This window comes from Bradyrhizobium sp. Pha-3 (assembly GCF_042258325.1).
In the GTDB taxonomy this organism is placed as follows: Bacteria; Pseudomonadota; Alphaproteobacteria; order Rhizobiales; family Xanthobacteraceae; genus Bradyrhizobium; species Bradyrhizobium elkanii.
On the sequence record NZ_CP170151.1, the window covers coordinates 2,669,509 to 2,725,741 of the forward strand.

Annotated in this window: 54 protein-coding genes and 2 pseudogenes (2 of these 56 running past the window's edge); 39 read left to right on the top strand and 17 right to left on the bottom strand. The window is 65.3% G+C overall.

Going from position 1 to position 56,233, the window contains the following annotated elements; all coding sequences use genetic code 11:
• Window positions 1-672, bottom strand: partial view of a phytoene desaturase family protein gene (locus tag ACE10X_RS12465; RefSeq protein ID WP_375764199.1) — the 5' portion only. Its footprint begins 639 nt before the window's first position; only the first 672 of its 1,311 coding nucleotides appear in the window; the start codon lies at window positions 670-672; the stop codon falls past the left edge of the window.
• A 249-nt stretch (window positions 673-921) separates the two neighbouring features.
• On the opposite strand from ACE10X_RS12465, the gene ACE10X_RS12470 reads away from it, so the two are divergent.
• From ACE10X_RS12470 to ACE10X_RS12485, 4 genes are all read left to right on the top strand, one after another.
• Window positions 922-1,557, top strand: a complete 636-nt coding sequence (locus ACE10X_RS12470; RefSeq protein ID WP_038387392.1) for a TetR/AcrR family transcriptional regulator — start codon at window positions 922-924, stop codon at window positions 1,555-1,557.
• Window positions 1,558-1,770: 213 nt separating this feature from the next.
• Window positions 1,771-2,259, top strand: coding sequence for a DUF417 family protein (locus ACE10X_RS12475; RefSeq protein WP_038387391.1), 489 nt, complete (start codon window positions 1,771-1,773; stop codon window positions 2,257-2,259).
• 526 nt (window positions 2,260-2,785) lie between these two features.
• Window positions 2,786-3,916, top strand: coding sequence for a serine hydrolase (locus ACE10X_RS12480; protein WP_080583517.1), 1,131 nt, complete (start codon window positions 2,786-2,788; stop codon window positions 3,914-3,916).
• 131 nt (window positions 3,917-4,047) lie between these two features.
• Window positions 4,048-4,362: a hypothetical protein gene (locus ACE10X_RS12485; protein ID WP_038387390.1), complete on the top strand. Its 315-nt coding sequence runs from the start codon at window positions 4,048-4,050 to the stop codon at window positions 4,360-4,362.
• A 10-nt stretch (window positions 4,363-4,372) separates the two neighbouring features.
• Here the strand turns inward: ACE10X_RS12485 and glgA are convergent, their stop codons facing one another.
• Window positions 4,373-5,827, bottom strand: coding sequence for a glycogen synthase GlgA (glgA, locus tag ACE10X_RS12490; RefSeq protein WP_038387389.1), 1,455 nt, complete (start codon window positions 5,825-5,827; stop codon window positions 4,373-4,375).
• Window positions 5,824-7,086, bottom strand: coding sequence for a glucose-1-phosphate adenylyltransferase (gene glgC / locus ACE10X_RS12495; RefSeq protein ID WP_038387399.1), 1,263 nt, complete (start codon window positions 7,084-7,086; stop codon window positions 5,824-5,826). Before glgC ends, glgA begins: the two co-directional genes overlap by 4 nt.
• A gap of 246 nt (window positions 7,087-7,332) precedes the next feature.
• Between glgC and ACE10X_RS12500 the strand changes: the two genes are divergently transcribed.
• Window positions 7,333-8,565 carry a rhodanese-like domain-containing protein gene (locus ACE10X_RS12500; protein ID WP_038387388.1) on the top strand — a complete coding sequence of 411 codons (1,233 nt, stop codon included), beginning with the start codon at window positions 7,333-7,335 and terminating at the stop codon, window positions 8,563-8,565.
• Window positions 8,566-8,994: 429 nt separating this feature from the next.
• Here ACE10X_RS12500 and ACE10X_RS12505 read toward each other — a convergent pair whose 3' ends face one another.
• On the bottom strand, window positions 8,995-9,999 hold the full coding sequence (locus ACE10X_RS12505; RefSeq protein WP_375764200.1) for a hypothetical protein: 1,005 nt from the start codon (window positions 9,997-9,999) through the stop codon (window positions 8,995-8,997).
• Between the two features lie 192 nt (window positions 10,000-10,191).
• Here ACE10X_RS12505 and ACE10X_RS12510 point away from each other — a divergent pair, with 192 nt between their 5' ends.
• Window positions 10,192-10,401 (top strand): hypothetical protein, encoded by a 210-nt coding sequence (locus ACE10X_RS12510; RefSeq protein ID WP_157788196.1) that lies wholly within the window; start codon window positions 10,192-10,194, stop codon window positions 10,399-10,401.
• Between the two features lie 6 nt (window positions 10,402-10,407).
• On the opposite strand, the gene ACE10X_RS12515 is transcribed toward ACE10X_RS12510, so the two are convergent.
• Together ACE10X_RS12515 and ACE10X_RS12520 are read right to left on the bottom strand one after the other, a co-directional pair.
• A complete protein-coding gene (locus ACE10X_RS12515; RefSeq protein WP_375764201.1) occupies window positions 10,408-11,706 on the bottom strand; it encodes a serine hydrolase domain-containing protein in 1,299 nt (432 codons plus the stop codon).
• A gap of 107 nt (window positions 11,707-11,813) precedes the next feature.
• A complete protein-coding gene (locus ACE10X_RS12520) occupies window positions 11,814-13,190 on the bottom strand; it encodes a PLP-dependent aminotransferase family protein (RefSeq protein ID WP_304556604.1) in 1,377 nt (458 codons plus the stop codon).
• Window positions 13,191-13,285: 95 nt separating this feature from the next.
• Between ACE10X_RS12520 and ACE10X_RS12525 the strand changes: the two genes are divergently transcribed.
• Window positions 13,286-13,711 (top strand): DUF983 domain-containing protein, encoded by a 426-nt coding sequence (locus ACE10X_RS12525; protein ID WP_038388674.1) that lies wholly within the window; start codon window positions 13,286-13,288, stop codon window positions 13,709-13,711.
• Window positions 13,712-13,908: 197 nt separating this feature from the next.
• Here ACE10X_RS12525 and ACE10X_RS12530 read toward each other — a convergent pair whose 3' ends face one another.
• Window positions 13,909-15,156, bottom strand: a complete 1,248-nt coding sequence (locus ACE10X_RS12530; RefSeq protein ID WP_038388675.1) for a multidrug effflux MFS transporter — start codon at window positions 15,154-15,156, stop codon at window positions 13,909-13,911.
• Window positions 15,157-15,437: 281 nt separating this feature from the next.
• Between ACE10X_RS12530 and ACE10X_RS12535 the strand changes: the two genes are divergently transcribed.
• Entirely contained in the window at window positions 15,438-16,772 is a 1,335-nt protein-coding gene (locus ACE10X_RS12535; RefSeq protein ID WP_038388676.1) for an MFS transporter, read from the top strand.
• 162 nt (window positions 16,773-16,934) lie between these two features.
• Here the strand turns inward: ACE10X_RS12535 and ACE10X_RS12540 are convergent, their stop codons facing one another.
• The 5 genes from ACE10X_RS12540 to ACE10X_RS12560 form a co-directional block, all read right to left on the bottom strand.
• Entirely contained in the window at window positions 16,935-17,885 is a 951-nt protein-coding gene (locus ACE10X_RS12540) for a YiiG family protein (protein WP_038388677.1), read from the bottom strand.
• Between the two features lie 180 nt (window positions 17,886-18,065).
• On the bottom strand, window positions 18,066-18,710 hold the full coding sequence (locus ACE10X_RS12545) for an aspartate/glutamate racemase family protein (RefSeq protein WP_375764202.1): 645 nt from the start codon (window positions 18,708-18,710) through the stop codon (window positions 18,066-18,068).
• Window positions 18,711-18,873: 163 nt separating this feature from the next.
• On the bottom strand, window positions 18,874-19,884 hold the full coding sequence (locus ACE10X_RS12550; RefSeq protein ID WP_028339575.1) for an amino acid ABC transporter substrate-binding protein: 1,011 nt from the start codon (window positions 19,882-19,884) through the stop codon (window positions 18,874-18,876).
• An 88-nt stretch (window positions 19,885-19,972) separates the two neighbouring features.
• Window positions 19,973-21,328, bottom strand: a complete 1,356-nt coding sequence (locus ACE10X_RS12555; protein WP_038388679.1) for an aspartate aminotransferase family protein — start codon at window positions 21,326-21,328, stop codon at window positions 19,973-19,975.
• Between the two features lie 5 nt (window positions 21,329-21,333).
• The gene (locus tag ACE10X_RS12560; protein ID WP_038388680.1) at window positions 21,334-22,209 is read right to left on the bottom strand and encodes a MurR/RpiR family transcriptional regulator; all 876 of its coding nucleotides are present in this window, start codon (window positions 22,207-22,209) and stop codon (window positions 21,334-21,336) included.
• A gap of 154 nt (window positions 22,210-22,363) precedes the next feature.
• Between ACE10X_RS12560 and ACE10X_RS12565 the strand changes: the two genes are divergently transcribed.
• From ACE10X_RS12565 to hemC, 18 genes and pseudogenes are all read left to right on the top strand, one after another.
• The gene (locus ACE10X_RS12565) at window positions 22,364-23,551 is read left to right on the top strand and encodes an ABC transporter permease subunit (protein ID WP_038388681.1); all 1,188 of its coding nucleotides are present in this window, start codon (window positions 22,364-22,366) and stop codon (window positions 23,549-23,551) included.
• 1 nt (window position 23,552) lies between these two features.
• On the top strand, window positions 23,553-24,674 hold the full coding sequence (locus ACE10X_RS12570; RefSeq protein ID WP_304556603.1) for an amino acid ABC transporter permease: 1,122 nt from the start codon (window positions 23,553-23,555) through the stop codon (window positions 24,672-24,674).
• Between the two features lie 240 nt (window positions 24,675-24,914).
• Window positions 24,915-25,841 (top strand): hypothetical protein, encoded by a 927-nt coding sequence (locus ACE10X_RS12575; protein ID WP_155258384.1) that lies wholly within the window; start codon window positions 24,915-24,917, stop codon window positions 25,839-25,841.
• Between the two features lie 17 nt (window positions 25,842-25,858).
• Window positions 25,859-26,242, top strand: a pseudogene (locus tag ACE10X_RS12580) (ABC transporter permease subunit); the annotation flags it as partial.
• A gap of 194 nt (window positions 26,243-26,436) precedes the next feature.
• Window positions 26,437-26,973 (top strand): hypothetical protein, encoded by a 537-nt coding sequence (locus ACE10X_RS12585; protein ID WP_304556602.1) that lies wholly within the window; start codon window positions 26,437-26,439, stop codon window positions 26,971-26,973.
• Between the two features lie 267 nt (window positions 26,974-27,240).
• Window positions 27,241-28,071: a FadR/GntR family transcriptional regulator gene (locus tag ACE10X_RS12590; protein ID WP_375764203.1), complete on the top strand. Its 831-nt coding sequence runs from the start codon at window positions 27,241-27,243 to the stop codon at window positions 28,069-28,071.
• A 44-nt stretch (window positions 28,072-28,115) separates the two neighbouring features.
• Entirely contained in the window at window positions 28,116-29,534 is a 1,419-nt protein-coding gene (locus ACE10X_RS12595) for an amidase family protein (protein WP_038386553.1), read from the top strand.
• A gap of 24 nt (window positions 29,535-29,558) precedes the next feature.
• Window positions 29,559-30,997, top strand: a pseudogene (locus ACE10X_RS12600) (amidase family protein).
• A 232-nt stretch (window positions 30,998-31,229) separates the two neighbouring features.
• Window positions 31,230-32,450, top strand: a complete 1,221-nt coding sequence (locus ACE10X_RS12605) for an ABC transporter substrate-binding protein (RefSeq protein WP_051003124.1) — start codon at window positions 31,230-31,232, stop codon at window positions 32,448-32,450.
• A 243-nt stretch (window positions 32,451-32,693) separates the two neighbouring features.
• Window positions 32,694-33,119, top strand: coding sequence for a GFA family protein (locus tag ACE10X_RS12610; RefSeq protein WP_038386545.1), 426 nt, complete (start codon window positions 32,694-32,696; stop codon window positions 33,117-33,119).
• A gap of 183 nt (window positions 33,120-33,302) precedes the next feature.
• Window positions 33,303-34,055 carry a hypothetical protein gene (locus ACE10X_RS12615; RefSeq protein ID WP_038386544.1) on the top strand — a complete coding sequence of 251 codons (753 nt, stop codon included), beginning with the start codon at window positions 33,303-33,305 and terminating at the stop codon, window positions 34,053-34,055.
• A 124-nt stretch (window positions 34,056-34,179) separates the two neighbouring features.
• Complete coding sequence (locus tag ACE10X_RS12620) at window positions 34,180-35,772, top strand: NAD(P)/FAD-dependent oxidoreductase (protein ID WP_038386543.1); 1,593 nt, start codon at window positions 34,180-34,182, stop codon at window positions 35,770-35,772.
• Complete coding sequence (locus ACE10X_RS12625; protein ID WP_375764204.1) at window positions 35,769-36,179, top strand: c-type cytochrome; 411 nt, start codon at window positions 35,769-35,771, stop codon at window positions 36,177-36,179. The genes ACE10X_RS12620 and ACE10X_RS12625 overlap by 4 nt, the downstream gene beginning before the upstream one ends.
• Window positions 36,180-36,201: 22 nt before the next feature.
• Complete coding sequence (locus ACE10X_RS12630) at window positions 36,202-36,702, top strand: RidA family protein (protein WP_038386542.1); 501 nt, start codon at window positions 36,202-36,204, stop codon at window positions 36,700-36,702.
• A 129-nt stretch (window positions 36,703-36,831) separates the two neighbouring features.
• Window positions 36,832-38,250, top strand: a complete 1,419-nt coding sequence (locus ACE10X_RS12635) for a M20/M25/M40 family metallo-hydrolase (RefSeq protein ID WP_304556601.1) — start codon at window positions 36,832-36,834, stop codon at window positions 38,248-38,250.
• Window positions 38,250-39,068, top strand: a complete 819-nt coding sequence (locus ACE10X_RS12640) for an aspartate dehydrogenase (RefSeq protein WP_038386548.1) — start codon at window positions 38,250-38,252, stop codon at window positions 39,066-39,068. Before ACE10X_RS12635 ends, ACE10X_RS12640 begins: the two co-directional genes overlap by 1 nt.
• Window positions 39,068-39,688 (top strand): bifunctional nicotinamidase/pyrazinamidase, encoded by a 621-nt coding sequence (gene pncA, locus ACE10X_RS12645; protein ID WP_085970723.1) that lies wholly within the window; start codon window positions 39,068-39,070, stop codon window positions 39,686-39,688. Before ACE10X_RS12640 ends, pncA begins: the two co-directional genes overlap by 1 nt.
• Window positions 39,689-39,753: 65 nt before the next feature.
• On the top strand, window positions 39,754-40,764 hold the full coding sequence (gene hemC, locus ACE10X_RS12650; protein WP_051003123.1) for a hydroxymethylbilane synthase: 1,011 nt from the start codon (window positions 39,754-39,756) through the stop codon (window positions 40,762-40,764).
• A 152-nt stretch (window positions 40,765-40,916) separates the two neighbouring features.
• Here hemC and ACE10X_RS12655 read toward each other — a convergent pair whose 3' ends face one another.
• From ACE10X_RS12655 to ACE10X_RS12665, 3 genes are read right to left on the bottom strand one after another with little or no spacing between them, the layout of a single operon-like run.
• On the bottom strand, window positions 40,917-41,615 hold the full coding sequence (locus tag ACE10X_RS12655; protein WP_038386540.1) for a DUF1045 domain-containing protein: 699 nt from the start codon (window positions 41,613-41,615) through the stop codon (window positions 40,917-40,919).
• Window positions 41,616-41,624: 9 nt separating this feature from the next.
• Window positions 41,625-42,797, bottom strand: coding sequence for an alpha-D-ribose 1-methylphosphonate 5-triphosphate diphosphatase (locus ACE10X_RS12660; RefSeq protein WP_038386539.1), 1,173 nt, complete (start codon window positions 42,795-42,797; stop codon window positions 41,625-41,627).
• A complete protein-coding gene (locus ACE10X_RS12665) occupies window positions 42,794-43,459 on the bottom strand; it encodes a chloramphenicol acetyltransferase (protein ID WP_038386538.1) in 666 nt (221 codons plus the stop codon). The genes ACE10X_RS12660 and ACE10X_RS12665 overlap by 4 nt, the downstream gene beginning before the upstream one ends.
• Window positions 43,460-43,669: 210 nt before the next feature.
• Here ACE10X_RS12665 and phnC point away from each other — a divergent pair, with 210 nt between their 5' ends.
• The 4 genes from phnC (at window position 43,670) to phnE (ACE10X_RS12685) (ending at window position 47,310) form a co-directional block, all read left to right on the top strand.
• The gene (gene phnC / locus ACE10X_RS12670) at window positions 43,670-44,485 is read left to right on the top strand and encodes a phosphonate ABC transporter ATP-binding protein (RefSeq protein WP_038386537.1); all 816 of its coding nucleotides are present in this window, start codon (window positions 43,670-43,672) and stop codon (window positions 44,483-44,485) included.
• A 79-nt stretch (window positions 44,486-44,564) separates the two neighbouring features.
• Window positions 44,565-45,497 (top strand): phosphonate ABC transporter substrate-binding protein, encoded by a 933-nt coding sequence (phnD, locus tag ACE10X_RS12675; RefSeq protein ID WP_038386536.1) that lies wholly within the window; start codon window positions 44,565-44,567, stop codon window positions 45,495-45,497.
• 83 nt (window positions 45,498-45,580) lie between these two features.
• Window positions 45,581-46,465 carry a phosphonate ABC transporter, permease protein PhnE gene (gene phnE, locus ACE10X_RS12680; protein WP_038386535.1) on the top strand — a complete coding sequence of 295 codons (885 nt, stop codon included), beginning with the start codon at window positions 45,581-45,583 and terminating at the stop codon, window positions 46,463-46,465.
• Entirely contained in the window at window positions 46,462-47,310 is an 849-nt protein-coding gene (gene phnE, locus ACE10X_RS12685; protein WP_038386534.1) for a phosphonate ABC transporter, permease protein PhnE, read from the top strand. The genes phnE (ACE10X_RS12680) and phnE (ACE10X_RS12685) overlap by 4 nt, the downstream gene beginning before the upstream one ends.
• A gap of 166 nt (window positions 47,311-47,476) precedes the next feature.
• Here phnE (ACE10X_RS12685) and phnF read toward each other — a convergent pair whose 3' ends face one another.
• Window positions 47,477-48,202, bottom strand: coding sequence for a phosphonate metabolism transcriptional regulator PhnF (gene phnF, locus ACE10X_RS12690; RefSeq protein WP_016846420.1), 726 nt, complete (start codon window positions 48,200-48,202; stop codon window positions 47,477-47,479).
• A 116-nt stretch (window positions 48,203-48,318) separates the two neighbouring features.
• Between phnF and phnG the strand changes: the two genes are divergently transcribed.
• The 9 genes from phnG to ACE10X_RS12735 all read left to right on the top strand — a co-directional run bounded on the left by phnG (window position 48,319) and on the right by ACE10X_RS12735 (window position 55,324).
• Window positions 48,319-48,780 carry a phosphonate C-P lyase system protein PhnG gene (gene phnG, locus ACE10X_RS12695; RefSeq protein ID WP_038386531.1) on the top strand — a complete coding sequence of 154 codons (462 nt, stop codon included), beginning with the start codon at window positions 48,319-48,321 and terminating at the stop codon, window positions 48,778-48,780.
• Window positions 48,781-48,784: 4 nt separating this feature from the next.
• On the top strand, window positions 48,785-49,393 hold the full coding sequence (phnH, locus tag ACE10X_RS12700) for a phosphonate C-P lyase system protein PhnH (protein WP_038386530.1): 609 nt from the start codon (window positions 48,785-48,787) through the stop codon (window positions 49,391-49,393).
• Between the two features lie 3 nt (window positions 49,394-49,396).
• Window positions 49,397-50,500 (top strand): carbon-phosphorus lyase complex subunit PhnI, encoded by a 1,104-nt coding sequence (locus ACE10X_RS12705; RefSeq protein ID WP_038386529.1) that lies wholly within the window; start codon window positions 49,397-49,399, stop codon window positions 50,498-50,500.
• On the top strand, window positions 50,497-51,381 hold the full coding sequence (locus tag ACE10X_RS12710; RefSeq protein ID WP_016846424.1) for an alpha-D-ribose 1-methylphosphonate 5-phosphate C-P-lyase PhnJ: 885 nt from the start codon (window positions 50,497-50,499) through the stop codon (window positions 51,379-51,381). The genes ACE10X_RS12705 and ACE10X_RS12710 overlap by 4 nt, the downstream gene beginning before the upstream one ends.
• Window positions 51,374-52,171 carry a phosphonate C-P lyase system protein PhnK gene (phnK, locus tag ACE10X_RS12715; RefSeq protein WP_038386528.1) on the top strand — a complete coding sequence of 266 codons (798 nt, stop codon included), beginning with the start codon at window positions 51,374-51,376 and terminating at the stop codon, window positions 52,169-52,171. The genes ACE10X_RS12710 and phnK overlap by 8 nt, the downstream gene beginning before the upstream one ends.
• Window positions 52,172-52,179: 8 nt before the next feature.
• Window positions 52,180-52,878 (top strand): phosphonate C-P lyase system protein PhnL, encoded by a 699-nt coding sequence (gene phnL, locus ACE10X_RS12720; RefSeq protein ID WP_028334536.1) that lies wholly within the window; start codon window positions 52,180-52,182, stop codon window positions 52,876-52,878.
• A 13-nt stretch (window positions 52,879-52,891) separates the two neighbouring features.
• Window positions 52,892-54,046: an alpha-D-ribose 1-methylphosphonate 5-triphosphate diphosphatase gene (locus tag ACE10X_RS12725; RefSeq protein WP_038386527.1), complete on the top strand. Its 1,155-nt coding sequence runs from the start codon at window positions 52,892-52,894 to the stop codon at window positions 54,044-54,046.
• Window positions 54,043-54,636, top strand: coding sequence for a phosphonate metabolism protein/1,5-bisphosphokinase (PRPP-forming) PhnN (gene phnN / locus ACE10X_RS12730; protein WP_038386526.1), 594 nt, complete (start codon window positions 54,043-54,045; stop codon window positions 54,634-54,636). Before ACE10X_RS12725 ends, phnN begins: the two co-directional genes overlap by 4 nt.
• Window positions 54,637-54,712: 76 nt before the next feature.
• Complete coding sequence (locus tag ACE10X_RS12735; protein WP_038386525.1) at window positions 54,713-55,324, top strand: pyridoxamine 5'-phosphate oxidase family protein; 612 nt, start codon at window positions 54,713-54,715, stop codon at window positions 55,322-55,324.
• A 135-nt stretch (window positions 55,325-55,459) separates the two neighbouring features.
• Here ACE10X_RS12735 and ACE10X_RS12740 read toward each other — a convergent pair whose 3' ends face one another.
• Window positions 55,460-56,233 carry the end of a SulP family inorganic anion transporter gene (locus ACE10X_RS12740; protein WP_038386524.1) on the bottom strand. The gene runs 951 nt beyond the window's last position, so the window shows 774 of its 1,725 coding nt (coding positions 952-1,725); its start codon lies off the right edge, out of view; the stop codon is at window positions 55,460-55,462.

The window sequence follows — 56,233 nt, forward strand, 5'->3', positions numbered from 1 at the left end:
GCCGTTGGCGGTGTGAATCGTGGTCGCAGGCGTTTGCAGCCAGATGTCGCCATTGCGCCTGACAGCGTTGCCGAGGCTGTTCCAGACCCCGATCGTGCCTTGCGGGCAGAAGCCGAACTTCTTGAAGGCGCCCTTGCTGGTGAAATAGGTGAGGAAGGCGCGGGCCGGCAGCTCGGCGGCGTTGCAGGCGAAAATCGCCGCGCAGAGATTGCGGAACAGCGCGTGCACCGTGGCGTTGCTGGTGTAGCCCTTCAGCCAGTCTTCGGTCGATTGCCGCCCGTCGGGCAGGTTGCCGGAGCGGGCGTCGGCGAATTTCTCCAGGATGCGCGAGGCTTGCTTGGTCAGTTGGCCGAGCAGCAGCGACCAGCCGCCGCGGCCGACATCGATCACCTTGCCGTCGATGAAGAACGAGCTCGCGGGCTCCGGCGCGCGGATGTCGAGCGGGGCGCCGACGGTGTGGAAGGTTTCCTCGAACACGCCACCGAACTCGATCGCGATCGCCCCGATATTGACCTTGAAGCCGTCGATCTCCTCGGTCGAGGCGCGGCCGCCGAGCCGGTCCTTGTCGTCGACGACGAGCGTATGCAACCCGCCATGGGCAAGGCGCGCCGCGGCGCACAGCCCGCCGGCACCGGCTCCGATCACGACAGCATCGATCTTCTGAGAATCCACGCACAACCTCCCTCGATGCCGCCGGGTTGGTCCCGGCGTGCGCAATCTGCTTGCTTGATGGAAGGCAGTCTAATATAATCCGACCGGTCGTTCAAATTATTTTTTGACGCAGGTCGCGTCATCGTGGGCGATCGAAGAGTTCTGGTGGATGGTGCCCGCAAAGGGGAGGAGAGCGTGCGGCGGCGGTAGTATAGAGAGACGGTAGTCGCCCGATTCCGGCGGCGCCGATGGTGCATGAGAGAGACGGCAATGGCGCGAACGCGCTCAGAGAATTACGACGAGATTCAGCGGGGCATTCTCACCACCGCCTGCGGCCTGTTCGCGCGGCAGGGCTATATGCGTGCCTCGATCGCCGACCTTGCGGATGCCTGCAAGCTGTCGCGCGGCGCGCTGTACCATTATTTCGATTCCAAGGAAGCGATCCTGTTCGCGATCCTCGACGCCCATATCCGCGAGATGATCGCGGATGTCGAGGCCGCGATGGCCGAAAAGGCGACGACGCTGGAGCAGTTCCGCGCCGCGATCCAGGCCATCGTCGCGCTGAATGCGCGTTCGAGCGACGAGCAGCGTGTGATCCTCAACGACCTCTCGTTCCTCGGCGAGACCGAGCAGGATGCGATCAAGGCGCTGGAGCGCCAGCTGGTCGACACGGTCTCGGATCTTCTGGTCAAGCTCGACAAGGAAGGCAAGATCGTCAAGCGGACCAAGAAAATCTACAGCATGATGCTGTTCGGCATCCTGAACTTCAGCCACACCTGGTACGATCCGAAGGGCGGGATCGATCCAGGGGAGTTCGCCGACATGGTGGTGGACCTGTTCCTGTACGGCTTCACCACGCCGGTGCCGGCAAAGGACGCCGCGCGGCCGCTCCGCCAGCGCGCCTGAGGCCGACGCGGCGCGCTTTGCGGCTGCGCGCCGATGATATCTCTCGCAGCGAGATATCTCTCGCAGCGATTATTCCTCATCTCGTCTGCACATCATCGTGAAGGCCGAGACGTTGTCCCGCGCGTAACGCGCGCACGGCGCGTTACGTAGTTCTGCCACGAACGCCGCAACAGCGGCCGATGATGGCATCGCAGCGAGGGAAGAAACATCCGCATGAATCTGTCGTTCAACATCGCCGAACAGGGCGAGGGGTCTTATCGAGCGCTCGCGATCCTGCGCTGGGTCATGGTCGTGATCTTCGTGTCGTTCGGCATGCAGAAATTCACGCTGCAGTCGGCGCAAGGCATCGCGCAGTTCATCAGCAACAGCCCGTTCATCTCGTGGCTGTCGGTGTTCGGTCTCCGAGGCGAGGCCTACGTGCTCGGGGTGGCCGAGTTCGGCATTGCGGTGCTGCTCGCCGCCGGCGCGTTCAGCCCGGTTCTCTCGGCGATCGGCTCGCTGATGGGCGTCATCACCTTCGCGGTGACGTGGTCGTTCTTCTTCACGACTCCCGGGGTGGTCAAATGGAGCCTGTCGACCGATCCGATGGCCTGGAACCTGGCCGGCGAGTTCCTGTTCAAGGACATCGTGCTGCTCTGCGTCTGCCTCGTGCTGCTATTGGCGTCGTTGCCGCGGTCGATCATCCGCTCGCGCGCCACATAGGCCTCGCGCGGCGCGATCGATGGTTAATCGATGTTTAACGAGGCATCGCGCGCATTCGGCATCTGGAACAGGACAAAACGTCGCGGACGACCGTGTCTTGAAAATCGAATCCAATCGGCTTATGCAACCTTCGATTGACGAATTGTTGCTAGGAAGAAACGTCCCCGGTTGGGAGCGGAATGTGACGAAGTCAGAAATATCCTTGGCCCGATCGGCAAGCGCCGATCTTGCCTTTTCGTCGCAGCCCACTCCCGTCATTTTCAAACGTCCCGCATTTTTTAGTTCGATTGCAGTTCCCGCACCGTGGCTGGAGTGGGAGGGCGGTCGCGATCGCGGCTTCCGGAAGTGACCACCGGAACAGCGATCGGGCCGCCCCGTCCCCAGCCGGGATGGTAACGGCGCAAGACGCGCAATCGTGAATTCGGACGCATCGGTTCCACCGCTAGGATCGTGATGTTGCCATCTCTCGATGGTGAACAGACTCGCTCGCGGGTTACATCGCAACATCGTCCTGATTTCGTTCTTCATGAGACAATGGCTCACCGTCCGGATCGCGGCCGTCCTGCTCGTCGTCGCTGTTGGCGTGCTCGGGGTGGCGCGCGCGGATTCCGACATGGATGCGCAGATCAGGGACATCGTCACGACGGAACTCGCGCCGACCGCGACTGCGGCCGACCCGGGCGGCCTCGCCGCGGCGGTCTATGCCGGCGGCCGGGTCGCCTTCTTCAACTACGGTTTCGCGGATGCCACAGCGAAGCGGCCGGTTACCCCGGACACGCTGTTCAATCTCGCCTCGTTGCGCAAGCTGTTCGAGGCGACGCTGGTCGCGCTCGGCACCGAGCGTGGCGAATTGCGGCTGGAAGATCCCGTCAACAAATATCTGCCCGAATTGCACGGCGACTACGTCAGCCGCGTCACCATCGGCGAACTCGTCAATCATACGTCCGGGCTGCTGCTGCCGACCGATCATCCGCCATGGCCGGTCGGGACCTTCAGCCGTGATCAGTTCATCGCGATGCTCAATGCGTGGACGCCGCTGGCAGGCGAGCGGCCGGGCAAGCAGCGCATCTACAGCCATGCCGGCTATGTGCTGCTGCAACTGGTGCTGGAGCGGCGCTACGACATGCCGATCGCGACGTTGATCGGGAGCCGTATCCTCAAGCCGCTCGGCATGACGTCGACCTTCGTTCCGGACCGCAGCGGAGACGACCGCGCGGGGATGGCGCCCGAGATGATGCAGCGTGTGGTTCAGGGCTACTCCCATGACGGCACGGCGATCGGTCCGCCCGGCAATCAGCAGCGTTACTATGATTTTCCGGGCACCGGCCAGATGTTCTCAACGGCGCGCGATCTCGGCACATTGCTGGGCGCCTGCCTCGATGGCGCGGTGATCGATCCCGAATTGCGCGCGGCGTTGCAGATGACCGAGCGTGAGAGCTTTCGCGTCGACGACAAGTTCGGCCAGGCGATGGGATGGGAGCATGTGCGGCTGGACGACGTCACCGTGATCGACAAGCCGGGCGGTCTCAATAATGCCTCAGCCTATGTTGGGCTGGTGCCCGCGCGCAGGCTCGGCATCGTGCTGCTCGCCAATCGCGGCGACTATCCGCACGAGATCGCGCGCTACAGAATTTTGCCGGCGCTCGCGCGACTCTAGTCGCAGGACGTGCCAGTCCAATGACACGGCCTGCGCGGCAGGGCAGGGGATGCATGCAAAAATCGCGATGGCGCGGAACCGTGATCGGCTGTATAAGCCGGTAGCTTCTTCTCTATTTTGAAGAGGCTGATATGACCGATCTGTATCCTGATTTGCACAATTGGCTTTCGCAACAGCCCCATGGGCTGCGAACCTTCAGGACCTTCCAGCAGAAACTCGAGATCCTCGGCAGGGACGACCCGGAGCAGCGCGGCGTTTGCCAGTTGCTGAGTGGTCTCGTCGGCAACTACGTCGAAACTTTCGACGAGGAGCCGCTGGCCGTTGCGGTCGCCGACCGCGCCTATGGCCGGCTGCTCGATCTCGTCGCAAGCCTTGATCTCAAGGGAAATCCCGACCGGCGCCTGGCCGACATCAACCGTATTGCGTCCTGCGATCTCCTGAACTGACCGCGGCGGCTTAGCGCCGCGTCGTCGCGAGCTCGCGATAGAGGGCGGCGTAGCGGCCGGCGCGATTGTGCCAGGAGACATCGGTGGCCATGCCGGCTTGCTGCAGCCGGCGCCACGTCACCTTGTCGTTGAACAGCAGGTTTGCCTTGCGCAAGCCATGGGCGAGCGCATCCGAGGTCACGGGTGCGAACTTGACGCCGGTCGGCGCATCGCCGGTGATCGCGACTTCGTCGAAGTCGAGCACGGTGTCGGCAAGGCCGCCGACATTGGCGACAACAGGTACCGCGCCGTAGCGCAGCGCGCACAGCTGGGTGAGGCCGCACGGCTCGAAGCGCGACGGCACCGCGAGCGCGTCCGCGCCGGCCTGGATCAGATGCGCCAGCGCCTCGTCGTAGCCGATCACGACCGCGATCCGTCCGGGATTGTCGTGCGCCAGCGCGGCGTAGCGATCTTGCAGGTCGCGATCGCCGCTGCCGAGCAGCGCGAGCTGGATGCCTTCGCCGAGCAGCGTCGGGATGTTGTCGAGCAGAAGGTCGAGGCCCTTCTGCCATGACAGCCGGCTGATGACGCCGAGCAGCATCGCATCCGGCGTGGGATCAAGCCCGAAGCGCCGCTGCAGCGCCGCCTTGTTGGCAGCGCGCTCCGCCGGCCGCTCGGCGCTGAAGCGCGCCGCGATGTCGGGATCGGTGGCCGGATTCCACACTGATATGTCGATGCCGTTGAGGATGCCGCTCAGCACATCGGCGCGTTCGCGCAAGAGGCCGCCGAGCCCCATGCCGCCCTCGTCGCTTTGAATCTCCCGCGCATAGGTCGGCGACACCGTGGTGATGCGGTCGGCGAATTGCAGGCCGGCCTTCAACAGGCTGATGGTGCCGTAATATTCGACGCCGTGCAGCGCGTAGGATTCGCCCGGCAGGCCGAACGCGGCAAGCATGTCCGGCGAGAACTGGCCTTGGTAGGCGAGGTTGTGCACGGTCATCACCGTGCCGGGGCGCGGTTGCCCGGCATAATGCAGGAGGGCGGGTGCGAGGCCCGCCTGCCAGTCATGCGCATGCACGATGTCGGGGACGAAGGAGGTGATCGCACCCTGGCCGATTTCCGCCGCCATCCGTGACAGCGCGGCAAAGCGGATGCCGTTGTCCGGCCAGTCGCGTCCGTCCGGGCCGACATAGGGATTGCCGGGCCGCGCATAGAGATGCGGCGCGTCCAGCGCGAACAGATCGAGGCCGTCATGCGTGCCGCCGAGCACGCGGATCGGCCCGCCGTAGAATTCCGGCCAGTGCAGCAGCGTCTCCGCCGAAGCCAGCGCCTTGAGCACGTCGGGATAGCCGGGCACCAGCGTCCGCGTCGTGACGCCGTGCTGCTTCAGCGCCGCCGGCAGCGCGCCGACCACGTCGGCGAGGCCGCCGGTCTTGATGATCGGGTAGACTTCCGAGGCGACTGCGAGGACGCGGATGGGCGTCATGTCCCTAGCCTGTCGATCATCGACTGTGTGATCAGCGTGACGCCTTGCTCGGTGGTGCGGAAGCGCTTGCCATCGAACTCGGGATCTTCGCCGACCACGAGCCCTTCCGGAATCCGCACCCCGCGATCGATCACGACGTTTCTGAGCCGGGCTCCGCGGCCGACATTCACATAGGGCATGATCACGGCATTCTCGATATTGGCGTAGGAATTGACGTGCACGCCGGTGAACAGCAGGGAGCGCCGCAGCGCCGCGCCCGAGATGATGCAGGCGCCCGAGACCAGCGAGGTCACCGCCTGGCCGCGCCGTCCGTCCTCGTCATGCACGAACTTGGCGGGCGGGGTGATCTCGGCATAGGTCCAGATTGGCCATGTGCGGTCATAGAGATCGAGCTCCGGCACGACATCCGTGAGGTCGATGTTGGCGCCCCAATAGGCGTCGACGGTGCCGACGTCGCGCCAGTAGGAGCGCGGATCGTCGCCGGAGCGGACGCAGGAATCGTTGAACTGATGCGCCACGGCCCGGCCGTGCTTGACGATATAGGGGATGATGTCCCTGCCGAAATCGTGGTTGGAATTCGGATCGGCGGCATCGCGGCGCAATTCATCGTACAGGAATTGCGAGTCGAACACGTAGATGCCCATGCTGGCGAGCGACTTGTCGGGCTTGCCGGGCATCGGCGGCGGATCGACCGGCTTCTCGAGGAAGGACTGGATCAGGCCGGTCTCGTCGATATGCATGATGCCGAAGCCGCTGGATTCCGTGCGCGGCATTTCGAGGCAGCCGACCGTGACGTCGGCGCCGCTCTCGACATGCTGCTTCAGCATCACCTCGTAATCCATCTTGTAGATGTGGTCGCCCGCGAGCACCAGAATGTATTTGGTGCCATGCGCCTCGAGGATGTCGATGTTCTGGTACACCGCATCCGCCGTGCCGAGATACCAGTTGGTCTCCGAGACGCGCTGGCTTGCGGGCAGGATATCGAAGCTCTCGTTTCGTTCCGGGCGGAAGAAGTTCCAGCCGCCCTGCAGATGCCTGATCAGGCTGTGCGCCTTGTACTGGGTCGCCACCGCGATACGGCGAATGCCGGAATTCACCGCGTTGGAGAGCGCGAAGTCGATGATGCGCGACTTGCCGCCGAAATAGACGGCCGGCTTGGCGCGCTTGTCGGTGAGCTCCTGGAGTCTGCTGCCGCGTCCGCCGGCCAGCACATAGGCGAGGGCGTGACGCGACAAGGGTTCATTTCCGACGGATCTCATGGTCATCCTCCCAGAACTTCAGGCGTGGCCCCGCTGCCTTCTCTTGTCCGGAAGGCCTGATCGGGCGCCAACGGGGCCGATTGGGAACGTAGCAAGTGCATCCCGGTTGAGCAAAGCGGATGGCGAGCTTTCGTTCCCCGAATCCCGTCTCCCGGAGATCGGGGTTGCGGGCCGGTTAAAGCTATTGACGAGGCGCGATTTCGGCCTAGAGCAAGCCTGCCCGTTTCCTGCCGAGGCCAGCATTCCATGACACTTGCTTCCGTCACGCCCCAGAACATCCGCGCAACGCTGCTGCTGCGCCGGGAGATCGCGCTGCTCGACGTCAGGCATGAAGCGGAATTCGCCACCGGCCATCCGTTGTTCGCCGCCAACATGGCGGCCGGCCGGATCGCGCTCGAAGCCGAGCTGCGACTGCCGCGCAAGGACGTGCCGATCGTCCTTTATGACAATGGCGAGGGGCTGGTCGCGGCCGCGGCCGACCAGTTGCGGGCGCTGGGCTACAGCGACGTTGCTGCGCTTGCGGGCGGCTTGCAGGGCTGGAAGGCGGCCGGTTACGAGGTGTTCGAGGACGTCAATTCCTACGCCAAGGCGTTCGGCGAGCTGGTCGAGTCGCGCAGGCACACGCCGTCGCTGAGCGCCGATGAGGTCGCCGCGCTGATATCGGACAAGGCCAATATCGCGATCCTCGATGTCCGCCGCTTCGACGAATATGCCACCATGAACATCCCGGGCTCGGTCAGCGTGCCCGGCGCCGAGCTGGTGCTGCGCGCAGGGCGCGCGGCGCCCGATCCCGACACCACCATCATCGTCAACTGCGCCGGCCGCACCCGCTCGATCATCGGCACGCAGTCGCTGATCAATGCCGGACTGCCCAACAAGGTGCGGGCGCTGCGCAACGGCACGATCGGCTGGACGCTGGCGAAGCACGATCTCGAGCACGGCGCCAGCAAGCGCGGCGGCATCGGTCCGTTCGAGGGCGCAGGCGACAATGCGCGCGACGTCGCCTATCGCGCCGGCGTCCGTCACATCGGGATCGATGAACTCGCCGCGCTGGACGAGGACGCGCACTATACGCTGTATCGCTTCGACGTGCGCGATGCCGAGGAATACACGGCCGGTCACCTTGCCGGCTTCCGCCACTATGCCGGCGGCCAGCTGGTGCAGGAAATCGACATGGCCGCGCCCGTGCGCGGCGCGCGCATCGTGCTGACCGACGACAAGAACATCCGCGCCGACATGACGGCGTCCTGGCTCGCGCAGATGGGCTGGGAGGTCTATGTGCTGGACGGCGGCTATGACGGCCGGCTCGAAGTCGGATCGCCGCGCCTCGTGCCGCGGCCCGATCCCGCGCACCGCTACCGGCGGCCCTATGAAGGCACCGGCGTCGCGGAGCAGGCGATGCAGGCTTATCTCGATTGGGAGTACGGCCTCGTCGACCAGCTGCGTCGCGACGGCACGCACGGGTTCTATGTGATCTAGCAGATGACGTGGTGACGGCGGTACGATCGCATCCGTCGGTGCCGCGTCGCAGGGGCGACTGCCAAAATATCGAAAACAACCCCATGCAAAGGAGCCGGTGGCTGCCGGCGGACACGGCAACTTGACTCGTCGGGCAAATCAGCGGTACTCTTCCATTATTCAGAAATCATGCCGGCATGGTCGTCCCTCCCTAGTGCGCAATTGCGCACTAGGCAGGGACGACGTGTTGGAGGAGCCGCGGGCTCTCATCTCTCCGGTGCCATACCCCGCACAGGCATCCAGTACGGCGCGGCCTTTAAGCACGAACGCCGTGAGGAGTCGGATCGCATCTATCGATGCGACCCGACCTAACAGCGAGCTTCGCTCGTCTCGACCCCGCAAGCCGGGGAGATACACCGAGTTTGCTGCGAAGCGTAACCGAGCCCGCCGCTATTTCGGCAGCGCGATCGGCGTCAGCTTGAACGGGCCGGGGTCCTTGCCCTTGTTGTCGCCGATCACGTAGGACAGCTTGCCCTCGGCGATCCAGCCGACATCGCCGACCTGCGTCACCGAGACCGGCTCGGCGAGACCATCCTTGATGGTGTCGATGGTGGCCTCGCTGCCCTTCACCGTGACCTTGTCGAGCTTGCCGTTGCCCTCGATCAGCAGGAAACCACCGCCATGCGCCCGCAGCGCGTCGGCGTGGTCGAGCGGCCGCGACGGCTTCAGCTCGGTCACGGCGCCGGCCTTGCCGTCCTTCACCTCGATCTTGAACAGCTTGGCCGGAATGAAGGTCGTGACGTAAAGATTGCCGTCGGCGCCGATCGCGATGCCGTCGAGCCCGACGCCGTCCTTGGCGGGCGCGAGCTGCGGATCGGTCGCGAACGTCGCCAGCGCCGTACCGCCGGGCGTCAGGCTGTAGACGAACGGCGCAAAGGAATCGCTCACATAGGCGGTGCCGTCCGCACCGACCACGATGTCGTTGCAGAACGATTTCGGATCGCTCAAGGCAAAGCTGCCCTTCGGCGCGCCGCTCTTGAGATCGAAGGTTTTCAGCCAGGCGCCCTTGGTGTCGCTTGGCCCCGCAACGCCCATCGCGCTGATGTCGTTGGAGCAGACATAGAGCGTGCCGCTCTTCTCGTCGGCGAGCACGCCGAGCGTCGAGCGGCTGTTGGCGGCGCCCGGCTTGACCAGTTGCTCGGCCTTGCCGCCCGAGATCTTCGTCACGCCGCCATGGTTGAAGCTGCCGACGTAAAGTGTCCCGTCGGAGGTCGAGGTCACGCTTTCCGGAAAACTCTTGTCGGGAACGCCGACCGGAGCCGTTTCGGCGCGCACTGCGCCGGCGGTGCCAAGTGCAAGAATGATGGCCGCAGCGCTAGCTAGCGATGCGCGGCGGATCGTGAGCAGTTCTCCCGTTGCGCGCGGACGTCCCGCGTCGCCTTTGTTTTTTATCATGATCGCGTTTCCTCAATGAACCTGTTTGGGCCAGGCAGAATTTTCTTGGCGATCGTCTCCGGTCGATGGTTGTTGTCTGCAGGGTTCCCGACCGGATCGTTCACCCGCCTGCCTTGTCGTCTCGATATATACGATAGTATATAGCGTGAGGGAAGCAGCGGAGAGGAAGCTGCGACCGCTGGAGAGCGCGTCATGGAACGAGAATTGACGTCGCACCACCAATGCGTGTGCTGCGGTGGCATTATCGAGGGGATCGTCGACGATGATGCGGTTGGCCTCGATGCACGGATTTGCTTGTTTACGGATGAGTGTGCGTTCGTCTGCAACGAATGCACCGCGAGCCTGATCGCGGCCGCAGCACGGCGCAGGCAGGAAACGGTTCGCGGCAATAGACGAGGGTGAGGGAACTCAATCCGGGCTGAAGGCGTCGTAGACCAGCTTGCGGAACGCGGGCGTGATGCGCTGGCGCTCGTTCTGGGTCTGCTCGAGCATGATGTAGATCATGTCGAGCTTCGGATCGACGCCGAAATAGGTGCCGCTGCCGCTGTCCCATTTCAACTCGCCGATCGAGCCCGGTGGTGGCGGCTTGGCAATGCCGGGATCGGTGCGCACGGCAATGCCGTAGCCATAGCCAAAGCCGTCGCCGGGGAAGTACCAGTAGTCGCGGCCGACGCCGGAGCCCGGCCCGATATGGTCCGTCGTCATGGCCTTGAAGGCTGCGGGGCTGAGATAGCGCTTGCCGTCGAGCTCGCCGCCATTGAGCAGCATCTGCGCGAAGCGCGCATAGTCGAGGATGGTCGATACCAGGCCGCCGCCGCCGGATTCCCACTCCGGATGCGCGCGCCGGTCATTCTCCCCCTCGATCAGGATCGTGTCCGAGGGCAGCGGCTCCGCCAGCCGCGTCCGTTCGGTCTCGGCGTCGAGCACGTATGTGGTGTCCTTCATCCCCAGGGGATCGAAGATGCGCTGCTTCTCGAACTGATAGAGCGTCTTGCCCGAGACGATCTCGATCACCCGGCCGAGCACGTCGGTGGAATGACCGTAACGCCACAGCGTACCGGGCTGCCGCGACAGCGGCAGCTTGGCCAGCCGCGCCACGAATTCCTTGTTGTCGAACTTGCCGTCGAAGAGATGTCCCGCGCGGTAGATCTTCTGGATCCAGTCGGCGCCGATATATTCGTAGGTGATGCCCGAGGTGTGCCGCATCAGGTCCTCGATCGTGACCGGGCGGATCGGCGGCACCAGCTCAACCTTGGCCGGATCGTTTCCACCGTCCGGTTCGATCGCGACCTTTACGTCAGCGAAGGCCGGGATGTATTTCGACAGCGGATCCTGCGGCGACAGTCTGCCTTCGTCGACCAGCATCATCGCGGCGGTGTTGGTGATCGGCTTGGTCATCGAATGCAGCGCGAACATCGTGTCCGGCCGCATCGGCGATTTGGTCGTGACGTCGCGATAGCCGAAGGTCTTCAGATAGACCGGCTTGCCGTGCTGCTGGATCAGGATGACTGCGCCCGGAATTTTTCCTGTCGCAACCTCGTTGTCAAAGAATGAGGTGATGCGTTCGAGTTTTTCCGGCACCGGGGCAGGGGCATCGGAGGCGCGCGCCCCGCCTGATATGACAACTGCAAGACAACCGATCGCGGTCACTGCCCCGCGAAGCGTCAGCACAGCACGGTGGACTGCCCGATCATATCCGCATGACATTGAAAAGCCTGCCCCTGCCTGATGCCCTGAGCGCAGAGTTTTAACGGCGTGCGCCCCCGCGCACCATAATCATTTTGGAGCGAATTTATTCCCGGCGATGGCCGGAATTATACGATTTGGGTAGCGCCGACCGGCGTGCGCACCGCATTCGACAGCACCTGCAGCGCCTGGCTCAGTTCGGCGCGGTTGCGCGCGGCGCCCAGCGACACGCGCAGGCCGCGCGGCGCGGCTTCGCCCGCCGCAAAGGCGCCTTCGCCGACCACGGCGAGGCCGTTGCGCATCAGATGCGACAACAGGTCGGTGCCGTCTAAATGTTTCGGCAGCGGCATCCAGAGATGGTGGCTCGCCGGCCGCGCCGCATAGCTGACGCCCTTGAGGAAGCGGGCTGCAAGCTGCTGGCGCGCCGCGGCCTCGTTGCGAATGGCGCGGATGATGTCGGCGGCGACGCCCGAACGCAGCCATTGCGTGACCAGCGCGACCATCAAGGATGGCGGCATCTGCATGGTGGCCTGCATGCCGGCGCGCATGCGCTGCTCGGCGCTCGCATCCGGCGCCAGCAGATAGGCGACGCGCAAGGCCGGCGCGATGCATTTGGCGATGCTCGCGGCAAGGTAGGTGCGTTCCGGAATCAGCGTGGCGATCGGCGCCATTTGCGGTTCGAGCGGCCCGTAGACGTCGTCCTCGATCAGGACGCAGCCGCGCTTGCTGATGATATCGGCGATCGCCTTGCGTCTGATCGCGCTCATCGTCGCCGTGGTCGGGTTTTGCTGTGTCGGCACCAGATAGACCGCCTTCGGCTTGTGCTTGCGGCAGGCCTCGTCGAGCGCGTCGGGCCGCGCGCCCTCGGCGTCCATCGCAACCCCGACCAGGCGGACATCGAGCCGCGCCGCCGCGGCCTTGATGCCGGGAAACGTCAGCGCCTCCGTCACCACGACATCGCCCGGCGATGTCAGCGCCAGCAGCGCGTTGAAGATGATCGCCTGCGAACCCGGATAGATCACGATGCGGTCGGCCGAGGCTTGCGGCACCCGCGGCGCGAGCCACGCCGCGCCGGCCTCGCGCTCCTCAGTGGTGCCGCCGGGAGGTGCATAGCCGAGATAGGCGGAGAACCCGGCCTCGGAGCGGATGGTCGCAAGTCCCTGCGCGATGCGCAGGTCGAGATTGGCCTCGACCGGCTGCGGCGGCAGGTTCATCGACAGGTCGATGTTGACGGGCGCAGGCAGGTCGGAGGCGGCGCGCGCGGTGGTCTCCGAGACGAACGTGCCCTGGCCGACGCGGGCGTCGAGCAGTCCGCGCCGCCGCGCCTCGCCATAGGCGCGCGTCACCGTGGTCAGATCGATATCGAGTGCCGAGGCCAGCGCGCGATGGGTCGGCAGCCGCTGACCGCGGACCAGCCGGCCGCTCGCGATGTCGGCGGCCAGCGCATCGACGATGCGCAGGAACATCGGGCCGTGCCATTCCGAAACTGTAGGGATCCAATCCATGCAATCTGACGCTTTGTCTTTGATTGTAGGTGTTCGATTACATATTGTATGGATCATCAGATCAAGTCAAGGACAACGGCCAAAGGAAAACGACGATGACCGAGACGGTTTCCCTGCCAAAGGCGATGTGGCGCGGCTTCACCATGAAGTGCCCGAACTGCGGGCGCGGCCATCTGTTCGGCCGCTTCCTCAAAGTCGCCGATCACTGTGAAGTCTGCAGTGAGGACTTCACCCCGCAGCGCGCCGACGATTTCCCGGCCTATCTCGTGATCGTCGTGGTCGGCCACGTCGTGGTGCCGGCGTTGCTGTGGCTCGAGATGAACTACGCGCCGCCGGCCTGGCTGCAACTTGCGATCTGGCTGCCGGTCACGCTGTTCAGCGCACTCGCGCTGCTGCAGCCGACCAAGGGCGCGATCGTGGGCCTGCAGTGGCAGCTCGGGATGGAGGGATTCGCGGCGACGCGGCGTGCGGTGGCGCCCGCCCGGGCGCAAAGCAGCGTCGGACGGAGTCGCGAAGCCTGACGCGATCTCAGAATCGTAGCCCGGATGAGCGAAGCGACATCCGGGAACAGCAGCCCCGCATATCGCTCCGCTCATGCGGGCTACAGCAGCGGGTCAAGTCAGGATCGTAGCCCGGATGGAGCGAAGCGCAATCCGGGGTTCGTGCCGCAGGTAAAAGCGTCCCGGATTTCGCTTCGCTCCATCCGGGCTACGGATCATCAAATCGGATGATGATGCGGCCGGAACATCCGGCCCTTCTCCGTCACCAATACGACGGCGAGCGCGGCCAGCGTGCAGAGGAAGAAGCCGGTCGCGAACGGCGCTAGCGTGCCGTCGTAATCCTGGCCAATCGTGATGCCGATGCCGATCCCGAGCAACGTCGTGATCGTGCCGTACAGCGATGACGCGGTGCCGGCGATCTTGCCCTGCGGCTCCATCGCGAGCGCCGTGAAATTCGCCATCATCAGCCCGAACGCGAACATCATCAGGCCCGACAGCACCATGAACAGCGGCAGCGACAGCGTGCCGGTCTTCACCGCCAGCAGCAGGGCGCCTGCGACGACGGCAAAGCCGGTCAGCGCGGCGTGCGAGATCACCCGCATGCCGATGCGGCCGACGATGCGCGAATTGAGGAATCCGGCGATCGCGACGCCGACCGCGCAGCCCGCGAACGCGACCGGGAAGTAATGCCCGAGCTTGAAGATCTCGGTGAAGATCTGCTGCGAGGAGAACACGAAGGCAAACAGCGAGCCCTGCACGCCGCCGGCGGCGAGCGCATAGCCGAACGTCTGGCGGTTTGTGACGGTCTGACGGAACGCGGACAAGACCTCCGGGATCGCCAACGACTTGCGCAGCTCCCTGGGCAGCGTCTCCGGCATCCGCATCGCACTCCAGGCCAGCGCGATCACGCCATAGATCATCAGCAGCACGAAGATGCCGCGCCAGTGCGTCAGCAGCATCACCGCCTGGCCGAATGACGGCGCGATGACAGGCACCGCGATGAACACCATCATCGCCAGCGACATCACGCTCGCCATCCGCCGTCCCGCGTAGCAGTCGCGCACGATCGAGGTCGCGATCACGCGGGTTGCCGCGGTGCCGAGCCCTTGCAGCGCGCGCGCCAGCAGCAGCGTCTCGAACGAGGGCGCCATGATCGCGAGCAGGCCAGCGATGGTGTAGACGGTCATGCCGCCGAGCAGCACCGGGCGGCGGCCGAAGCGGTCCGACAGCGGGCCCATCACGAACTGACCGACGCCGAAGCCGACCAGGAAGATCGACAGCACCATCTGCGGACGGTTGGCGTCGGTGATCTGGAACGCGGAACGGATGTTCGGCAGCGCCGGCAGCATCATGTCCATCGCCAGCGGGTTCAGCGCCATGATGGAGGCGATGACGACGACGAATTCCGGGAAGCCCATCGGGCGGTGGCCTGAAGAAACCCAGGCATCGGCATTGATATCAGACACTTAGCAACCTCTTGGGAATCCTCGCATCGTAGCGATCTTGCTGCGATGCACAATCGGCGTTTCGGGATGGCAGCCCGCCGATCGCGGTCGAGGTAACGGGGTCGGGAACCGGGGCCAAAAGCACAATTTGTCGAATATCGTTGCGACTGCAACTATTTTTCTCGTGCCGCGCGGAAACCTCTGCTAATCCCGGGGCCAGCATCCGTGCGGGGCAGGCGCATCGCCGCCGACCACGCCCGCGCGGCCAAGAACAGGTTCAAGAACGGGTTTGGGGAGGCGACATGTCCATCGAATTGTCCGCGCGCTCGCGCGGCGCTGAACTGTCGGATGAGGAGCGCAAGGTCCTCACCGCAACGCTCGTCGGCACCACCATCGAGTGGTACGACTTCTTCGTCTACGCCCAGGCGGCGGGCCTGGTGTTCGGCGCGCTGTTCTTCGCGCCGATGAACGCGAACAATCCGCTGCTGGCGCAGATCGTGTCGTTCGCGACGCTCGGCCTTTCCTTCCTGTTCCGCCCGTTAGGCGCCATCGTCTGCGGCCATCTCGGCGACCGCTTCGGGCGCAAGAACATGCTCGTCGTCACGCTGCTGTTGATGGGGGCGGCGACCGCGCTGGTCGGCCTGCTGCCGACCTACGCGCAGATCGGCGCCTGGGCGCCGGCGCTCCTCATTCTCCTGCGCATCCTGCAAGGCTTCTCGGCCGGCGGCGAGTGGGGCGGCGCGGCGCTGATGTCGGTGGAATCGGCTCCCGTCGACAAGCGCAGCTTCTTCGGCTCGTTCCCGCAGATCGGCACGCCGCTCGGCATGATCCTGGCGACCGGCGTGCTGTGGGTGCTCACCGCGACGCTCGGCAAGCAGGCGATGATCGAGTGGGGCTGGCGGATTCCGTTCCTGCTGTCGATCGTGCTGATCGTCGTCGGCATCGTGATCCGACGCACGGTCGAAGAGTCTCCGGTGTTCAAAGCGATGCAGCGGCGGCACAAGGAATCCTCCGCGCCGCTCAAGGAGCTGATGCGCAATCATGCCAAGGAGATCCTGCGCACGGCCTTGATCTTCATGGCCAACAATGCGGCCGGCTACATCCTGATCGCGTTCATCATCAGCTACGGCGCCAATACGCTGAAGATGCCGTCCGAGCATCTGCTGCTGATCGGCACGCTAGCTGCAGTAAGCTGGTTCATCTTCACGCTGCTCGGCGGCATCCTCGGCGACAAGATAGGCCGCGTGCGCTGCTTCCAGATCGGTTACACCCTGATGGTGCTGTGGGCGGTTCCGATGTGGTTCTTGATCGACAGCAAGAACCTCTTGCTGTTCTTCGTCAGCGCCGTCGGGCTCACCATTGCGCTCGGCCTGTCCTACGGCCCGCAGGCGGCGCTTTATGCCGAGCTGTTTCCGGCCAAGGTGCGCTATTCCGGCGTCTCGATCGGCTATGCGCTCGGCGCCATTTTCGGCGGCGCCTTCGCGCCGATGATCGCGCAGTGGATCATCGGCACCTACGGCCAGTCCTGGCGCGTCGGCGTCTACATTGCGGTGCTGTCGTTGATCTCGCTGATCACGGTGTCGACGATCAAGGATCCGCAGGGCGTCGATCTGAACGTGCACGACGCGGGAGCGTAGGCACGGCAGGGCGGATGAGCTGCAAGGCGTCATCCGCCACGGCTCCAGTGTCGCGGTGGATTACGCTTCCGCCTTCGCTCGCTGAGCTACGGCGGACGAGTCGCTGATCCACCCTACGCAGCGGTGCATCGCTGGCAGCACCGCACCGTCGGGCGCGGTCATTCAGATGCGGGCGCCGCGGTTGTAGCCGTCGACGAGCTGATTGTAGTCGCGCATCAGCCGCGCCGGCGATCCTTCCACCATCCAGCCGGCGCCGGCGTTGCTCAGCATCATCTTCTCACCTGAGCTGTAAGGCACCTTGTCCCGAACGCGGCGCATGAGCTGCTTCGCCGTGGTGAGGAATGATTTGGCGCTGCCGATGAACATCGAGCCGAGCTTGGCGTCGCCGTCCTTGCCCGAGGCCTCGTCCATTGCCTTCACCGTGGCCTCATACTCGTTGAGCGCCTGGGTTATCGCGTCGAGGTTGGGTTTGTCGGCCTGCTGCGCGCGAAGCACGCGTTTGGCCTGGATCATCAGGGCCTCGACATAGTAGTGCGACTTGCGGCCTTCGCTGGCCTCGATCGCGGCCAGCTGCTCGGCGGCGCGCTTGTCATTGATGGCCTCGACGCCGGCGCGCAGCGCCTTGTCGGCGCCGGCAAACGAATCCCAGGCCGCGACCAGGCGCGGGTGCAGCGCCTTGCCCTTGGCCATCTTGTCGTCCTTGTAGTTCTCCTGGGTGTAGTAGTCGTCCGCCTCCTTCAACAGCGGCTCAAGCGTGGTGACGGCTGCAACATACGCGTTCGCGGCGGCTTCAAGCTCGGCGTCGTGCGGGTCCGTTGCATTGGCAGCCGCGACGCTCGCCTTGCAGTCGGACGTGTCGTAGATCGTGTAGGTCCCGTAGATGATCCGCTCCTTGCCGGTCGGACCGCTCTTGGCGGCCCAGGAAAAGTAGCGTTCGCGGGATTCGTACGAGCGCGCCGAGAGACGGTTGATGCACCCGACATAGGCGTTCAGCTTGTGCGTCAGTTGCGCGGCGGAGGCGCTCGCCGATGACGCAGGCGGGGCCTGTTGGGCGGCGGCAGGTTCGAGGAAAGCAACGATGGCTGCAAGCGCAAGGAAAGGGGTATTTCGCATCGGTAGTTTGCCCTCGTCTCGGCCGGAAGTTGGCCGCCTCAGCCTGGAAAGCTTATGTGACGACAGAAGGTGACGTCACACGAGTCTCCGCCGAGACCGCGAGGCACACTATCGATAGACTTGTTTGTCGGCTACGGGCTAACAGCCACTACCGCCGAACCCAGCGATCATGGATCGCGCCTACGCGATTCTCAGCATCGCCTTCAGCTTCTTGACCGCGCTGTCGGGCGTCGTGAGTACTTCGCGTCCGGTCACTTCAGCGACGCGCTCGGCGGCCGGGGCCATGCTGTACTGCGCGAGCGCGATCAGATCGCAGTCGCGCAAGTCCCTGGACGCCTCGACCACGATGCGGTCATGCTCGGCGCGGTCGCCGCGGTCGCCGCGGTCGAGCGCCGCCAGCGCGCCCTCGGCAAGCTTCGGCACCAGCGTGACCTGTGACGGAAATTCCGGGGGCATCGAGACCAGCGTCGGCGGAAAGGTCGAGAGCAGGCCGATCCGCTGGCCCTTCGCGACCGCCTGTTCGATCATCGCCTCGTTCGGCTTCAGCACCGGCATCGGCGCGTGCTCGCGCGCCACCGCCTCGATGCACGGCCCGAACGCCGAGCAGGTGAACAGAATGCCATTGGCGCCGGTGCTGACAGCATAGCGGCCCATGGTCAGAAACCGCTCGGTCATGCGCTCGTCAAGCTTGCCGTCGCGCGCGAGGTCCGCCGACAGGCTGTCGTCGAGCAGGTTCATCAGCCGCGCCTCCGGCCAATGTCGTGCGAATGATGCCTCGATCGGCACGATCGAGTGTTTCAGGGCGTGAATCAGGGTGATGCGCATCGATGTTTCTTGCTCTCCCTCTCCCCGCTCTTTCGCGGGGAGAGGGTTGGGGTGAGGGGCTCTATCGTCGTAACAGGTGAGAGGAGGGTATGCGGAGGCTCCCCCTCACCCGGATTGCTTCGCAATCCGACCTCTCCCCGCAAGCGGGGCGAGGTAACTTCGGTCACTTGAACGGAATCGCGTACATCAACCCGCCCTTGCTCCAGGTGGCGTTGAGGCCGCGCTCGAGCTTCAGCGGGCTTGCCTTGCCGACATTGCGCTCGAAGATCTCGCCGTAATTGCCGCCGGACTTGATGGCAGCGACCAGCCATTTGTTGTCGAGCCCGAGGCGCGAGCCGAGATCGCCCGACGCGCCGAGCAGGCGCTGGATCGCCGGGACCTGCGACTTCGCCATCTCGTCGGCATTGGCCTGGGTGACGCCGAGCTCCTCGGCCTCGATCAGGCCGTAATGCAGCCAGGTGATGATGTCGCTCCACACCTCGTCGCCGTTGCGGGTGAACGGGCCGAGCGGCTCCTTGCTGATGGTCTGCGGCAGCACGACATAGTCATCGGCCTTCGGGGCTGCGGTCGCGACCGCGCCGGCGAGCGCGGAAGCATCCTGGGTCATGGCATCGCAGCGGCCGCCGAAGAAGGTCTGGTACATGGTGTCGACGCGGTCGAACACCAGCGGCTTCCAGTCGATGCCGTTGGCGCGGCCGTAGTCGCCGAGCGTCACCTCATGCGTGGTGCCCTGGGCGACGCACACGGTGGCGCCCTTGAGGTCCTTCAGCTCCTTCACGCCGAGGTCCTTCTTCACGACAAAGCCCTGACCGTCGTAGAAATTGACCGGTCCCTGCCGCAGTCCGAGCGTGGTGCCGCGCAGAAAGGTCTGCGTCGAGTTGCGGTAGAGCACGTCGATCTCGCCCGACTGCAGCGCGGTGAAGCGGTTCTGCGCGGTCAGCGCGACGTAGCGCACCTTGGCGGGATCGCCGAGCACGCCGGCGGCAAGCGCACGGCAATAGTCGACGTCGAGGCCCTTGAAGTTGCCTTGCGAGTCCGGCGCCGAGAAGCCGGCAAAGCCGGTCGAGACGCCGCACACCAGCGTGCCGCGCTGCTTGACGGTGTCGAGCGTCGCCGCGCTCGCGCCCGCGATGCCCGCGGCGAGAACGGTTAGAGTGATGATACCCCTCAGCATGTCTTCCTCCTCCTCCTAACGTTTGAGCATGACCCCTGCGCAAACGCTTCGCGTTTGTCGCGGGAAAACCGGTGCCCGTTTTTCCGGATCATGCTCCGTGACCAACATCCTTCAACGCGCTGTCGACCGCAGCGCCTAGCCGTTCGACGATCATGTCGATGTCGCCGGAAGTCGCGATATAGGGCGGGGCGAGCAGCACGTGATCGCCGCGCTGGCCGTCTGCGGTGCCTCCCGACGGATAGCAGCCGAGCCCGCCGGCGAAGGCCGCGGACTTGATCCGCTGATGCAGCTTCAGCTTGGGATCGAACGGCTGCCGCGTGGCACGGTCGGCGACCAGCTCGATCCCCCAGAACAGGCCGCGGCCCCTGATATCGCCGACATGGCGATGATTGCCGAAGCGCTCGGTGAGCCGCTGCTCGAGCTGGCGGCCGCGCTCCTTGACCTGGTCGAGCAGCTTCTCCTCAGCGATCACCTTCTGCACCTCGAGCGCCGCGGCGCAGGCGAGCGGATGCGCCAGATAGGTGTGGCCGTGCTGGAACGCGCCGGAGCCATCGCGCACCGTGTCGACGATCGTGCCGCTGGCAAGCATCGCGCCGATCGGCTGATAGCCGCCGCCGAGGCCCTTGGCGACCGCCTGGATGTCGGGCGAGATGCCTTCCTGCTCCCAGGCGTGCAGCGTGCCGGTGCGGCCCATGCCGCACATCACCTCGTCGAGGATCAGAAGCGCACCGTGCCGGTTGCAGATCTCGCGCACCGCCTTGAAGTAGCCCTCCGGCGCCGGCACGCAGCCGGCGGTGGCGCCGACCACGGGCTCTGCGATGAACGCCGCGACCGTATCGGGGCCGAGCCGCTGGAATTCGGCCTCGAGCTCCGCGGCAAGCCGCGCCACGAACGCCGCCTCCGATTCATCGTCGCGCTTCTCGTGATAGGCGAAGGCCGGCGTGACATGGCTGAACGAGGGCGACAGCAGCGGCGCGTAGGGCTCGCGGCGCCAGGCATTGCCGCCGGCCGACAGCGCGCCGAGCGTGTTGCCGTGATAGCTCTGGCGGCGCGCGATGAAGCGGGCGCGCTTCGGCTCGCCGCGCTCGATGAAATATTGCCGCGCCAGCTTGATCGAGGCCTCGATCGCTTCCGACCCGCCGCTGACGAAATAGACATAGCCGAGGCCGCCGGGCTCGTGGCCGACCAGCCGCTCGGCGAGCTCCTCCGCAGGCTCGGAGGAGAAGAAGCCGGTGTGGGCATAGGCAATCTTCGAAGCCTGCTTTGCGATCGCGGCAAGGATCCGCGGGTGCTGATGGCCGAGACAGGAGACCGCGGCGCCGCCGGAGGAATCCAGAATGCGGCGGCCATTCTCCGCGATCAGCCAGACGCCGTCACCGCCGATTGCCTTCGGTGGGGTTTCGCGCAGGCTGCGATGCATCACGCGGCTCTTGTTGGCGGCCATGATACTCATCCTTTCTCGACAAAATATTGCGACATCTCGGCAAGCCGGCCCTCGGTCTCCTCCAGCTTGCGCTTTGCTCCGGCGCCGCCCAGCGTGAAAGCGACGGCCGCAAGCGACTGCGCCACCGCGATCGCGCCGGTGAGGCTCGGGAAGAAGCCGGGGGAGGAGGCGGCCTCGAACAGCAGCAGATGATCGGCGCCTTCGGCCATCGGAGCTGTGATGGTGTCGGCGATCGCAATCAGCGCGGCGCGCGCCTGATGCGCCGCGCGCGCCGTCTCGACGCTGACCAGGGTGTAGGGCGCAAAGCCGATCACGACCACGGCGTCGCCTGAGCGGAAGGCGCCGTGGTCGAGATCGAACGGGCCGGAGCCGCCGACCAATTGCACGGCATCGGGGCGGAACAGGCGAAGCTGATAGGTCAGCAGTTCCGCGACGCTGCGGCAGCTGCGAAACCCCGATATCCAGATCCGGTCAGCCGAGTGCAGCGCACGCGCGGCTTCCGCGATCGTGCTCGCCGAAATCCGCGCAAGGCCCGCGGCCTCGGCCTCCAGTTTGTCGTGCACCAGTTTGACATCGGCATTCGGCCCGGCACGGCGGCTTCTGGCGCGGCCGGAGAACGGCGAGCCCTGCGCCGGCCGGCGCGCCTCGGTGAGCGCGGCGCGCAATTCGTCCCAGCCGGAATAGCCGAGTGCCTTGGCAAGACGGGTGAATGAGGCAGGATCGGCGCCGGCGACCGAGGCGAGCTCGCGCATCGAGCGGGTGGTGGCGTCGTAATCATTGGCGGCGACGAACCGGCCGACCTCCTGCAAGCGCATCGGCAGCGACGGCAGTGCGCTGCACAATTCGTTCAGGGGCGATGGTTTCGGCTGAGCCTGGGCCATGAAACATATGTTGCACAAATATTAATTTGGTGCAACATATGACGCGCGCAGGATTTGAGGTTGACGCGTTTTCTTCACGCGAACCGGTATCCGCTTCGCTCGAAAACGCTCTTGCGCATGGCAGAAGATCGCTTCTCACTGGGGTCCTTGTGCTGTGACGACATCGACGCCGAAACGCCCTCCCGCCCGGCCCTGGCGGCTTTCGCTCAGCGATCCCCGCGTCGCGGGCCTGTTCTGGCAGATCCTGGTGGTCGCCATCGCGGTCGCCGTCGTCGCCTGGCTGTGGTCGAACGCGGTCCATAACCTCTCGGTGCGCCGCATCTCGACCGGCTTTGCCTTCCTCGGCCGTGAAGCCGGCATGCCGATCGCCGACAGCTGGATCGACTACACGCCGAAGAACACTTATCTGCGCGCGTTCATCGTCGGCGTCGTCAACACGCTGCGTGTCGCGGTCATCGGCGTCGTGCTGGCGACCGTGATCGGCACGCTGGTAGGCATCGCGCGGCTGTCGTCGAACTGGCTCCTGGCGCGGCTCGCCGCCGTCTATGTCGAGGTGCTGCGCGACCTGCCGCTGCTGCTGCAGCTGTTGTTCTGGTACGTGCTGATGCAGGGCCTGCCGGCGGCGCGCCAGGCGTGGAAGCCGGTCGACGGAGTGTATCTATCCAACCGCGGCCTTGTGCTGCCGTCGGTGCCGCTGCATGACGCCAATGGCTGGACGCTCGTCGCGCTGGTCGCCGGCGTGATCGTCTTCATCATCGTCAGGCGCCGCCTGATCGCGCAGCAGATGCTCGACGGCAAGGCGCGGCCGGCTTGGCCCTACGCGCTCGGCCTGATCATCGCGCTGCCGGCGCTGGTGTCGTGGCTTCTGGGCGCGAGCTGGAGCGTCATGCTGCCCGAGCTGCGCGGCTTCAATTTCGTCGGCGGGCTGACCCTGGCGCCGGAATATTTCGCGCTGCTGATCGCGCTCGTCACGTATACTTCGGCGTTCATCGCCGAGATCGTGCGCAGCGGCATCCAGGCGGTGCCGCGCGGCCAGTCGGACGCCGCCAAGGCGCTTGGGCTGAAGCGCAGCTTCGTGCTGCAGCACATTGTGCTGCCGCAGGCGCTGCGCGTCATCATCCCGCCGATGACCAGCCAGTATCTGAACCTGACCAAGAATTCGTCGCTCGCGGTCGCGGTCGGCTACCAGGACATCGTCTCGATCGCCAACACCACGCTGAACCAGACCGGGCAGGCGATCGAGTCGATCGCGCTGATCATGATGGTGTTCTTCACCATCAGCCTCGGCATCAGCTTGTTCATGAACTGGTACAATGCGCGGATCGCGCTGGTGGAGCGCTGACATGAGCTCGGTCGCACATCTCCCGCAGGATCCGCTGCCGATCGGCCGGCGCCGCGCGCAGCGCACGGTCGGCGGCCAGATCGTGGCCTGGCTGCGCACCAACCTGTTCGCGTCCGTGACGTCGAGCATCATGACGCTGTTGCTGCTATTCGTGCTCGCCAAGGCGTGCATCGGCCTCTGGCAATGGGGGATCGCCAACGCGATCTGGATCGTCTCCGGCAACGACACCAGCGCCTGCCGCGCGCTGCGCGGCGTCGGCGCCTGCTGGGCGGTGATCCCCGAGAAGTACCGCTTCATCCTGTTCGGCACCTATCCGTTCAGCGAACAGTGGCGTCCGGCGCTCGCGGTCGTGATCTTCATCGCGCTGTTCGTGGTCTCGAGCCGCCGCAGCTTCTGGCGCAAGGAGCTGTTCCTGCTGTGGGCCGCTTCCTTGATCGCGATCGGGTGCCTGATGTGGGGCGGCTTTCTCGGCATGTCCTTTGTCACGCAGGACCGCTGGGGCGGGCTGCCGGTGACGCTGATCCTTGCGACTTTCGGGCTTGCGTTCGGCTTCCCGCTCGGAATTTTGGTGGCGCTCGGCCGCCGCTCGAAATTGCCGGCGATCCGCTCGCTCTGCGTGCTCTATGTCGAGCTGATCCGCGGCGTGCCGCTGATCAGCCTGTTGTTCATGGCGAGCGTCATGTTCCCGCTGTTCATGCCGGACGGCGTCAACATCGACAAATTGCTGCGCGCCCAGATCGCCTTCATCCTCTATGCCGGCGCCTACCTTGCGGAAGTGGTGCGCGGCGGCCTGCAGGCGGTGCCGCGCGGACAATATGAGGCCGCCGACGCGCTCGGGCTCTCCTACTGGGAGAAAAACGCGCTGATCGTGCTGCCGCAGGCGATCCGCCACGTCATCCCGCCGCTGGTCAACACCTTCATCGCCTTCTTCAAGGACACCAGCCTGGTCCTGATCATCGGCATCTTCGATCTCTTGACCACCGCCAAGACCGCGATCGTCGATCCGGCCTGGCAGGCCTTCAGCGTCGAAGTCTATGTGTTCGTCGGCGTGATCTACTTCGTGTTCTGCTTTGCGATGTCGCGCTACAGCCGCGGCCTCGAGGCGCAGCGCGCGCACGGCTGAGGCGGTGATCACGTTCGAGCGCGAAGCCTCGACCTGTCTGGGTCGCATCGCATTTTCCTTCGTCGCATGGGACGTTTTGGAGCCTGCCGTGATGGATCGATCCGCTTTGCGCGGAACCTGAGATGCCGCATCTGGACAAGCTTGAGAAAGTGGAAAACATCTCCGTGAGCGCGTGAACCCCGGCAGCGGCAACTTGCACTCATGTGATGCGATCACGCCGCATATGAGGAGATCGATGCCATGGCGCCCCCGAAACGCTCGCCTCACCCGATCGAGCGACCGCCAAAGGGCATGCCCGTCCCACGCAATTGGGGATTGATGCAAGGCGGCATTCCCTACCGGCCGCACGGCCCTGTCCGACCGGGAGATACCCGGCCTCAGGAAGACTGGTACACCGTCGCTGAGAAGTTCAGTGTCGGAGTCAAGGAGCTGATCTATTTCAACTTCATGACCGACGACCCCGATGTCGTGAACTGGTACCTCAGCCACTATGTGGGGTGCGTCAAGGTCAGCCCCAGCGGCAACAACTGGATGTTCAGCAATTCGGCCAATCCCGGCATCATCTACATCCCGCCCGTCGATCATGATCCGATCGATTTCGAGGCCGAGGATATCTGCGTCTGGACTCCAAATGATGCCAAGACGTTTCTGATGCGCCTGCTTGCGCTTGCGCAGGGCATGAAGGGCTACAAGGGGCAGCGTATCAAAAAGCTCGTGCAAGTGATCCTGAACGCTGGATATCCGGCGTGCCTGGACCTCTGGTACTACAACGATATGGTCATATCGGTGTATGTCGACATCAAGGAAGGCAATGCCAAGCGCCGCGAGATGATCAAGGCGACGCGCGGCGCGTTTCCGTTCAGTGGAGAGTCGGGTGTCTACGGGCAGCAGGGCAGCGAAGAGCGCCATCGCGGCATGTGGCAAATCCATCCGGTCAGAAGCCTGTTCACCGAATCTTGCGGCGCTTTCAATGCTCAGGCCATGAAGGACCGCTTGGAAAGCATCGACGAGGAAATGTACAGGGGCTGGCACGAGCTCGATATGGTATCCGCCAAGTCGAGCCAGGGCGGCGGCAGTGCCTTCGGAGAAATGGTCTGGGACTTTATCAACCATGTGAGGCTGTTGTCGGAAGACGAGAAGCACCTTTACTGGGCGTTTTCACAATAGCGGCCCATCGCTCGCCGGCCGCCACCTTCCATGCCGGCGCCTATCTCGCCGAAGTCGTGCGCGGCGGATTGCAGACGGTGCCGCGCGGACAATATGAGGCCGCCGACGCGCTCGGGCTGTCCTACTGGGAGAAGAACGCGCTGATCGTGCTGCCGCAGGCGATCCGCCACGTCATCCCGCCGCTGGTCAACACCTTCATCGCCTTCTTCAAGGACGCCAGCCTGGTCCTGATCATCGGCATCTTCGATCGCTTGACCACCGCCAAGACCGCGATCGTCGATCCGGCCTGGCAAGCATTCAGCGTCGAGGTCTATGTATTTGTCGGCGTGATCTACTTCGTGTTCTGCTTTGCGATGTCGCGCTACAGCCGCGGCCTCGAGGCGCAGCGCGCGCACGGCTGAGCGATCCGGATTCTTGCCTCCCTCACATGCTGCATCCTTCGGTGCCGGCCTGTTCGCATCCGCAGCCGTCTGCTTTGATTTTTGGAGCGGCCTGCTCTGGCCTTAACGATGCGGCAACCAAGACTTGGCCGATGGCAGGCGCAGGGCGCGGCTGGCACAGAGTGCACTAGGCGATGTTCCGCCCCTAACTTATCTTGAGCGCCATTGGATTCGCGAGCGCGCGCGATGACAGAATCATTGTTCGCGTGGGCATCGTTCGAGCTGCCGTTGATTTGTTGATTTGGTGTGTGCCTGACAGGGCTCTACTTTTTGATTTTTGCCGTACGCCAATGGCCGAAGACAACGCCGTCTATCCGGAAAGCACCCGAAGCCAGGTCCACGATGCCCTGCAAGGCTTTTCGACCGATGAGCTTCGCCAACTCCTGGTGGAGATCGAGCAATTCCTGAGTGTTGAAGCTGTGCCTCGCCGACCGAGACTGCGACTGGCCGGAGGCACATACGTGAACGAGTATACCGCGCGCGCAAACATCGACCACTATCTGGATCTGCTGAAGCGCCCGGACGTTCCAACCAACACGAGATCGATGCTCAACAAGCGGTTGCTTGAGGAAGAAGACAAGCTCGGCCGCCGACTCGAGCAACTGGAGTTTGCCGAAAGCAGGGCCGCAGCCTGCCGGGATCGCGGATCGCCAGAGGCGTCTGGCGGAATCGTTTACCCCTGGTTCGGCTGACCGTGAGCAGGCCGAAAGGCTGCTGGTCAATTTCGAGGCGCTTGCGCAGTTCGTGGAGGGCTTCTGTCGCCAGATGCGCCACACCGTGAACCATAGTCCGCTTTGAGCGAGACGCCGCCTCGGCTCCGCGGGCTCCTCATCATCACCATCGTCCAGCGTCCGGTCGACCCTTTGACCGCGTAGGCACTTCGTCCCCGGGACCGCTGACAGGCGACCGGGGTATCCCCATCATGGCGGGCCTCGGCATCACGAGAACACCGACATGGCTTGCAAAGTGATCGCGATCCTATTTATGATTATAAAATAGATAAATCGGCTCTCCCGTCCCTCGACCCTTCGCGCCGCGCCTCGATCAAGCGCAAGCGCTCGGACGCCGTCGCCGACCTGATCCGCAGCCACATCTTCCAGGCCGGCTTGCAGCCGAGCGACCGGCTGCCGCAGGAGGGGGAGCTGATCGAGATGTTCGGCTGCAGCCGCTCGACCATCCGCGAGGCGCTCAAATCTTTGGAAGTGCAGGGGCTGGTGCAGAACACCACCGGTCCCGGCGGCGGCGCGCGGGTGGCGCCGGTCTCGATCAACCGGATCGTCGGCCTGCTCAGCAACTACTTCTATTTCCAGTCGACCAGCACCGCGCAGATCTACCAGATCCGCCGGCTGATCGAGCCGGAGCTCGCCTTCAGCGTGATCGGCCACCTCACGGCGGAGCATTTCGCCGCACTGGAAAAGGCGATCGCGGTCCAGGAGCATCATCCCGACGGCGATGCCGATTGGGAACATCATCGCCACGCCGAGATCGATTTCCACGACATCCTGATCGAGGCCTGTCCCAACCCGCTGCTCGGCCTGATGTGCCGGTTCGTCAACGAGGCGATCAGGCATCTGATCGGCAAGCTCGGCGTACAGGAGTTCGCATCCAGCTTCACCTGCGAGAATATCGAGTTTCACAAGCGTCTGCTGGCTGCGTTCCGCTCCGGCAACGCCGCGCGCGCCCGGCGCGTGATGCTCGATCATGTGCTGAGCGCCGAGGCGGTGGTCGTTCCCGCGGAAGACCGGCGCATCGATCTGCCCGTGTTTCACCAGCCGTTGCGGCTCGATTGAACCGCATCGGCCGACTGCCGCATCACGCCTTGGAGAAAACGACAATGGACACGCGGCGCGAGAATGAGTTGTGGAGCTGGTCGGCCGTCGATCTGGCGCGTGCGATCGCGACGCGCGCGATTTCCAGCCGGGAAGCCGTGCAATCCAGTCTCGATCGTATCGCCGAGGTCAATCCGGCATTGAACGCCATTGTCGCTGTGGTCGCCGACGAAGCGCTGGCCGCCGCGGACGCGGCGGACGTCGCGGTGAAGTCAGGCGCGGAGCTCGGCGTGCTGCACGGCGTTCCGGTCACCATCAAGGTCAATGTCGACCAGCGCGGCTGCGCCACCACCAACGGGGTGGTGGCCTTCCGCGACGTGATCGCCACAGAGGACAGCCCGGTGGTCGCGAATCTTCGCAAGGCGGGCGCCGTCATTGTCGGGCGCACCAACACGCCGGCCTTTTCGCACCGCTGGTTCACCAACAACGATCTGCACGGCGCGACCTACAATCCGTGGAGCCGTCGGCTGACGCCGGGCGGCTCCAGCGGTGGCGCCGCATCGGCCGTTGCTTCCGGCATGGGCGCGATCGCACACGGCAATGATTTCGGCGGCTCGATCCGCTATCCGGCTTACGCCTGCGGCGTCGCCGGCCTGCGTCCGACGCCGGGGCGGATCCCCGCGTTCAATCCGCCGGCAACCAGCGATCGTCCGATCACCGCGCAGATGATGTCGGTGCAGGGGCCGCTTGCCCGCTCGGTCGCCGACTTGCGCATCGGCCTCGCCGCCATGGCGCAGGCGGACGCGCGCGACGGCACCTGGCTGCCGGTGCCGCTGCAAGGTCCAGAGCTCAAGCGTCCGATCGGCGTTGCGATCGCAGCGGCGCCGTTCGGCGACGAGGCGGGCGAGGTGAGCGCGGCGGTGCGCGCCGCCGGGCGCTGGCTCGCAGAGGCCGGCTTTGCCGTGGAAGAGACCGTGCCGCCGCGGCTCGCGGAGGCCGCCGATCTCTGGCATCGCCTCGTCATCAATGAGGAGCGGCGCGCGCTGGCGCCGATGATCCGCAAGTTCGGCGACGATCGGAGCCGCTACAATCTCGAATGCCATATCGCCTACGCGCCCGAGCTCGACGGCGATCAGGTGCTCGCCTGCTTCGAGCAGCGGCTGGCGATCGTGCGGGCCTGGCAGCTGTTCCAGGAGCGCTGTCCCGTCATCATCCTGCCGGTCTCGGCGCAACTGCCGTTCCGTTTCGATCAGGATCAGGAAGACGAGGCGGTGGTGCGCGCGCTGCTCGATGCGCAGCGGCCGCTGCTCGCGGTGCCCGCGCTCGGCTTTCCGTCGGTCGTCGTGCCGACCGGGACCGCCGCTGGCGCGCCGGTCGGCGTGCAGGTGATCGCCGGCCGCTTCCGGGAAGACGTCTGTCTCGCAGTGGCCGAGCTGATCGAGGCGCGTGCATCAAAGCTGACGCCGATCGATCCGCGAGATTGAACCAACAACAAAGCACTGAACATCATGGGAGAACATCACGTGACGAACGCACCGATCTGGCAATGGTCCGCCGTCGACACAGCCGCGGCGATCCGAAACAACCAAGTGACGTCGGAAGAGGTGGTTCGCGCCCATCTCGACCGCATGCAGGAAGCCAATCCGGCGCTCAACGCCGTCGTGGTCGATCTCGGCGCGTCAGCGATGCAGGCCGCCAAGGCCGCGGACGAGGCGTTGGCTGCGAGCAAGCGCGGAGGCGGCGCCGTCGGGCCGCTACACGGCGTGCCGGTTACGATCAAGATCAATATCGACGTCGAGGGCCAGGCCAATTCGAACGGCGTGGTGGCATTCAAGGACAACATCGCGCCGGGCGACTCGCCGGTGACGGCCAATCTCAAGAAGGCCGGCGCCGTCATCATCGGCCTCACCAACACGCCGGAGTTCTCGCTGCGCGGCTTCACCGACAACCCGCTGCACGGCCTGACGCGCAATCCCTGGAATGCCGACGTGACCTGCGGCGGATCCTCGGGCGGCGCCGGCGCGTCGATCGCCGCCGGCATCGGCACCATCGCACACGGCAACGACATCGGCGGCTCGCTGCGCTGGCCGGCGCATTGCAACGGCATCGCCACCATCAAGCCGACCCAGGGCCGCATTCCCGCGTTCAATCCCAGCGCCACGGCGGAGCGGCCGCTGATGGCGCAGTTCATGTCGTCGCAAGGGCCGCTGGCGCGCCACGTCGCCGACGTGCGCCTCGGCCTCGAGGTGATGGCGCAGCGTGACCCGCGCGATCCCTGGTATGTGCCGGCGCCGCTGACGGGGCCGAAGCCGGCTGGGCCGATCAAGGTCGCGCTCGCAAAGATCCCCGAGGACATGGCGACCGATCGCGGCGTCATCGCGCTCCAGCGCAAGGCGGCGGATCATCTCGCCGATGCCGGCTATGCGGTCAGAGAGGTCGAAGTCCCCGACCTCAACAAGGTCTGGCAGCTCTGGTGCGACCTGATCATGACCGAGGTTCGCGTCCTGCAGCAGGACCAGATGCTGGCGACCACCAGCGCCGACTTCCAGAAGACATTCCGCGGCTTCATCGCAATCAGCTCGATCAGGCCGGCTACATGAAGGCGATCGCCGAGCGCTCGCGCCACATCAGGAACTGGATGACCTTCCTCGAGCAGTATCCGCTGGTCGTGATGCCGACCACGGTGCGCAAGACGCCGGAGGTCAATGCCGATCTCGGCGGCGATCAGCGCGTCAAGGATTTGTTCTGGAACGACCTGCGCTTCATTTCGTCGATGAACGTGCTGGGGCTCCCGGCGGCCGTGGTGCCGGTCGGCCTCGATGAGGGATTGCCGGTCGGCGTCCAGATCGTCGGCTCGCGCTATCGCGAGGACATGTGTCTCGACGCCGCCGAGGCGATCGAGCGCAAGGCCGGCATTCTGGCACGACAATTGTGGCAGCGGCGCTGAGGCGATCTCGACGCCTCAACGCATTAGCCAATCGTATGATTCAACGCACGCCGCGGCGAAATCTCGTCGCGGCGTGCGCACGATCGGCATCGCGCGTGTCGACGCAATGGCTGTGTTCCTTCTCCCGGAATTTCTGAACGGAATCGCAGGGCGCCATGCCGGCGACGGGGTTGTCGGCGATCCCTGATTGCTTCAGGAGATCGTCCGAAACGTCGAAACCCCCGGGAACGAAATGTCCATCACGAAACGCTCGCATGCCCTGATCGTAATGGCCGCCGTGTGTCTCTCATTTGCGGCCGGCGCTGCCCGCGCGGAGGATGGCGTGCTGCGGGTCGGCATCATCACCGACATGAGCGGGCAATATTCCGACGGCAACGGCCCGGGATCGGTGATCGCGGCACAAATGGCGGCGGAGGAAATTGGCGGCACGGTCGCCGGCCGCAAGATCGAGATCATTTCGGCCGATCACCAGAACAAGCCTGACGTGGCGACCGGCATCGTGCGCAACTGGATCGACAACAAGGGTGTCGACGTGGTCGCCGAAGGCGTCAATTCCGCGGTGGCGCTCGCGATCCAGACGGTGACGCGCGAACGCAAGAAGCTGTTCCTGATTTCGGGCTCCGGTTCGTCCGATCTCACCGGCAAGCAATGCTCGCCGACCAGCGTGCAGTGGACCTATGACACCTATGCCTCCTCGAACGCGACGGCGAAGGCCGTGGTGGCGCGCGGCGGCACGCCCTGGTTTTTCCTCACGGCGGATTATGCGTTCGGCCAGGCGCTGGAGCGCGATGCGAGCAAGGCCGTTACATCGGCCGGCGGCAAGGTGCTCGGCGCGGTCCGCCACCCCTTCGACACCGCCGATTTCTCGTCCTTCCTGCTGCAGGCCCAGTCCTCCGGCGCCAAGATCCTGGCGCTTGCCAATGCCGGTTCCGACTTCCGCAACGCGGTGTCGCAGGCCGACGAGTTCAACATCCGCGCCAGCATGCAGGTCGTCGCACTACAGGTGACACTCACCGACGTGCCTGCGCTTGGCCTCGCGCATGCGCACGATCTGCTGTTCACCGATTCCTTCTATTGGGATCGCACGCCGGAGACGCGCGTCTTCGCCCAGGAGTTCTTCAAGCGGCATGGCGCGATGCCGACCGCCTACCAGGCCGGCGTCAACTCGGCGCTCCGGCACTATTTCAAGGCGGTCGCCGCGACCAACTCGGTCGATTCCGAAACCGTGATCGCGCAGATGCGCAAGACCCCGGTCAATGATTTCTTTGCCCAGAATGGCCTCGTGCGCGAGGACGGCCGGATGGTGCATGACATGTATCTGATGCGCATCAAGAAGCCGGAAGAGTCCAAGAGCAAGTGGGATCTCTACGAGTATCTCGCAACGGTGCCGGGTGACCAGGCCTTCCGTCCGCTCGATGAAGGCGGCTGCCCCTACGTCGCCAAGTCGCACTAGCCGCGCCAGAAATTTGCATCGAGCCCTCGCGTGAGTTTTTCTCCTATCATGCGCGAGTTTTGATCGGTTGTCCGGCGCCGATCCTGACGATACGTTCGCATTGAGATCGGTCTCAGTCGGCAGATCATGCTCCTGCGCAGTTCCGGGCGAACTGCGGCGTGCGGCGCGTTGAGCTCGCTGAGACCTTCTCGTCCGCCCTGCAAGGCCGGGCGCAGAAGCGATCTGGACAGGAGACGCGGCAACATGACGGGCGACACGGGTGTTCGGGCCGGCCAGTGCCATTGCGGCGCGGTGCGTTTCGAGGTGACGCTCAGCGACGGCTTCAATTCGATCCGCCGCTGCACTTGCTCTTACTGCCGGATGCGAGGTGCCGTCGTTGCCATGGCGGAGATGGGCGGGATCAAGGTCCTGCACGGCGAGGACGCGCTAACGAGCTACCGCTTCCATACCGGATCGGTGCAGCACTTCTTCTGTTCGCGCTGCGGAATCTACACCCATCATCAACGACGATCGAACCAGAACCTGTATGCCGTCAATGTGGCCTGCCTGGACGGCGTAAGCCCGTTCGATTTCCCCGAGGTGCCTGTGATGGACGGCGTCAATCATACGAACGACACCGGCAAGCCGACGCGCCGGGCAGGCACACTCCGCTTCATCCCGGCCGACTAACGATCGCTGTCGGCCGACGACCGCCCGGCTCGTCGCGTGACGACGGTGAGAGGGAAGTGAACCCTTCCGCCGGTGATCGTGCAATAAGTTCAGTGTCGTCCCTGCTTTCGCAGGGACGACAGCTGTGGTGAACTCAAGCGGACCGTCATCGCGACGGCCCCATCACCGTGTTCACGAGGCACCATGACCAACACCATCGAGGCTTCCGACGGCGGCTACCGCTTCATGCCCGGCGTCAGTCAGTATTCGTGCGGCATCGGTGCGCTGCCCGGCTTTGCCATCGAGCGCGTCAGGTTCTCTGAACCGGTGCCGCTGGGCGCGGGTTTTGCAAGGATCGCGGATATCATCGGGGCCTCAGGCCGCCCGCTGACGGCGTTCGGCGCCTGCGAACTGCGTTCCCCGGCGCCGTTCACCGAGGACGGCTTCAGGGCCTTCAACGAGATCTACATCAAGACGCTGGTGGCCTGGGGCGTGATGCGGGACGGCGTCAATCCGGTGGCGCGCAGCAATGTCTGTCCGAAGCTCGATCCGCCCGGCGAGCCGAGCTTCCACGCCTTCTGCTACACGGTACCGGCCGCCAAGGACGAACCAACCAGCTTTGTCGTCGCCGGCAGCGGCGAGTCGGTCGAGGGCAAGGCCAATTACCGCGATCATACCGTCGCCCTCGGCGACACCAGCCCGGCCGGCCTCCTGGCGAAGGCGAAATTCGTGGCCGACGAGATGGAACGCCGGATGAGCGCGTTCTGCGGCCGTTGGCAGGACACCACCGCGGTGCAGCTCTACACCGTGCACGACGCCTATCCGGTGCTGGAAAGCGAGCTCGGCCGCCGCGGCGTGCTTCGCAACGGCTTGACCTGGCATTTCGACCGGCCGCCGGTGGTTGGCCTCGACTTCGAAATGGATTGCCGGCGCGTGCATCGCGAGCGCGTGGTGTGATGTGTCGGTCGCGTGATGCATCAAAAGCGCGTGTGGGTGCATGTGGAAGCGTGTGCCCTTTCTTGACACGGATCGCGTCAACCGTTTCCCTTCGCCATCGACGTCAGCGGCTGGGTGAGCGCGGGTGCAGAACGAATCTGTGATCAGGCGGCGGGATCTGCTGGCGCTGATTGGCACCATTGCCGGCAGTTCGGCGATGTATCACGCGATGACGAGTCTCGGCTTCGCGTCGGAATCCGCCTACAAGGGGCCGCTGAAGCTCGCAGGCGACGTGAAGGGCGCCTCGGTGCTGATTCTCGGCGCGGGGCTTGCCGGGATGACGGCAGCGCTGGAGCTGCGCAAGGCCGGCTACAAGGTCCAGATCCTCGAATTCAACAACCGCGCCGGCGGCCGCAACTGGTCGATCCGCGGCGGCGACAGTTTTGTCGAGCTCGGCGGCTTCAGGCAGACCAGCCAGTTCGAGCAGGGGCTCTATCTCAATCCCGGTCCGTGGCGGATTCCCTACCATCACCGTGCGCTGCTCGATTACTGCCGACGGTTCAAAGTGACGCTGGAACCCTTCATCCAGCTCAATCACAACGCCTATCTGCACGCGACGCGTGCATTCGGCGGCAAGCCGCAACGCTTTCGCAGCATCAAGGCGGATTTCCAGGGCGGGGTCTCGGAGCTGCTCGCGAAGATCACCCAGCAGGGCCGGCTCGACGAGACCGTCGGCAAGGATGATCAGGAGATCCTGCTGCAGTCGCTGCGCGACTGGGGCGCGCTGGATCGCGACTACAAGTACAATGCCAACCTCGTGTCGGCCGAGTTCCGCGGTTATGCGCGCGATCCCGGCGGCGGCTTGATGGGCGATCCGCTGCCCAGCGACCCGATCTCGCTGCAGGAGCTGCTGCGGTCGCGGATGTGGCGCTATCTGCAGACCTTTGCGCGCTACGATTTCCAGACCACCATGTTCCAGCCGGTCGGCGGCATGGACATGATCGGCAAGGCGTTCGCGCGCGAGGTCGGCGATCTCATCCGCTATGGCGCCAAGGTGACGCAGATCCAGCAGAACGGCTCCGGCGTCACCGTCAGCTATGTCGACACCGCCAGTCCATCCACGGTGCAGCAGGCGACCGCCGATTGGTGCATCTGCACCATCCCGTTGCCGATCCTGAGCCAGTTGCCGGTCGATGTCAGCGCGCCGATGAAGAGTGCGATCGACTCCGTGCCCTATGCCGCCTCGGTGAAGATCGGCCTGCAGTTCAAGCGGCGGTTCTGGGAGGAGGATGACGCGATCTATGGCGGCATCAGCTATACCGACCTGCCGATCCGGCAGATCGCCTATCCGAACTATGGCTTCAACCGCGGCGGCCGCGGCATCCTGCTCGGCGCCTACATGTATGGCGGTGCCAATTCGTTCGAGTTCACCGCGATGACGCCGGCCGAGCGGGTCGCCAGCGCGGTCGAGTTCGGCGCCGTAATCCATCCCCAGTACAGAAACGAATTCGAGAACGGCGTCGCGGTGGCCTGGCATCGCGTGCCGTTCACGCTTGGCTGCGCCGGCGAATGGACCGAAGCCGCCCGCGCGCAGCATTACCGCAATCTCTGCCAGATCGACGGCCGTATCGTGCTGGCGGGCGAGCACGCCTCGCAGCTGCCGGCCTGGCAGGAGGGCGCCATCCTGTCCGCGCTCGACGTCATCTCCCGGCTGCACGAACGCGTGGTGAAGATATGATGATGCGGACCGCAACATCCGTCATCGCCGCACTGGCGCTGCTGTCGGCGACGGCAGCCCTTGGGCAGGACAGTCGCGCGGGCAAGCGCACCTTCTCTTCGGGCTACCGCTTCGTCGAGATGACCGGCGAGGAGCTGTTCGCCAATGTGTGCCAGGGCTGCCACATGCCGGATGCGACGGGCGCGAGCGGGGCGGGCAGCTATCCGTCGCTGGCCGGCAACAAGAATCTCGAGACCGGCAGCTATCCGGTCTTCCTGGTCATCAATGGCCGCCGCGGCATGCCGGCGTTCGGCGACATGATGACCGATGGTCAGATCGCCGCCGTTGTGAATTATCTGCGGACGCACTTCAGCAATAACTATGAGGACGCGGTGACGACCAAGGATGTCCAGGACGCCCGCCGCTGACAAAAACACTCGGGAGAGTTTGATGAAATTCATCGGTATCGCACTGGGCGCCGCGTTATCGGCGATGGCGACCGCTGCCTCGGCTGACGTGGTCAGGCATCCGATTCCCAACTCGACATTCCCGATCGCGCAGGCCGTGACCGTCACCGGCAACACCACGACCATCTATGTCAGCGGCCAGGTGCCGCCGGCGATCAACAAGGACGCCGATCCGTCGAGCCCGCAGGCCTATGGCGATACCAGGACGCAGACCGTCGGCGTGCTCAACCGCATCAAGGCCATTCTGGAAGGCCAGGGCCTTGGCATGGGCGACGTCGTCAAGATGCAGGTGTTCCTGGTGCACAGCGCGTCGGCGCCGATGGACTTCAAGGCCTTCATGGAGGGCTACACCCAGTTCTTCGGCGGCAGCCAGCCGAACCTGCCGGCACGCTCGGTGGTCGGCGTCGCCGCCCTCGCCAATCCCGGATTCCTGGTCGAGATCGAGGTGATCGCGGTCAAGGATACCAACAAGGATTCGAAATAAGGCCTGCAAATAGCGTACGCGAAACCGCGGAGCATGCGCGCGGAAATTGAAGGGCTCGCCGTCTTGCCAAAGCGCATGTCGCCTGTCTGAATTCGCTCCAATCAGGTGGCGGAATTCCGGGAGAGTAAGATGTCGCACAAGGCCCGAAACACGGTTCGATCGCTGCGGCTCGCGGCTGCGCTCGGTCCGGTGCTGCTCGCAACCGGCGCGGCGGCGCAGGGATTGACCGAGCAGCAGCAATTCGCCCGCGGCATCTACCAGGAGCTGGTCGAGATCAACACGACCACCGCGACCGGGGATACCCAGAAGGCGGCGGAGGCGATGGGCGCGCGGCTCCGCGCGGCGGGCTTCCCCGAGGCCGACGTGCACGTGTTCTCGCCGGCGTCGCACAAGGGCAATCTGGTGGCGCGGCTGCACGGCTCCGGCGCGCGCAAGCCGATCCTCCTGGTCGCCCATATCGACGTCGTCCCCGCCAACCGTGAGGACTGGTCGGTCGATCCGTTCAAGCTCACCGAGCAGGACGGCTATTTCTACGGCCGCGGCTCCAGCGACGACAAATACATGGCATCCGCCTTCATTACCAATCTGATCCGCTACAAGAAGGAGGGCTACAAGCCCGACCGCGACATCATCGTCGCGCTCGAGACCGACGAGGAGATCCTCGATTCCAACGCTCTCGGCATCCAATGGCTGATCAAGAACCACCGCGACCTGATCGATGCCGAGTTTGCGCTGAACGAAGGCGGCGGCGTCGGCCTGAAGAACGGCAAGGCGATCCGCAACAGCGTGCAGACCAGCGAGAAGGTCTCGATCGGCTACCAGCTCACGGTGAAGGATCGCGGCGGCCACTCGTCGCTGCCGCGCGAAGACAATGCGATCTATCACCTCGCCGAGGGCCTGGTCCGGCTCTCCAAATTCGACTTCCCGATGAACCTCAACGAGACCACGCGGATCTATTTCACCAAGACCGCCGAGGTCGACACGTCGCATGCCGACGATATCAAAGCGATCCTGGCGCCGCAGCCCGATCCAGCGGCGCTGGCGCGATTGTCGGAGAACCCGGGCTATAATGCGCAGCTCCGCACCACCTGCGTCGCGACCATGCTGGAGGGCGGCCACGCCATCAACGCGCTGCCGCAGCTGGCGACCGCCAAGGTGAACTGCCGGATTCTGCCCGGCGAGCCGGTCGAGGGCGTGCAGGCGACGATCGAGCGCCTGCTCGCCGACAAGGAGATCGCAGTGGCTCCGACCGGCAAGGCCGTGCTGAGCCCGCCGTCGCCCCTGAACGAGGAGATCATGGGTTCGATCGAGAAGCTGTCGAAGGAGTTCTGGCCGGATGCGTCGATCGTTCCGGTCATGAGCACCGGTGCAACCGACGGCAGCTATCTGCGCAATGCCGGAATTCCGACCTATGGTCATTCCGGGCTGGCCGCCGATGTCGACGACAACCGCAACCATGGCAAGGACGAGCGCGTGCTCGTCAAGTCGTTCTACGAGGGCGAGGAGTATCTGTATCGCCTGGTCAAGATGCTCGCCGGCGGGAAATGATGGCTAACAGCAAGACAAGGGCACGGGTTGCGGTCGCCGGCCTCGGCGCGATCGGCACCGACGTCGCCAAGGCGCTCGATCAGGGCATCGAGGGCCTGACGCTGGTTGCGGTGTCGGCGAACAATCCGGACAAGCACCGTGGCTGGGTGGCGGAGCTCAAGTCGGCGCCGAAGCTGGTGCCGATCGAGCAGCTGGCCGAGGTCGCCGACATCGTGGTCGAGTGCGCGCCGAGCAAGGTGGTCCGCTCGATCGTGGCGCCAGTGGTCGAGCGCGGCAAGACCGCTGTCGTGCTGAGCGTCGGCGCGCTGCTGCAGAACGAGGACCTCGTCGATCTTGCGAGAGCCCATGGCGGCCAGATCATCGTGCCGACCGGCGCGCTGATCGGGCTTGATGCGGTGACCGCCGCGGCGATCGGAACCATTCATTCGGCGAAGCTGGTGACGCGCAAGCCGGTTGCGGGCCTCGTCGGCGCACCGCACCTCGTCGAAAACAACATCCGGATCGAGGGGATCACCGAGCCGCTGCGCATCTTCGAGGGCAGTGCGCGCGATGCCGCAAAGGGCTTTCCGGCCAACCTCAACGTCGCGGTGGCGCTGTCGCTGGCCGGCATCGGCCCCGACCGCACAAGGGTCGAGATCTGGGCGGATCCGACCGTGACCCGCAACACCCACCGGATCGAGGTCGATTCCGATTCCGCGCGGTTCTCGATGATGATCGAGAACATTCCCTCGGAGAACCCGAAGACCGGCCGCATCACCGCGCTGTCGGTGATCGCCTGCCTGCGCAAGCTGCGCGCGTCATTGCGGATCGGCACATGATGAAGATTGCGCCCGACGATCTGTTGCTGGTCATCGACGTGCAGAACGATTTCTGCCCCGGCGGCGCGCTGGCGGTCGCGGAGGGCGATGCCGTGGTGCCTGTCGTCAACCGGCTCGCCGGCCGGTTCGATCATGTCGTGCTGACGCAGGACTGGCACCCGGCGGGCCACAGCTCGTTTGCGACCTCGCATCCGGGCGCGGCGCCGTTCTCCGAAATCGCCATGCCGTATGGCCCGCAGACGCTGTGGCCGGATCATTGCATCCAGGGTACGGCGGGCGCCGCGTTTCATCCCGACCTTGCGACCGACCGGGCCGAGCTCGTGATCCGCAAGGGCTTCCGGGCTGCGATCGATTCCTATTCGGCGTTCTTCGAGAACGACCGCAAGACGCCGACCGGGCTCGCCGGCTATCTGCGCGAGCGCGGCCTCAGGCGCGTCGTGATGGCGGGGCTCGCCACGGACTATTGCGTGCAGTATTCGGCGCTCGATGCGCGCCGGCTCGGTTTCGAGACCATTGTCGTGCTGGCGGGCTGCGGCGCCATCGATCTCGGCGGCTCGCTTGCCATCGCCAGCGCGGCGATGCGCGAGGCCGGGGTGGAGCTTGTTGACGAGCTCGTCTGAGCGGGGCCAAAGAGGGGCAAAAACCGTTGTTTTGACTGGCTTTTTGTTCTAATCCCCAGCCGTTGATGATCACGCGCAGCGGAGCTTTCGTGTCGGGACAGGTTTTGCGGATTGGGACGCGCAAGAGCGCGATGGCGCTCGCGCAGACGGACGAGGTTGCGCGGCTGCTGCGCGCCTCGGCGCCGGACCTTGCCGTCGACATCGTCAAGTTCGAGACCCGCGGCGACCAGGACCAGACCAGCAAGCTGTTGCGCCATGGCGGCAAGGGCGGCGCCTTCGTCGCCGAGATCCGCGAAGCCATGCGCGCCGGCACCTTGCAGGCGGCGATGCATTCGCTGAAGGACGTGCCGGGCAACGAGGAAACGCCGGGTCTCGTCATCGCCGCGATGCTGGCGCGCGATGCCGCCAATGACAGCCTCGTGCTGCGGCCGGGCTTGTCGCTCGAGACCCTCCGCGCCGCGCGCGGCAAGGGCTTCATGATCGGCACCAATGCAGTCCGCCGCGCCGCCTATCTGCGCCGGCTGTTTCCGGAAGCGACCGTGATCCATTATCGCGGCGCCGCCGATACGCGGGTGGCCAAGCTCGATCGCGGCGACAAGCAGCGGCTGCCCGGCGGCGGCGAGGTCGGGCCGGCGGATGCGCTGGTGATGGCGCGCTCGGGTCTGGAGCGCATCGGCATGACCGCGCGCATCGCGCATGATTTCTCGGTCGGCGAGATGCTGCCGGCCGTCGGCCAGGGCATTGTCGCGGTGGAATGCGTCGAGACCGACTGGACGACGCGTGCGCGGCTGGCCGGGATCGACAACGCGCCGTCGCGGCTCGCCGCCGAGGCCGAGCGCGAGGTGCTGTGGGTGCTCAACGGTCATTGCAATTCGCCGATCGCCGGCCACGCCACGCTCGCGGGCAGCGAGATGACGCTGCGCGCCTCCGTGCTCGACGAGGCCGGTGCCGGCTTCATCGAGGTGACGCGGCGCGGGCCTGCCGATCGTCCGCGCGAACTCGGCCGCGCCGTCGGCATGGAGCTGCTCGAGAAGGGCGCCGCCGAAATCATCGCCCGCACCCGGATCGACGAATAGCGATATCCATCCCACGTCGTCCCGGCGAAAGCCGGGACCCATAACCACGAATGTTGGTTGTGGGACGATGCTGGGACCGCAGCTCGCTTGAACAACTACCGACGGTGGTTATGGGTCCCGGCTTTCGCCGGGACGACACCGGTGTGTGAGGCCTAATCCCGATCAGCTCGCAACGGCCAGCTGCCGATGATGCGGAAGCGCGATGCGCCGTCGGTCTGCTTGAACAGCGCGATGCGGTCGATTGCGAGCCGCGTGAGGTCGACCGCCGCGAACCGTGTGCGCAGCTGCGCCACGATCGGGCCGCGCCGCTCGTCGCTCAGCCGCCCCGTCAGCGTCATGTGGAAGCGGAACTCCTCCATGACATAGGGATAGCCCCAGCGGTCGAGATAGTCGCACTGCCGCGCGGTGAGCCGCTCGGGCTTGCGCCGCGCGCGATCCGCGGCTGTCAGCGGGGTACGGAACGCGTCGAATTCGGTGACACAGTCGGCGGCAAGTTGTTGCAGATCATCCGAGCGGCTGGCCGGGATCACCGCGATGAAGCCGCTGATCGCATCGACCACCGGCGCGATCACCGGAATGCGCCGCGCGCGGCCGGCGAAGGCGGCACAGGCATCGAGAAGCTCGGCCTCGCTCCGACCGTCCGCGAGCGCGGTGGGCGCTTTCAGCGTGGCGTGGAATCCATACTTGCGCGGATCTTCGGTCACCTCGCGCCAGTCCGGCGTGACGCCATCGGGAAACGGCAGGTCGTCGCCCGACACCGCATCGTAGCCGAGCAGTGTCGAACCGAAGCGGTGCAGGACGCTGTCGGGTGACGGCGCATAATAGATCGCGTAGCGCGGAGTGCTGGCCATGGGACTGGGCTACGCCGCCGCCACCGTCTTGCGCGGCGCGAGCGAATGAACGAGGCAGCTCGCGTCCGCCAGGTGCACCAGACGTCCGGCTGAGATCACGGCGACGATGCGCGGCCGCAGCGGCGCCTTGTCGTCGACGACGACGATGTCGGCACGGCGGCCCGCGGCGAGCACGCCGCGGTCGGCAAGCCCTGCCGCGCGTGCCGGAGCCGACGAGATCAGGTCCCAGGCCCTGGCGAGCGGCAGGATGCCGTCGGCGACGAGGCGGAACGCCGCGAGCAGCTGCGCCGGATAGTAGTAGTCCGACGCCAGCACCGAGCAGAGGCCCTGTGCGATCATGTCGGATGCCTTGGTCCAGCCGGTATGGCTGCCGCCGCGCAACACATTGGGCGCGCCGAACACGATGAAGTCGCCCGCATCAGCGGCGTCGCGCGCGGTCTCCTCGTTGACGGGGAATTCGGCGATCACAGCGCCGAGCGCGCGAAACTCCTGGCGCATCGCCGGGCTGTTGTCGTCATGCGACAGCATGCGGATATCGGCCGCGCGCGCAGCCGCGGCCAGTCGCGCGATCGAGGCGGGCACTTCGGGACGGCGCGCCACCACCCGGTCGAGCATGTCGTTGACGGCTTCGACGGAGAGCCCGGTGCGTTCGGCCAGCTGGTTGCGTTTCTTCGGCTTGACGTTGCTGTGGTCGTTGAAGGCGAACAGGTCGATGCGGCCTTCACTGAGCCATTGAATGATCTCGGCCTCGGCCTCGAGATTGTGGGTCTCGTGACGCAGGTGGAAGCGCGTGTCGGCGGCGAGCTGCGGCCGCAGCGCTTCGATCGCGTCGAGCAGCTTGCGCGCATTCTCCGCGCTGCGCAGGCCGGGCTCCCACGACCAGGTCGTGCCATGGAACACGGTGGTGATGCCGTTGGCGATCGCCTGCCTGTCGCTGTCGATCAGCGCCACGTCGGTCGGGAAGTCGACGCTTGGGCGCGGCATCATCTGCCGCTCGAACGCATCGCCGTGCAGGTCGATGATGCCGGGCAGCACCAGCAGGCCGGTGGCATCGATGTGAAGCGCGGCGCGACCCTGCTCGGCGTCGAGCGCGCCGATGTCGCGGCCCGCGGTCCGCAGCGAGGTCTCGACCAAGGCGCCGTCAACCAGCGTGCGCCCGCCCTCGATGAAAATGTCCGTCACGATGCGGCGCTCCGTTGTTTGGCTTGCGATTGGGATACGGCCTCGGCCTCGTGCTTGTCGAGGAATTCCTCGACCACGAGCTTGCGAAAGTCGGGCAGGACACGGCGAAGTGTTTCGTGATCCCAGTCCCACCATGCGAGGGCGGCAAGGCGGTCCGCGATCGGCTCGGAGAAGCGCCGCTTCACCGGCCGCGCCGGATTACCGGCGACGATGGTGTAGGCGGGGACGTCCTTGGTCACGATCGCGCCGGCGGCGACGACAGCGCCGGTTCCGATGTTCCGTCCTGGTAGCAGGATCGCACCATGCCCGATCCAGACGTCATGGCCGATATGCACGTGATGCGCACGTCGCCAGTTGAAGAAGTCGGTGTCGTCGCTCTCTCCGGGAAAATACGCGCTGGCGCGGTAGGTGAAATGTGCCTGCGTCGCGCGATGCATCGGGTGGTTGCCGGGGTTGATGCGGGTCATCGCCGCGATCGAGCAGAACTTGCCGATCGAGGTGTAGGTGATCTGGCTGTCGTTCACGACGTAGGAATAGTCATCCATGCTGACTTCAAGCAGGATCGTGCGCGCGCCGACCTCGGTATATTTGCCGAGCTTGCTCTCACGGACCGACGCAGTCGGGTCGACGGTCGGCACAACCGAGAGTGTCTTTCCGGCCATCAGGGCCTCCGCAAATCTTCAAGAATCTTGGGCTTCCGGGGATGTGTGCTCGTCATCGGGACGCTTGATGACAACATCATGACGTTGCGATGACGGCAAGGGAGCGACAAGGGAGGGGTGTGGACGATCGCCGCACCGCAGCGCTGTCGTCACATAACTGTAAAACGCCGGGGATAGCGATGGCCCAACGAGGCGCGGTTGGAGCATTACATGCTGGTGGTGGAAGGTTTGACGTGCCGGTTCGGCACGAAAGCCGCAGTCGACAACGCGTCCTTTTCGATCGCGCCGGGCAGCTTTGTCGGCGTGATCGGCCGCTCCGGTGCCGGCAAGTCGACGCTGCTTCGGATGATCAACCGTCTCGCCGATCCGACTTCCGGCCGTATCCTGTTCGAAGGCACCGACGTTACCGCGTTGCGCGGCAAGGAACTGCGGCGGTGGCGCGCGCGCTCGGCGATGATCTTCCAGCAGTTCAACCTGGTCGGCCGCCTTGATGTGCTGACCAACGTGCTGATGGGCCGGCTGGCCCAGATTCCGTCATGGCGCTCGCTGGCGCAGGTCTGGCCGGAACAGGACAGGGCGCTGGCGCTGTCGGCACTCGAGCAATTCGACATCGCCCAGCTCGCGGCACAGCGCGCCGACCAGCTCTCCGGCGGCCAGCAGCAGCGCGTCGCGATCGCCCGCGCGCTTGTGCAGGAGCCCGACATCATTCTCGCCGACGAGCCGATCGCCTCGCTCGATCCGCGTAACACCAAGATCGTGATGGATGCGCTGCTGCGCATCAACAAGCATTTCGGCATCACGGTGCTCTGCAATCTGCACTCGCTCGACCTGGCGCGGACCTATTGCGACCGCCTGGTCGGCATGGCCGCGGGTCGCGTGGCGTTCGACGGCGCCCCCGCGGCGCTCACCGACCATATCGCCCGCGAGCTCTATGACCTCGAGGCCAATGACGTCATCGGCGCGGCACCGCTGCCCGCGCCCGACGGTGCAACTGCGCCGGCACTCGGCACCGCAGCCGCGGCCTGAGCGTCGCGCACTTTTCAATCTGGGAGGCCGAGCATTTTGCTCGGCCAACAGGTGCAACTACGACAAAAGAGGGGTAGTCATGTTCACTCGTCGCATCATTCTGGCTGGCGCTGCCGCGCTGGCATTTGCCGGTTCGGCCTCCGCGCAGGACTGGAAGGCAAAATATCCGGAGCTCACCTTCGCGGTGGTGCCGGCCGAGAACGCCTCCGGCGTCACCGAGCGTTGGACGCCGTTCGTCGCGTATCTGTCGAAGGAACTCGGCGTGAAGGTCACGCTGCGCATTGCCAACGACTACGCGGCCGTCATCGAAGGCCAGCGCGCCGGCAACATCCAGATCGCCAGCTACGGCTCGGCCTCGTTCTCTCGCGCGCGCTTGACCGGCGTCAAGACCGACGCGTTCGCCAACGATATGAACGCCGACGGTTCGACCGGCTATTACTCGGTGTTCTTCGTCAAGGCGTCGAGCCCGTACAAGTCCGTCGAGGACCTGAAAGGCAAGAATCTAGGCCTGGTCGATCCGAACTCGACATCCGGCAACAACGTGCCGCGCTTCGAACTGAACAAGATGGGCATCGCGAACGCCGAGGGCTATTTCGGCAAGGTCGTGTTCACCGGCAGCCACGAGAACGCCGTCCTGGCGCTGTCGCAGGGGACCGTTGATGTGGCCGCCAACCAGTGGACCAACGAGGACGATTCCACGCTCGCCCAGATGCTGACCAAGGGCATGCTGAAGAATGCCGACGGCTCGGCGATGAAGAAGGATGATTTCCGCATCATCCACAAGTCGGCGCTGATCATCAACGGCCCCTATGCGTACAACGCCGATCTTCCGGAGGATCTGAAGGCCGCGATCGCAAAGGCCTTCTTCGACGCCCCGACCAAGGACAAGGCCGCCTTCGACCGTCTGTCCGACGGTCAGAAGAAGGGCTTCCATCCCGCCACCACCAAGGATTGGGACGGCACCATCGAGCTGATCAAGTTCGTCGACGGTTTGCGCAAGAAGGCGAGCTGATCGCACGCCTGACGTCACGAGGGCCGGGCGTATAGCCCGGCCCTTTCTCTCCACTCAACTCCGAACCGGACTGGCACGCGTCGATGGCGACCGCCGTATCCATTCTTCCAGCGCAGCAACTGGCGACGCTGGAGGACGCCTACCGCAAGTCCGTCGCACGCCAGCGGTTGAAGGCCGCGCTGGCAACGGCGGCCTTCTGTGCGGTGCTGGTGATCGCGGCGTTCGGCGCGGAAGTGAACCTGCGCACGCTGTTCACCTATTTCGGCAATTTCGTCAGCTATTTCGATCGCATCCTGACGCTGGATTCCGGCGCGCGGGTCTGGACCGATCCCGCCGAATGGTTCTGGGGTTGGCATAAATGGCTGAAGATGCTCGGCGAGACGATCCTGATCAGCTATGTCGGCACGCTGACGGGTGCCGTGCTCGCCTTCGCGCTCAATTTCTTCGCGGCCCAGAATACGTCGCCAGGCCCGTGGGTACGTTTCACGATCCGCCGCCTGCTGGAATTCGCGCGCACCGTTCCCGGCATCGTGTTCGCGCTGATCTTCGTGATCGCGTTCGGCCTCGGGCCGATGGCCGGCGTACTGGCGATCGCGATCCACACCACCGGGGCGCTCGGCAAGTTGTTTGCCGAGATCGTCGAGAATGCCGACATGAAGCCGGTCGAGGGCATCCGCTCCACCGGCGCGAGCTGGCTGTCCTGCATGCGCTTTGCCGTGCTGCCGCAGGTCTCGGCCGGCTATGCCAGCTATGCGCTGCTGCGCTTCGAGATCAACGTCCGCGAGGCGTCGGTGATGGGCTTCGTCGGCGCCGGCGGCATCGGCCAGGAGCTCGTGGTCGCGATCCGCAAGTTCTACTATTCCGACGTCAGCGCCATCCTCATCACCATCATCGTCACCGTCTTCATCATCGACATCTCGACCGGCTGGTTGCGCGGCCGGCTGTTCGGCAAGGAGACCCGTCGATGAGCCAGATGCCGAGGCCGGACACCACGGAACTGCGCGCGAAGTACCCCGGCGTCTTCGAACGTCCCGCATCGGCACGGCTGGCGATGCCAGCCATGATCGCGGCGGCGCTCGCGATCTTCGTGTTCGGACTGGTCGATCTCGATTTCTCGCCGTCCAGGCTGATCGCGGGCCTCGGCCAGCTCGGCTGGATCACCATGCTGATGCTCCCGCCGAATCCGGGCTCGTCGTTTCCGCTCTACATGCAGGCGCTCGGCGAGACGCTGTCGATCGCGGTGCTCGGCACCACGCTTGCCGCGCTGCTGGCGCTGCCGGTCAGCCTGCTGGCGGCGCGCAACATCATCCCCTCGAATCTGATCCGCTTTCCGGTGCGCCGCTTCCTGGATTCGATCCGCGGCGTCGATACGCTGATCTGGGCGCTGGTCTGGATCAACGTCGTCGGTCTCGGCCCGTTCGCCGGCGTGCTCGCGATCATGGTGTCCGACTTCGGCGCATTCGGAAAGCTGTTCTCGGAGGCGATCGAGGCGGCGGATCGCAAACAGGTCGAGGGCATCCGCGCCTCCGGCGGCAACGCGCTGCACGAGATCCGCTTCGGCCTGCTGCCGCAGGTGCTGCCCGTGATCGCCGGGCAGGTGCTCTACTTCATCGAGTCGAACACGCGTTCGGCGACCATCATCGGCATCGTCGGCGCCGGCGGCATCGGCTTGCAGCTCGCCGAGCAGATCCGCGTGCTGGAATGGCAGAAGGTATCGTTCCTGATCCTGATGATCCTGATCGCGGTTGCCGCGATCGATTTCATCTCCAGCAAGCTGCGCTTTGCGATCATCGGGCAAAGGGCGGTGGTGTAGCTTCTTCTTCGCCTCTCCCCGCGTGCGGGGAGAGGCCGGAATTTTCGCGCAGCGCAAATTCCGGGTGAGGGGGACTCTCCGCACACTCAAAGCTTTCGAAGTCGCGGAGACAGCCCCTCACCCCAACCCTCTCCCCGCAAGAGCGGGGCGAGGGAGCAGAAGCACGTCAACCATTCTCGACCAGAAACTCGACGCGCTCGGCGGCGAAGCGCGAGCGCTTGGTCACCAGCGGCTGGTCCAGCATGTCGACGTCGGTGGCGTCGACCACCAGCACCGGCCGTCCCAGCGGCAGGTCGAGCCGCGCGGCGTCGGTCGCATCGACAATCGCCGCGGTGATCCGGGTCGAGGCGCGGTGGTAGTCCTTGACGCCGTAATGTCCGAGCAGCTTGGTCATCGAGCGAACGTTGGCGAATACGCTGCCGGCATCGGGAAACCGCTCGGCAGACAGCCAGGTGGTGGAGACGCAGATCGGCGTCCGGTCGGCGAGCCGCACCGCTTCGATCCGGATCAGTGGCGCACCGATCTTCAGGCCCAGTTCGCGTGCGATCTCGCGATTGGCAACGTCGTCGCCCGCTTCGATCAACTGGCCGCGCGGCTCGTGGCCGCCGGCGCCGACGATCTCGGAAAATCGCGTGCGTGAGCGCAAGGGATAGGCGAGGCGTTGGGCTTCGACATAGGTGCCGCTGCCGCGCTCCGCGCGTACCAGGCCGCGCTCGGCCAATGCGGCGAGCGCCCGCCGCACGGTGTGGCGGTTGACCCGATACGTCTCGGCGATCTCCATCTCGCCGGGCAGCTTTTCGCCGGCGGCAAAGCGGCCGTCAGCGATGCCGCGCTCGATGCCGTCGGCGACCTGCCGCCACAAGGCGACGCCGGAACTTTCCTGCATGCTCATGGCGCGGTGATACCAGAAATCTTTGGTTTGTCACGAAACAGTCATGGCGCTCCGCTATCAAGTTGTCTAGTATCATAGACAACTTGATGCAAGCAAGGTTGCCCAAAGGTTTGCCCATGAGTTCGACCGGACCAAACAGCAAACAGGCCCAGCGCAAGGCCGCGATGACGGTGCTGGCGCACGCCGCCGCTGCGGACATTGCCGGCAGGCTGGCCGCGATCGAGGTGCCCGCGCATGAGAACCTGCGCGAGCCGGAAAACGGCCTTGTGATGCTGCGCGGACGGATCGGCGGCGACGGTGCGCCGTTCAATCTCGGCGAGGCGACGGTGTCGCGCGCGGCGGTGCGGCTTGCGACCGGCGAGGTCGGCTTCGGCTACACGCTCGGCCGGGACGCGCGCAAGGCGCAGATGATCGCGCTGTGCGACGCCATGGTGCAGTCGGCGGAGCTGTCCGGCGAAGTGGAGGCCAAGGTGATCGCGCCGCTGCGCGTCGCCATGAACGCCGAACGCGGCCGCAAGGCGGCCGAAACCGCGGCGACGCGGGTCGATTTCTACACGATGGTGCGCGGTGAGGGATGATGCAATGACGACGATTGCCGAAATGCCCGCGGGCTTTGCCGACAAGGTGCTGTCGGCGCAGTCGACTTTCCGTTCCGTGATGGATGCGATGGCGCGCCCGGGCAGCGTGCAGCACGTCGCCGCGAGCGTCGGAACGCCCGCCGGCATGATGCGCGGCTCGGCCGCGATCGCGCTGACCCTGTTCGATCACGACACGCCGATCTGGCTCGACGCCGCGATGTCGGCGACGCCGGACGTCGCCCGCTGGCTGAAGTTTCACGCCAGCGCGCCGGTGGTGGCCGATTCCTCGATCGCGAGCTTCGCTTTGATCGGCGATGCCGCGAGCCTGCCGGCGCTGGAGCATTTTGCGTTCGGCAGCAGCGAATATCCTGACCGGTCGACCACGCTGATCCTGCAGGTCGACAGCCTGTCGCAGGGTCCGGCCTTCGAGCTGAAAGGGCCCGGCATCGACGGCAGCGCCGTGCTGCAGGCGATGATCAAGCCGCGCGACCTGTTCCAGCGGCTTTCGATCAACGAAGCCCTGTTCCCGCGCGGCATCGATGTCGTGCTGGTCCATGACGATGCCATTGTGGCGATCCCGCGCACCACGCGGCTGATCGCAAGCGGAGTGTGAGCGATGTATGTAGCCGTCAAGGGAGGCGAGCGCGCCATCGAGAACGCCCATCGTCTGCTCGCGCATGAGCGGCGCGGCGACCGCGACGTGCCCGAGATGACGCTGGCACAGATCTCCGAGCAGCTCGCGCTTGGTGTCGATCGCGTGATGACCGAAGGGTCGCTCTACGACCGCGAGCTCGCGGCGCTCGCGATCAAGCAGGCGCGCGGCGATATGATCGAGGCGATCTTCCTGGTCCGCGCCTTTCGCGCCACGTTGCCGCGCTTCGGCGCCACCGAACCGGTCAACACCGGCGAGATGCAGGTGCGGCGGCGGATCTCCTCGACCTTCAAGGACGTTCCGGGCGGCCAGATCCTGGGACCGACCTTCGACTACACCCATCGCCTGCTCGATCCGCAGCTCGCGGAAGGCTTTGTGCCGGAGCAGCCGGCGACCGCGGAGGCCTCGCAGGCCGCCACGCCGCGGGTGACCGACATTCTCGGCCGTGACGGTCTGATCGAATCCTCGCCGCAGGCAGATAGCGACACGCCGGTCGGCGACCTCACGCGCGAGCCGTTGAGCTTTCCGGCCGATCGCGATCTGCGGCTGCAGAACCTGGCGCGCGGCGATGAGGGCTTCCTGCTCGCGCTCGGCTACTCGACGCAGCGCGGCTACGGCCGCAATCACCCCTTCGCCGGCGAGATCCGCTTCGGCGAGGTCGAGGTCGAGTTCTTCGCCGAGGACGCGGGCTTTGCCGTGCCGCTCGGCTCGATCGAATTGACCGAGTGCCAGATGGTCAACCAGTTCAAGGGCTCGACCACCGAGGCGCCCTGCTTTACCCGCGGCTATGGCCTCGCCTTCGGCCAGAGCGAACGCAAGGCCATGTCGATGGCGCTGGTCGATCGCGCGCTGCGTGCGCGTGAGCTCGGCGAGGAGGCGGCGGCGCCGGCGCAGGACGAGGAGTTCGTGATGTCGCACTCCGACAATGTCCAGTCGACCGGCTTCGTCGAGCATCTCAAGTTGCCGCACTATGTCGACTTCCAGTCCGAGCTCGGTCTCTTGCGCAAGCTGCGGCAGGAGTTCGCGGAAGCCAACGAAGCGGTGGAAATGCAGGAGGCCGCGGAATGAACGCGCCGACGTACAACTTCGCCTATCTCGACGAGCAGACCAAGCGGATGATCCGCCGCGCGATCCTGAAGGCGATCGCCATCCCCGGCTATCAGGTGCCGTTTGCGAGCCGCGAGATGCCGATGCCCTATGGCTGGGGCACCGGCGGCGTGCAGGTGACGGCGGCGATCCTCGGTCCCGACGACGTGCTGAAGGTGATCGACCAGGGCTCGGACGACACCACCAACGCGATCTCGATCCGCAAGTTCTTCGGCAAGACCGCCGGTGTCGCGACCACGACCTCGACCACGGACGCGACCGTGATCCAGACCCGACATCGCATTCCCGAGGCGTCGCTGCATGCCGGGCAGGTGCTGGTCTATCAGGTGCCGATCCCCGAGCCGCTGCGCTTCCTCGAACCGCGCGAGACCGAGACGCGGCGCATGCACGCGCTCGCCGAATACGGGCTGATGCACGTCAAGCTCTACGAGGACATCGCGCGCTTCGGCCATATCGCCACCGCCTACGCCTATCCGGTGAAGGTGAACGCGCGCTACGTGATGGACCCGTCGCCGACGCCGAAATTCGACAATCCGAAGATGGACAATTGCGCGGCGCTGCAGCTGTTCGGCGCCGGCCGCGAGAAGCGCATCTACGCGATCCCGCCCTACACCACCGTGGTCTCGCTGGACTTCGAGGATCATCCGTTCACGCGCTACCGCTTCAACGCGCCCTGCGCGCTGTGCGGCGCCGACAATTCCTATCTCGACGAGATCGTCACCGACGACAAGGGCGGGCGGATGTTTGTCTGCTCCGACACGGACTTCTGCGAGCAGCGCCAGGCCGCCGGCCATCACGGCACCGAGAGCGCAGCGCCGCACAAGGAGAAGGCGCATGTCTGAGCTCTCGAGCCTCGAGAACGATGAGCCGCTGCTGGTTGCCGAGGGGCTTGCCAAGAATTACGGCCGGCTTGCCGCCTGCCGCGACGTCTCGTTCGCGCTCTATTCGGGCGAGGTGCTGGCGATCGTCGGCGAGTCCGGCTCGGGCAAGTCGACGCTGCTGCAGTTGCTCTCGGCGCAGCTCGCGCCGAGCGCGGGCCGGGTGTCCTACCGGATGCGCGACGGCGTGCTGCGCGATCTCGCCGAGCTCGGTGAGGCCGAGCGGCGCTTCCTGTTTCGCACCGACTGGGGCTTCGTGCACCAGGACCCGGCGCAGGGCCTGCGCATGGGCGTGTCGGCCGGCGCCAATGTCGGCGAGCGGCTGATGGCGGTCGGCTGGAATCATTACGGCCGCATTCGCGACACCGCGTCGACCTGGCTGGAGCGGGTCGAGATCGATACCGGCCGCATCGACGACGCGCCGAAGACCTATTCCGGCGGCATGCGGCAGCGGCTGCAGATCGCCCGCAACCTCGTCACCGAGCCGCGGCTGGTGTTCATGGACGAGCCGACCGGCGGCCTCGATGTCTCGGTGCAGGCGCGTTTGCTCGACCTGATGCGCAACCTCGTCAGCGAGCTCGGGCTTGCCGCGATCGTCGTGACCCACGATCTGGCGGTGGCGCGCTTGCTCTCGCATCGCGTGATGGTGATGAAGGGCGGCCGCGTCATCGAGACCGGCCTCACCGACCAGGTGCTCGACGATCCGCGCGAGCCCTACACGCAGCTGCTCGTTTCCTCGATTCTTCCGCCATGAGCGTGCCAATGACCGCGATGATCGAACTTGCCGACGCCGAGAAGACCTTCACCATGCACCTGCAGGGCGGCGTCGAATTGCCCGTGGTGCGCGGCGTCTCGTTCCACGCCGATCCGGGTGAGTGCGTGGTGTTGTCGGGCCCGTCGGGCGCCGGCAAATCCTCGATCCTGAAGATGATCTTCGGCAACTACCGCTGCGACAGCGGCCGGATCGGTATCCGCCATCACGGCAAGGTTGTCGACCTTGCCACCGCCGAGCCGCGCCAGGTGCTCAGCATCCGCCGCTCGACCATCGGCTATGTCAGCCAGTTCCTGCGTGCCGTGCCGCGGGTGGCGACGATCGACGTCGTTGCCGAGCCCTTGATCGTCAACGGCGTGGCGCGCGAGGAGGCCCGCGCGCGCGCCGGCCAGCTGCTGCGCCGGCTCAACATTCCGGAGCGGCTGTGGACCTTGCCGCCCTCGACCTTCTCCGGCGGCGAGCAGCAGCGGGTCAACATCGCACGCGGCTTCATCTCGGACCTGCCGATCCTGCTGCTGGACGAGCCGACCGCTTCGCTCGATGCGGCGAATCGCGCCGTGGTGGTCGAGCTGATCGCGGAGAAGAAAACCAAGGGCGTCGCGATGGTCGCGATTGTCCATGACGACGAAATCCGTCATCTGATTGCCGACCGCATCGTCGATGTGACCTCGTTCGCCGCTGCTGCCTGAAGGACCGTTTGAAATGACCGCCAAGCAAGACACCATCATCGGCAACGCCCGGCTGGTCCTCGCCGATCGCGTGATCGAGCAGGGCTGGGTCGCGATATCCGACGGCAGGATCGCGGAATTCGGCGAGGGCAGGGCGCCCGAGCCCGCCGAGGACGCCGGCGGCGACCTCCTGATGCCCGGGCTGATCGAGCTGCACACCGACCATCTCGAGATGCACTATGTGCCGCGGCCGAAGGTGTTCTGGAATCCGGTCGCGGCCGTGATCTCCTATGACGGGCAGCTCGCGACCTCAGGCATCACCACGGTGCTGGATTCGCTGCGGGTCTGGCGCGAGGACGGCGCCGAGGATGTCGACGGCCGGGCCGGCGTGCTGGCGGCGGCGATCGCGGCGGCGCGCGAGGAGAATCTGCTGCGCGCCGATCATTTCCTGCATCTGCGCTGCGAAGTGCCGATGCCGGACGTCGTTGCCGAGGCCAAGGAACTGATCGACCGGCCGGACGTGCGGCTGATGTCGCTGATGGACCACACGCCCGGCCAGCGCCAGTTCCGCGACGAGGTGAAGCTGCGCGACTATTATCGCGGCAAGGGCGGCGGCATGACCGACGCCCAGCTCGACGTGCTGTTCGCCCGGCGCTTCGCCTATCAGAAGGAATATGCTGTTGCGAACACCCGCGCCATCGTCGCGCTGGCGCATGAGTACAGGATCCCGCTGGCGAGCCATGACGACACCACGGATGAAAACGTGGTCGACGCCGTCAACGACAAGGTCGCGGTGGCGGAGTTCCCGACCACGATGGAAGCTGCGCGGGGCTTGCACGCCGCCGGAATCGACATCCTGATGGGTGCGCCGAATGTGGTGCGCGGCGGTTCGCACTCCGGCAATATCGCGGCCGTCGATCTCGCCAATGAGGGCATGCTCGATATCCTGTCGTCGGACTACATTCCGTCCAGCCTGCTGATGGCGGCGCTGCAATTGCCGCGGCATGTGCCGGCGATCGATCTCGCCTCCGCCGTGCGCACCGTGACCAAGACACCGGCCGAAGCGGTCGGGCTCAACGACCGCGGCGAGATCGCGGTCGGCCGGCGTGCCGACCTGATCCGCGTGCACGTCGCGCGCGATCTGCCTGTCGTGCGCAGCGTCTGGCGCGAAGGGGGGAGGGTCGCATGACCGATGCATCCGTCGTCGCCGATCGGCGCGCCGGAATCGGTCCCGGCCGGCTGATCCTGGTGGTCGGCCCGAGCGGCGCCGGCAAGGACACGCTGCTGGGGTTCGCCAAAGCGGCCTGCGGCGATGACCGCGTTGTCGTGTTTCCCCGCCGGCTGATCACCCGCCAGGCCTCGGCGTCGGAGGACAATGAGGAGGTCAGCGCGGAAACCTTCCAGCGCGCGGTAGCTGCCGGTGACTACGCCATGCACTGGGAAGCGCACGGCCATCGCTATGCGCTGTCGCGGTTGATCAACGACGATATCGGTGCAGGACGTACCGTGATCGCGAACGTCTCGCGCACCGTGATCGCGGCGGCGCGCCGCAACTATGCCAATGCTGTCGTGGTGCTGGTCACGGCGCCGCCGGATGTGCTGGCCGCGCGGCTCGCAATGCGGGCGCGCAGCAGCGACGGCCTTCTCGAGCAACGGCTGGCCCGCACCGTCGACGAGAGCACGTCGACGCCCGATTTCACCATCGTCAATTCCGGCACCGCCGACTATCATGCGCGACAGCTTGTCCGCATCATCAAGGGCGAACGCTGGGACGAATAGAGCGTTTTCGAGCGAAGTGGATAGCGGTTCGCGTGAAGAAAACGCGTCGAAAGGGAACCAGAGGAGAACGGCACGTATGTCGGTGATCGAAACGGTCGAGCAACTTGAGGCGATCTACGGCTTCCCGAACGACGCGTCGACCGTGAAGGTCGCCGATCACGTGACGCCGCTCTATCGTGTGCTCATCGAGAAGTCGCCGTTCGTGTCGCTTGCGACCGCAGGCCCCGAAGGGCTCGATTGCTCGCCGCGCGGCGACCTGCCGGGCTTTGTGCGCATCCATGATGCGAAGACGCTGATGATGCCGGATCGCCGCGGCAACAATCGCTGCGATTCGCTGCGCAACATCGTCCGCGATCCCCGCGTCGGCTTGCTGTTCCTCATTCCGGGCTCGGGCAGCACGCTGCGCGTCAACGGCCGCGCTCATGTCACGGCGGAGCCGGAGCTGCTCGCCTCCTTCATGATGGAAGGCAAGGCACCGCGCACGGTGATCGTAATGCATGTGGAGGAGATCTATTTCCAGTGTGCGCGCGCGATCGTGCGCTCCGATCTCTGGAATCCGGACAAGCGGGTCGATCCGAAGGTGTTGCCGACGCCGGGCCAGATCCTGGCCGAGATGAGCGAGCACACGGTCGGCGGCGAAAAATACGATCGGGAATGGCCGGAGCGCGCGCGGCAGACGATGTGGTGATCCGCGTGGATGGCTGGGAAGCATGATCCGGAAAAGTGCGAAGCGGTTTTCCCTGCGACAAACGCGAAGCGATTGCGCGGAGATCATGCTCAAACAAAAGCGCTATAGCGCGCTGACGATTGAACCCATCGCGCTTTAGGCTTCAGCCCGGTCTTCCCAGTCCTCCCAGGTCACGTCAGCATTGATCTCGAGGTAGCGCGCAACGGCGACGCCGATGGTCGGGAAGAAGTTGTTTTCGCCAAGTTGTGCCAGCAGGCCGAATTTCTTCAGCTTGTCCTTGACGGGATCCTTGAGCTCGGCAAAGCACAGCTCGATCTTCTGTGCGTGCAACGCCTCGTCGAGCTCGGCGAGAATGTCGCCGGCGGTCACGTCCACGCTGGTGACCGGCTCGGCCGTGACCACCAGCCAGCGCACCGGCGTCGGAGATTTCGCCACGGCGTCCAGCGCGCGTTCCTTGAAGAACTCGGCATTGGCAAAGAACAGCGGCGCATCCCATCGGAACAGCACCAGCCCGGGGACCTGGCGAGCGTCCGGATATCGCGTGATGTCGTGATAGCCCTTCACGCCGGAGGCGCGGCCCAGCACGGCGGAATGCGGCCGCCAGCCGTCCCACAAGAATTCGACGATGGCGAGCACGATGGCGAGGCCTATTCCGGGAATCACGCCCAGCACGGCCACGCCGACAAAGCAGACCATCGATAGCCAGAACTCCCACTGCTGAATGCGGTAGATTCGCCTGAGGTCGCCGACCTCAAACAGGCCGAGCGCGGCGGCGATGACGACGGCAGCCAACGCGGCGTTGGGCAAGTGCTGGAGCAGGTTCGGCGCTATCAGCAGCAGAAAGGCGATGGCAAGCGCGCCGATGACGCTGGTCAATTGAGTGCGCGCTCCGGCAGCTTCCGCTACAGG

Bases quoted from the DNA above. Each gene is read 5' to 3' on its own strand.
- ACE10X_RS12470 (WP_038387392.1), top strand. From the start codon at position 922: ATGGCGCGAACGCGCTCAGAGAATTACGACGAGATTCAGCGGGGCATT.
- ACE10X_RS12475 (WP_038387391.1), top strand. From the start codon at position 1,771: ATGAATCTGTCGTTCAACATCGCCGAACAGGGCGAGGGGTCTTATCGA.
- ACE10X_RS12480 (WP_080583517.1), top strand. From the start codon at position 2,786: ATGAGACAATGGCTCACCGTCCGGATCGCGGCCGTCCTGCTCGTCGTC.
- ACE10X_RS12485 (WP_038387390.1), top strand. From the start codon at position 4,048: ATGACCGATCTGTATCCTGATTTGCACAATTGGCTTTCGCAACAGCCC.
- glgA (WP_038387389.1), bottom strand. From the start codon at position 5,827: ATGACGCCCATCCGCGTCCTCGCAGTCGCCTCGGAAGTCTACCCGATC.
- glgC (WP_038387399.1), bottom strand. From the start codon at position 7,086: ATGAGATCCGTCGGAAATGAACCCTTGTCGCGTCACGCCCTCGCCTAT.
- ACE10X_RS12500 (WP_038387388.1), top strand. From the start codon at position 7,333: ATGACACTTGCTTCCGTCACGCCCCAGAACATCCGCGCAACGCTGCTG.
- ACE10X_RS12505 (WP_375764200.1), bottom strand. From the start codon at position 9,999: ATGATAAAAAACAAAGGCGACGCGGGACGTCCGCGCGCAACGGGAGAA.
- ACE10X_RS12510 (WP_157788196.1), top strand. From the start codon at position 10,192: ATGGAACGAGAATTGACGTCGCACCACCAATGCGTGTGCTGCGGTGGC.
- ACE10X_RS12515 (WP_375764201.1), bottom strand. From the start codon at position 11,706: ATGTCATGCGGATATGATCGGGCAGTCCACCGTGCTGTGCTGACGCTT.
- ACE10X_RS12520 (WP_304556604.1), bottom strand. From the start codon at position 13,190: ATGGATTGGATCCCTACAGTTTCGGAATGGCACGGCCCGATGTTCCTG.
- ACE10X_RS12525 (WP_038388674.1), top strand. From the start codon at position 13,286: ATGACCGAGACGGTTTCCCTGCCAAAGGCGATGTGGCGCGGCTTCACC.
- ACE10X_RS12535 (WP_038388676.1), top strand. From the start codon at position 15,438: ATGTCCATCGAATTGTCCGCGCGCTCGCGCGGCGCTGAACTGTCGGAT.
- ACE10X_RS12540 (WP_038388677.1), bottom strand. From the start codon at position 17,885: ATGCGAAATACCCCTTTCCTTGCGCTTGCAGCCATCGTTGCTTTCCTC.
- ACE10X_RS12545 (WP_375764202.1), bottom strand. From the start codon at position 18,710: ATGCGCATCACCCTGATTCACGCCCTGAAACACTCGATCGTGCCGATC.
- ACE10X_RS12550 (WP_028339575.1), bottom strand. From the start codon at position 19,884: ATGCTGAGGGGTATCATCACTCTAACCGTTCTCGCCGCGGGCATCGCG.
- ACE10X_RS12555 (WP_038388679.1), bottom strand. From the start codon at position 21,328: ATGGCCGCCAACAAGAGCCGCGTGATGCATCGCAGCCTGCGCGAAACC.
- ACE10X_RS12560 (WP_038388680.1), bottom strand. From the start codon at position 22,209: ATGGCCCAGGCTCAGCCGAAACCATCGCCCCTGAACGAATTGTGCAGC.
- ACE10X_RS12570 (WP_304556603.1), top strand. From the start codon at position 23,553: ATGAGCTCGGTCGCACATCTCCCGCAGGATCCGCTGCCGATCGGCCGG.
- ACE10X_RS12575 (WP_155258384.1), top strand. From the start codon at position 24,915: ATGGCGCCCCCGAAACGCTCGCCTCACCCGATCGAGCGACCGCCAAAG.
- ACE10X_RS12595 (WP_038386553.1), top strand. From the start codon at position 28,116: ATGGACACGCGGCGCGAGAATGAGTTGTGGAGCTGGTCGGCCGTCGAT.
- ACE10X_RS12605 (WP_051003124.1), top strand. From the start codon at position 31,230: ATGTCCATCACGAAACGCTCGCATGCCCTGATCGTAATGGCCGCCGTG.
- ACE10X_RS12610 (WP_038386545.1), top strand. From the start codon at position 32,694: ATGACGGGCGACACGGGTGTTCGGGCCGGCCAGTGCCATTGCGGCGCG.
- ACE10X_RS12615 (WP_038386544.1), top strand. From the start codon at position 33,303: ATGACCAACACCATCGAGGCTTCCGACGGCGGCTACCGCTTCATGCCC.
- ACE10X_RS12625 (WP_375764204.1), top strand. From the start codon at position 35,769: ATGATGATGCGGACCGCAACATCCGTCATCGCCGCACTGGCGCTGCTG.
- ACE10X_RS12630 (WP_038386542.1), top strand. From the start codon at position 36,202: ATGAAATTCATCGGTATCGCACTGGGCGCCGCGTTATCGGCGATGGCG.
- ACE10X_RS12635 (WP_304556601.1), top strand. From the start codon at position 36,832: ATGTCGCACAAGGCCCGAAACACGGTTCGATCGCTGCGGCTCGCGGCT.
- ACE10X_RS12640 (WP_038386548.1), top strand. From the start codon at position 38,250: ATGGCTAACAGCAAGACAAGGGCACGGGTTGCGGTCGCCGGCCTCGGC.
- pncA (WP_085970723.1), top strand. From the start codon at position 39,068: ATGAAGATTGCGCCCGACGATCTGTTGCTGGTCATCGACGTGCAGAAC.
- hemC (WP_051003123.1), top strand. From the start codon at position 39,754: ATGATCACGCGCAGCGGAGCTTTCGTGTCGGGACAGGTTTTGCGGATT.
- ACE10X_RS12655 (WP_038386540.1), bottom strand. From the start codon at position 41,615: ATGGCCAGCACTCCGCGCTACGCGATCTATTATGCGCCGTCACCCGAC.
- ACE10X_RS12665 (WP_038386538.1), bottom strand. From the start codon at position 43,459: ATGGCCGGAAAGACACTCTCGGTTGTGCCGACCGTCGACCCGACTGCG.
- phnC (WP_038386537.1), top strand. From the start codon at position 43,670: ATGCTGGTGGTGGAAGGTTTGACGTGCCGGTTCGGCACGAAAGCCGCA.
- phnD (WP_038386536.1), top strand. From the start codon at position 44,565: ATGTTCACTCGTCGCATCATTCTGGCTGGCGCTGCCGCGCTGGCATTT.
- phnE (WP_038386535.1), top strand. From the start codon at position 45,581: ATGGCGACCGCCGTATCCATTCTTCCAGCGCAGCAACTGGCGACGCTG.
- phnE (WP_038386534.1), top strand. From the start codon at position 46,462: ATGAGCCAGATGCCGAGGCCGGACACCACGGAACTGCGCGCGAAGTAC.
- phnF (WP_016846420.1), bottom strand. From the start codon at position 48,202: ATGAGCATGCAGGAAAGTTCCGGCGTCGCCTTGTGGCGGCAGGTCGCC.
- phnG (WP_038386531.1), top strand. From the start codon at position 48,319: ATGAGTTCGACCGGACCAAACAGCAAACAGGCCCAGCGCAAGGCCGCG.
- phnH (WP_038386530.1), top strand. From the start codon at position 48,785: ATGACGACGATTGCCGAAATGCCCGCGGGCTTTGCCGACAAGGTGCTG.
- ACE10X_RS12705 (WP_038386529.1), top strand. From the start codon at position 49,397: ATGTATGTAGCCGTCAAGGGAGGCGAGCGCGCCATCGAGAACGCCCAT.
- ACE10X_RS12710 (WP_016846424.1), top strand. From the start codon at position 50,497: ATGAACGCGCCGACGTACAACTTCGCCTATCTCGACGAGCAGACCAAG.
- phnK (WP_038386528.1), top strand. From the start codon at position 51,374: ATGTCTGAGCTCTCGAGCCTCGAGAACGATGAGCCGCTGCTGGTTGCC.
- phnL (WP_028334536.1), top strand. From the start codon at position 52,180: ATGACCGCGATGATCGAACTTGCCGACGCCGAGAAGACCTTCACCATG.
- ACE10X_RS12725 (WP_038386527.1), top strand. From the start codon at position 52,892: ATGACCGCCAAGCAAGACACCATCATCGGCAACGCCCGGCTGGTCCTC.
- phnN (WP_038386526.1), top strand. From the start codon at position 54,043: ATGACCGATGCATCCGTCGTCGCCGATCGGCGCGCCGGAATCGGTCCC.
- ACE10X_RS12735 (WP_038386525.1), top strand. From the start codon at position 54,713: ATGTCGGTGATCGAAACGGTCGAGCAACTTGAGGCGATCTACGGCTTC.